Raw genomic sequence first — 57671 nt, 5'->3', positions numbered from 1 at the left:
GAAGAGTCTTCAGCCAATAAATCACGATAGGGCTGCAAAATCCTAACTTTTGCAACCACAGCGTTTTGTGTTAATTCAAGCTTTAACGACTCCACTAACCCGACTTTAACGCTTTTTACTCTCACTTCAGTTTTGCCGGCAATAATGCCATCTGCATCAGTCATTTTTATAAAAATAGTGTGGCCTTTATTTGCCTGATGTTGATATAACATCCAGCCTGTGATGAGCAACGCGATAATTGGAATAATCCATATCACTGAAAACTTTGGTTTGTCTTCTATATCAGCTTGAGTAGTCATTGATTATTTTTATCCCACAATAATCTTGGATCAAAACTATTAACGGCAGCGATTTGGCAAAGCACCATCAAAGTAAAAAACACGATACCAATTTCTGGTTCTACATTTAGCACCGTACCAAGTTGCACCAGAGACACTAAAATAATCACTACAAACACATCAATCATGGACCAGCGGCCAATGAATTCGAGTAAGCGGTACACTTTTGTTGCTGTGATTGGGTCTTTGGGTTTTTTAACTCTTACTAGTAAGTAACTCAATAGTAACGCTTTTGCGATAGGAATACATATACTTGCGAGAAAAATAAGTGTTGCGACGGGGTAAGAACCGGCTTCCCAAAGCACTTGAACGCCTGAGAAAATAGTCGCAGGCGTATGAAGCCCAAGACTAATGGTATCCATGATGGGTAGAAAATTAGCTGGCACAAGTAGCACGACGCTGGTGAGCATCCAAGCTAAGCTTTTTTGCGTAGATTGAGACTTTCGGTATTTTAGTTTGGCGTAGCAGCGCTGACACTTTTCACCTTCACCCAAAAAGCCACAAACCTTGCAACGTTTTAGCGTGGAAGACAAATTGTTCGGTTCCACTAAGTGACGATTACATTGAGTCTGATTACGCCACATATACTCGTGATCAAAAAGTGAGAGGGCTTCAATAAAACACAAAACGAATAAAATATAAGCCCAAAATCCAAGGCCCATCTCCAATTCAGCGAAAGACATTAATTTAAAAGCGCTCACGAGCACGGCTACTAAAAATATATCGGTGAGATTAAGCGGTTTTAGTGCTGAGAGTAATTTTGCTAAATGCCTAGCATTGTGCGCATTGATGATTTGCCAATACTCGGTGTGTGCAAGTAGTAGCAACGAGCATACGGCAACAGGCATAACTAAAATAGTGAAGGCAAATAATCCAGCGAGAAAATAGCTGTAATGTTCAGCTAACAATATGAGCGCTTGCCAGAGGCTCACAACTTGAGTGATACCGTGTTGCGTGTAGGAAATAAAGTCTGGAAATAAGCTTGCGAATAAGAATAATAACGCAGAAAAGCTGAAGGCTTGTACTAATTGGTTTTGGCGTCCTTGTACATGGCATAAGACGCATCGACAGTTTGGGCACACCGCACGCTTTTGGGACTCGATAGAGTCTATTTCAACAAGCGTATCGCATTCAGGGCAAGCTGTAATCACACAAAAATCCGTTGATTTCCTTTTATGCTAGTTTGCTTGATGTGCCCAAATTTATCAATGTTAATCAAATACTGCGACGGTTTGGCGACTTAGGGCGAGCAGCTTGCCATCTTGCGACCAAATTTTTGCATCTTCAATACCATAACCATTTTGGCTATGGTGAGTAACGGCTTCAAAGCCCAGCCAAGACTCTGAGTCGAGTGAAATATCACACAAAAACTCTATGTACCAAGACATACTGCTGGCGGGGCTTGGCGCTTTACACATCTGAAGTAATGTTGGCGGCCATGAATCAGCAAGAGCCAGTGTATGTAGTTCATTTACCGATGTAGTTTGTGCTTTAAATCGCATCCAGCCACCTAGGTTTGAAGATGGTGCACCGGAAAATGGCAAAGCGCCTTGCTGAGCATTGAGCGAGACATGCTGGAAAAATGCAGGCATCACACCTTCTTGGTATGGAAGAACTGCCTTTGGATTAACAGCTGAAAGAGTAGGGTTATCGACATTTGTAACTTGGATAGCGGATTCTCTATCCTTGCCAAAACAACCGATAGCAATAAGACAAACTTTGCCTGACTGGATCAGCTGCGTCTGCATTTGCGTGGCATTTTTTCCGCTACGCAGAATGGTAGTTGCAACTGTAAATGGTGTGCCTTCTAGCAGCGGCCCTACAAAGTTTACACTCACAGAGAGCAATCTACGAGGCTCTGTCAGTTGATGCTTCATGCTTTGCACCGCGATTGCAGCAGACAGTCCGCCAAACGCAGTACGGCCTTGACACCAACTTGCAGGAAACGTCATTTGTGTTTGCGCTTGCTGTAAATGCTCCGACTGAATAATTTCATCAAACGTCATGTTGTCATTTCTCATTCTTTATTATGTTGCACTTAGCATAACTGGTCTAACCAGGTAATCAAGCGTCAAATACATCGTATTTTCTTCTTCACTTGTTTCAAAATAAGCAATTAAGGGTGCTTTTTTGACCGAAACGTTCGAAAAGCAAAAAAATTTCAATTTTTTTCATTTTTTTTTAGTTGTGACGCTTGAATTACAAATCGGTGACCTTATTTATCAAATCAACTAACTGAACAACGAATTTTGAAGTCGGAGATGATTCATGGGTAAAATTATTGGAATCGATTTAGGTACTACTAACTCTTGTGTAGCGGTACTTGATGGTGATAAGCCGCGCGTTATTGAAAATGCTGAGGGCGACCGCACAACTCCTTCTGTTATCGCATTTACAGATGATGGTGAAACACTTGTAGGTCAGCCAGCGAAACGCCAGGCGGTAACTAACCCTAAAAACACACTTTATGCTATCAAGCGTCTAATTGGTCGTCGTTTTGAAGATGAAGAAGTACAGCGTGACCTTAGCATCATGCCTTTCAACATCGTAAAAGCGGACAACGGCGACGCTTGGGTTGAGGTACGTGGTGAGAAAAGAGCTGCACCTCAGATCTCAGCTGAAGTTCTTAAGAAAATGAAGAAAACAGCTGAAGATTTCCTTGGTGAGGCAGTAACAGAAGCCGTCATCACTGTTCCTGCATATTTCAACGATTCACAGCGTCAAGCAACTAAAGATGCTGGTCGTATTGCAGGTCTTGAAGTTAAGCGTATCATCAATGAGCCAACAGCCGCAGCACTTGCTTACGGCATGGATAAGAAACAAGGTGACAACGTTGTTGCAGTATACGACTTAGGTGGTGGTACATTCGATATCTCAATCATCGAGATTGATGAAGTTGAAGGCGAGCACACGTTTGAAGTTCTAGCAACTAACGGTGACACTCACTTAGGTGGTGAAGACTTTGATAACCGCGTTATCAACTACCTAGTTGCAGAATTTAAGAAAGACCAAGGCATCGACCTAAAAACTGATCCGCTAGCGATGCAGCGTGTTAAGGAAGCAGCAGAAAAAGCGAAGATCGAGCTGTCTTCTGCACAGCAAACTGAGGTAAATCTACCTTATGTTACTGCTGATGCAACAGGTCCTAAGCACATGAACGTTAAGCTAACTCGTGCAAAACTTGAGTCGCTAGTTGAAGACTTAGTTGCGCAATCAATCGAGCCGCTAAAACGTGCACTAGCAGATGCTGATCTTTCTGTAAGCGACATCAATGATATCATCCTAGTTGGTGGTCAAACACGTATGCCACTTGTACAGAAGAAAGTTGCAGAGTTCTTCGGTAAAGAGCCTCGTAAAGACGTAAACCCTGATGAAGCGGTAGCGGTTGGTGCTGCTGTTCAAGGTGGTGTACTTGCGGGTGACGTGAAAGACGTACTACTACTTGACGTTTGTCCTCTATCTCTAGGTATTGAGACTATGGGTCAAGTAATGACTGCGCTAATCGAGAAAAACACGACTATTCCTACTAAAAAGTCGCAAACTTTCTCAACAGCAGAAGACAATCAGTCAGCAGTAACAATTCACGTACTACAAGGTGAGCGTAAACGTTCAAGCGATAATAAATCTCTAGGTCAATTCAACCTAGAAGGTATTCGCCCGGCGCAACGTGGTGTGCCACAAATCGAAGTTACTTTTGATGTGGATGCAGATGGTATCTTACACGTATCTGCGAAAGACAAAGATACAGGTAAAGAGCAGAAGATCACAATCCAAGCTTCTTCAGGTCTAAGTGACGATGAAGTAGAGAAAATGGTACGTGATGCAGAAGCAAATGCTGAAGAAGACAAAAAGTTTGAAGAGCTAGTTGGCGCTCGTAACCAAGCTGATGCGCTTGTTCATGCTACACGCAAACAAGTTGAAGAAGCGGGTGACGACCTTCCAGCTGATGACAAGACAGCAATTGAAGCTGCACTTGGCGAGCTAGAAACGGCAATCAAGGGCGACAGCAAAGAAGAAATCGATGCTAAGACACAAGCACTAGCAGAGAAATCTCAGAAGCTTATGGAAATCGCTCAAGCAAAAGCGCAGGCTCAACAAGCTGGCGGTGATGCAGGTGCCCAACAAGGTTCAGCGAAAAAAGACGACGACGTAGTTGACGCTGAATTTGAAGAAGTTAAAGACGACAAGTAATTGTAGGTCTTGAAGGAGGGCGCGCTGGCTGTATGGCTTGTCGCGCCCTACGTGTTTATAAATTAGACTGTTGTCTGGCATTAATTTGCAAGCGACAGGGCTCGGCAGAGTTTGCAACGATGTAAGTTGCCAAGAAAGAGTAGTGTGATAAAAATGTCTAAACCTGACTATTATGAAGTATTAGGTGTTGCGAGAGACGCCAGTGAACGTGACATTAAAAAGGCGTATAAACGCCTTGCAATGAAATATCACCCTGATCGTACTGCTGGTAACGCTGAACTCGAAGCGAAATTCAAAGAAGTAAAAGAAGCTTACGAGATATTGACTGATAGTCAAAAACGCCAGATGTATGATCAATACGGCCATGCAGCTTTCGAACAAGGTGGTGGTGCTGGTCATGGTGGATTTGGCGGCGCTGGCGACTTCGGCGATATTTTTGGGGACGTATTCGGTGATATCTTTGGTGGCGGCGGTGGTCGTCGTCAATCAAGACAACAGCGTGGTGCGGATTTAAGATATAACCTAGAGTTAAGTCTTGAAGAAGCGGTACGTGGGAAAGAAGTTGATATCCAAGTGCCAACTTGGGTGAGCTGTAAACCATGTGATGGTAGTGGTGCGAAAGCCGGTTCTAAGCCTAAAACTTGTACAACCTGTCATGGTGCAGGTCAAGTACAAATGCGTCAAGGCTTCTTTGCGGTACAACAAACTTGTCCAACCTGTCAGGGTACAGGTCAGATCATTTCAGACCCGTGTAACAGTTGCCACGGACAGGGCCGTGTAGAGAAAACGAAGACACTTAATGTTAAGATCCCAGCCGGGGTTGATACGGGTGACAGAGTTCGCTTATCTGGAGAAGGCGAAGCGGGTGCACATGGTGCGCCAGCTGGTGACCTATATGTACAAGTGAGTGTGAAAGAGCACCCAATTTTTGTACGCGATGGCAATAACTTATATTGTGAAGTGCCAATTAGCTTCACAACGGCGGCACTAGGTGGTGAGATTGAAGTACCGACCTTAGATGGCCGTGCGAAACTGAAAATTCCATCAGAAAGTCAAACAGGCAAAATGTTCCGTATGCGTGGTAAAGGCGTTAAGTCTGTGCGCAGTGGTGCGGTAGGTGACTTAATTTGTAAAGTTGTCCTAGAAACGCCAGTAAACTTGAACGAGCGCCAAAAAGTGCTTCTTCAAGAGTTTGAAGAGTCTATGGGTGAAAACAACGGTAAGAATCGCCCTAAAGCTCAAGGCTTTTTCGACGGCGTTAAGAAGTTCTTTGATGACTTGACCAAGTAACCCGAACTTGTTTGAAAATGCCCGCTGCGATAGCGGGCATTTTTGTTTTGGCGATTGGTGCGCCTTATCGCAAGGCGATAGCATGAATCTTTATTTCTTGATATAACTGATGCCTGCTAAACGGAGTTTGTAATGACACCTGCAATAAATCTACTTAAGAAGGCGAAAGTGGCGTTCCAAGTGCTGCAATTTGAGCACGATCCTAACGATCATGACTTTGCTAATGAAGCTGCGAAAAAGCTCAATCTAGACCGAGAAAAAGTGTTCAAAACACTGTTGATTGACGTTGATGGTGAATTGCATGTAGCCGTTTCTCCTGCCACGCAACAAGTTGATTTAAAAGCTTTTGCCAAAGTATGTAAAGGGAAGAAAGCACAGCTTGCTGATCATCAGATCGCGCAAAAGGTTACTGGCTATTTAATTGGTGGAATAAGCCCGTTTGCACAGAAAAAACAGCTGCCAACTTTACTTCACGAGAGTGCTTTAGCATTCGAGCAAATTTATGTTAGTGCAGGCAAGCGGGGAGTCGAAGTGGTTATTGCGCCCTCAGATATAAAAGCGATTTGTAAAGCGAAAGTCGCAAATTTTTAATTCTTCATTTCATAAAAGCACAGCTTCAACAATTTGCTTATTAACCTGAGGTTTGGATAAGAAATATTTCAACTCATTGTTTCTAAAGAATAAATTAGTTTTTCCTTGTCTAGCCAGAGAGTTTTAGGGAAAACACCGCTTCCGCGTCGTGCTCTCGCTAAGGTACCTACATCCTGTAGGCAAGGAGAATTTACGCACCAATATCTGGCTATTGGAAGTGAATTCAACGCAGTCAGCGCTAAAACGGGCTGCTAGAAAGGCATTAATTATCCGCAGCTCAGGTTTATTAGTCAGTAAATTTTCCCATAACTCAAAACTGCCACTATCGCTTTAGACAAAAAACAGGGATCGGATTATTAGCTGATTGAATCGATATGCTAGAAAGCAAGTGCGAAGGTAATATCGTTGATACTGGAAAAATAGTTTCCATGATCCAACCTGTTTTGGTTTAATAAAAACTGGGTGTCGAGATATCAGTGAGGATACATGGATCAAATACTAATTATAATTGGAGTATCGATATTCGGTGCTTTGGGTTCAATTCATTTGGTGTATACGTTTTTCACTGAAAAATTTAATCCTCATGATGCTGCTGTAGTTGCCGCCATGAAAAATACGTCACCATTAATCACCAAAGAAACTACAATGTGGCGTGCTTGGATAGGCTTTAATGCTAGCCACAGCTTGGGTGCGATGTTGTTGGCTGCTATTTATATTCCATTGGCCGTTAACAACTTTGAGGTTATCAAAGGCTCTCTTTGGTTTTCACTGCTACCAATTGTTGTTGGCATATCATACTTAATCTTGGCCAGAAATTATTGGTTTAAAATCCCATTTGTTGGTGTACTTACTTCCTTGATATGTTTTCTGATCGCGGCATGGCTGATCAACACATGACAAGAGGCACTATTCGGCTCATTAGATGCGCACTTACTACACTCGCCTGTGTGGCGGGCATTAATGTTTTTAGATGAAACTTCTAAATTTAAGAAGCTGGGATAGTGCGCCACCTAAGAGCTCACTCACCTCGAACTTATTAATCCATATTGTTATCTTGGCTATTTCACCTTAGCTAAATAACTTTGAGTTATTGCAGACATTGTCTTTATGAGATGCTACGGATAGTCATTCTATATGTTATAGGTAATAGATAGATGCAGAAACTGTGTGGTGCTGAGTAATCTGCGCTTGAGCAATAACTAACAAGTCCGCCATCCTTCCTTACGAAATATAGGGAATGTTTTGTCATGCTTACAAGTGATTTTGTCATAATAATAGGCAAAATCTCAATTTCAACTTACAGATGTAAGCCATTAATTTCGCAGTCATTTATATTAATCACTCGATAATTCGGTAAAAAAGGCGTTAAAAAGTTAGATAGAGTAATTGATCTAAACGAATTTTTATGCCGTAATGTAAGTATATCTATCTGGTCGGATGAGTTAATTATGAGCCTAAGAACGAATTTAAGAAAGATCCTCCCAAGCATTTCAATCACAGAACAAGAAGCATTAGATGCCGGTGATGTTTGGTTAGAAGGGTCAATTTATCAAGGTAAGCCTGACTTTTCAGCGCTGCGTGCTGTACCTGAAGCTAAGTTAAGCGCAGAAGAGCAAGCCTTTTTAGAAGGTCCAGTTAAAGAATTAATGGGTATGATCGATGACTCGGAAATTCAAAATGGCAAACACCTGCCAGAGCATGTGCTTGAATTTTTGAAAAAAGAGAGATTTTTCTCTTTGATCATTCCAAAAGAATACGGCGGTCTAGAGTTTAGCCCTTATGCAAACTCAACGATTGTAGGTACAATTGCGACTAAATCCTCTGCGGTAGCGGTAACGGTGATGGTTCCTAATTCACTAGGTCCGGGTGAGTTATTGTTACATTACGGTACTAAAGAGCAGCAAGCGCACTATCTTCCTCGCTTAGCAAACGGTCGTGATATTCCATGTTTCGCGTTAACAAGCCCTGAAGCCGGTTCAGATGCGGGTGGCATTCCGGACCAAGGTATTGTTAAAAAGGGCATGCACAACGGCGAAGAAGTACTTGGTCTTGAAATAACATGGGACAAACGCTACATCACACTTGCGCCGATTGCGACAGTACTCGGTTTAGCAATTAAAGTATTGGATCCTGAGGGATTACTAGGCGGTAAGAAAGAACTAGGGATCACCTGTGCGTTAATTCCACATGACCATCCGGGTGTGCAACTTGGTAATCGTCATGACCCTATGGGAATACGCTTCTATAACGGCACAACGCGTGGTGAAAAAGTTTTTATCCCAATGGACTTTATTATCGGTGGCCAGCAGAATATCGGTCGCGGCTGGCAGATGTTGGTTAGCTGCTTAGGTGCTGGACGTGGTATTTCATTACCAGCGCTAGGCGTATCAACTAGCCAAGTCGCACTGAAATCTGCATCTGAATATGCTGCGGTACGTGAGCAATTTGGCCTTTCGATCGGCCAGTTTGAAGGTATTCAAGAAAAGCTTGCGGACATTGCAGGCAAAGCATACATGCAAGAGGCAATGCGAGTGTTAACAACAGAAGGCTTAGGCATGGGCCTTAAGCCATCTGTAGTAACAGCAATCGCAAAATACCACATGACTGAAACTGGTCGCGATGTGTTGGACTCTGCAATGGATATCCTAGCGGGTAAGGCCATTCAAAACGGTCCTCAGAATACCCTTGCAAGCGGTTATGTCGCTCAGCCAATAGCAATCACCGTAGAGGGTGCAAACATCCTAACGCGTAATTTGATGATCTTTGGTCAAGGTGTAATGCGCTGTCACCCATATCTACAGTCGATGGTTGAATCTATTCACAGTGAAGAGAAAGATGCCGACAGTAAATTCCGTGGTATTTTGACAAAAACAGTTAGCTATAGCGTTGCCAACAGCTTACGCGCTTTCAAATACGGCCTTATGCCTTTCACTGCTGATGCAAAGTCACCATTACCAGAAGTGCGTGCTTATGAAAAAGCCGCGCATAGATTAGCAGCGAAGCTTGCGGTATATGCAGACTTCTCACTACTTGTGCTAGGCGGAAAACTGAAGCAAGCAGAAATGCTGTCAGCACGCCTTGGTGATGTAATGAGTCACTTATATGCAGCGATGGCTTCAATCAAATACTATGAGCAGAAAGTAGCGGTAGCAGAGCGTGAGCAAGCAGCACCTTATTTCCATTATGCGACAAGGCATGCACTTATGAGTGCTGAAGAAGCGCTGCATAAGTTCTTAGACAACTTCCCGGCAAGTGGTACTCGTAAATTTATGCGTGTGATCACGATGCAGTTTAGTGGTAAACAAATGCCTAAGATTAATGATGATATGATCAGAGAGTTAGCCGCTGCAGCGCAAATGGATACACCGTTCAAAGCGCAGCTTACTCATCTTGTGAAACCGACAGCGGGTGATGGTCATGATATCAATGAGCAAGCATATAAAGCTAAGATGGGTTGTCTTGACCTGCTTGCCAAAGTTAAAAAGGCAGTTCGCAAGCGTGAGATCCAACCAGGTGTTCGTTTCGAACAAACCTTAGATAATGCACTCGTTGGTAACCTTATCAACGAGGAGGAGTACGCAAAACTGGTTGATTACAACCGCAAGCGTGAAAAAGCAATTCGAGTGGATGAGTTCGACTTCGATTTAAACTTGTTAGATGAACAAAGCGCGAAAGAAACAGTCAAGCAAGCTGTGAATGAGTAAGTTAAACAAATAACTTTTCTGTAAAAGTAAAAGCCCTTAACCATTCGGTTAAGGGCTTTTTCATGTTGGGTAAAGATAATAACACCAGCTATAATTAACGAGCACTGTAAAACGGTTTGCTTATTGTACCAATTTGCCTTAATACTCGCTCAATTTGAAGGCGCATATCTGACGCTAACAGCGTTAAAGTTTTGTTATTTAGAACAACTAAATAGCAAAACTTTTGCCTTGCCTACATGGATGTAGGTACCTTGGCGTGAGCAGGATGCGGAAGCGGTGTTATCGACAAGATTTTCTCGCCTTAAAAGAGATCTCTTAGTTATGCAAGTCGGTATTCGTGATAGTAAGTAAAGGGTTGTACTGTGTTTGAGTAACCTGAATTGGACAATAAAAAGATTGGCTTTTATTGAACAAGTCTCAGGTTAAATAACAAAAAGGTGTAACACAGTGAAAATAAGTATTCCAAGCGATGTAATTTCTGCGCCTATTTCAACACAGCAAGAGCAACAATTATGGAGCGGTTGTGGTGATATGTTATTTATCGATCACGATGCTGGAAAGCTTGCAATTAAGCGCACTAAAGTCCCCAGTGACATTGCACATCAGAGAATTGAACAATCTTCAGTGGCGCTTGCGCGTAAAGCTAAGTCTTATCAGGTAGAACGTCACTTTTACAAACACCATGCATGCGAGTTACTCTCGCCCTGCAATACACCGAGCTATTTGGGAGAAGGGGTAAATGAAGGGATGGACTACATCATCTTTAGAGACTTCTCAACTCAAGGTTTTTCGCAAACTACTAAGCCGTCCGAGTCACAAATATTAGCGGTGATAGGGTGGTTAGCTAAATTCCATGCTCACTTTTTACAAAGCCCCGCAGAGCATGTGTGGGAACAAGGAAACTATTGGCACCTAGATACACGGCCAGATGAGCTTGAGCGAATGCAGCACAGTAGTATTAAACAAGCGGCACCTCGATTACGAGATCGTATCAAAAATAGCCATTGGCATACTTGGATCCATGGCGACGCTAAACTTGCTAACTTTGCTTTCAACGGTGACCAAGCGCTAGGATTCGATTTTCAGTACGTGGGAAAGGGGATTGGTGTGTCAGATTTAATGCTGTTTATTACGTCTGTACTGGACGAAAAAGCGCAGCTCCTCCATGCCGATGAGTATCTAAAGTTGTATTTGGATATGTTGAGAATAGAATTATTGGGCAAAGCGGCCTCGATTGATATTGCTCAGATCCTTTCCGAGTGGGAATTGTTGTGGCCGGTAGTGTGGGCTGACTTTTATCGTTTTCTGTTGGGTTGGAAACCGGACCATGTAAAAATTAATGATTACATGAAATTTCAAACGGAAATTGCATTACAACAGGGATAACCAATGGCTATAGCCTTATTCAGTGCGTTAAATTGGGCTGTATTTGATTTTTTACGAAAAAGGCTAGCAAGCTATTATTCAGCCGCGCAAATGTCGGTGATATTTAGTCTCTTAGTCTTACCTGCATACATTGGTTATTGGTTGGTTGTTGACAAACAGCTCCCAAGTTCCGCTTATTTAGCGCCAGCGATAGCGAGCGGAGTTTTGGCTGCAATTGGTAGTGTAAACTTTATTCAGGCACTTGCGCTTGGACGCATGGCGGTTATCCTGCCTCTTTTATCCATCACTCCAGCACTTGCTGGCGTGTTTGCTTGGCTGCTGCTCGGAGAACCTTTAACCCTACTGCAGTCAGTGCTAATTGCTGCTATTGTCCTCGCTTCGTTTTTATTGCAAGGAGGCAGATTCTCTTTTCAAGAGCCTGGTGCAAAACAAGTTGCAATCACCTCTGTTTGCTGGGGGCTTTGTATCGTGTTCGATAAAGAGGCTTTGCAATACAGCTCGCTCTCTTTTCATGCTGGGTTTCTAACCTTTATGGTATTTTTTGTTAATCTGATCTTGCTCCGACCACAGTTTAAAAATCAAAATTTCCGCGCACATTGGTTACTCTGGGCTATTTCTTCGGTGGTATTCGCTGCTGCAGTTCTCTTTCAATTGCAGGCGTTAACGGAAATTCAGCCGGGGCTTGTTGAGGGGTTGAAAAGAGCCATTGGCATAGTCAGTGCGAGTGTGCTTGGGATGTGGTTCTTTAAAGAGGTAATTTCAACAAAAGAATGGCTTATAATCTCCGTTATTTTGTGTTGTAGTGCAATGTTGGCGTTAAATAGTGGCGCTTAAGCGCCACTTAAAACAACGCACTTATTTACATTGCGCGACTTTAGTCCAAACGTTTGAGTAGATCTCAGGGCTTGCGCCTTGTGACCAGAACGTAGCACGGTATTCAAAACCCTTGAATGAAACTCGGTCGCCAATATTGTAGAACTTAGTTGCACTCCATTCTTGGATACCATTACACCCAGCTGGTGCATCGCTAACGGTAACTGCCAGTGTCTTAGAAGCAGTTCTGTTATTTGCAGCTGTCACAGTGAGTGTCACTTGATATGTACCAGCACTAGCGTAGGTGTGTGATGGGTTAGTTTGTGAGCTTGTTGCACCGTCACCAAACTCCCACTGATAACTACCTGCTGTTGATTGGTTATTAAATGTTGCTGTGAGGCCGGACACGCTGAAGTTAAAGTTTGCATCGACTGCACCTGAGGTATCACAACCATTATTTGTTAAATAATCAACCGCCGCTTTTGCTTGTACAATACCATAGCCGTAAGACGTATCGCGGCCTGCTTGGCCTTTGTCTTTTGCTGTTGTATTCAACACTTGGCGAATCTGCTGAGCAGTACATTGCGGGAAGTGGCTCCACACTAAGGCAGCGACACCAGAGACATGCGGCGTTGCCATTGAAGTCCCGCTAATACTGCGATACGCGCCATTATTCCATGTTGAGTTTACACCAACACCTGGGCCTGCAATTTCTACTTGGCTGTTGTATTGAGAGAAAGAGGCTTTTGACTCAGAACGGTCTACTGCTGCTACAGACACGACTGCATTATACGATGCCGGGTAGCTCAACGAGCTATTACCCGCGTTGCCAGCAGCTGCAATATGTAGCATGCCGCGCTGATAACTTTGTTCAAACGCATTACGCTCTGCTGTAGAGCTGCCGCTACCACCTAAACTCATGCTGGTTACATTGGCGCCAGCCTGCTCACACTGTTCAATTGCTTTAATGAGATCGGAACCATATGCCCAGCGGCCTTGGTCATTAAACACCTTAACAATATGAAGACCTAGTTGCCCTGATGGATTTACCCCAACTACACCTGTACCATTACCACCTAAAGCGGCGATTGTGCCGGCAACGTGTGTTCCGTGGCCGTTACCATCGTTACTCCACACACCTGTGTCGTAGTTACCATAGCCGTCATTACCAGTAACGCCTGTGCTAGGTAAGTCTTGATGACCTAGCGTATAACCTGTATCCATAATACAGACTTTACGGTTGCCGCTGTAGCCATCAGATACTTGGTTAGCTTGCACCATATTAATACCGTAAGGTGTGGTTTCAGCAAGTAAATCAATTGCTGAAGTTTCTACGCTTGGCAAATAACGTTTAGGGTCAATTTCTACTTGCGCAACATTGCCGCTTGCTTGTAGCTGTTGCATTTGCGCAGAAGAAACTTCGGCGACATATGCATTAATGCTTGGCAACGTGTTGACTGCAGCACTGCCTAAGGTTGAGTAGGCTGCTTCAGACAACGCCTGCGCTTTAAACTGTGCCGTTTCTGCCTGATTTAAGCGCACTGGCAGAACATTTGGTGTTGCACTGTCTTTTAATGTGACGATAACGCGCTGTGTATCTGCGTGAGCAACTGAAAGGCTTGCACAAACGCAGGCACTGAGGGTTGAAAGCTTAAGAAGTTTTACTACTGTATTACTGTTTTTCATATTTCACCTGTTTTACATGTTGTTTACGTTTGTTACTAAAACAGGTGTTGACATCGCTGTCAATGTGCGAAGATCAAACAGGTTTAAATTGCATTATATTTCTTGGTTTTGTTTAATGCATTAATTAATCTTTCTTAAATCCTCAGTTTTTTACATTATTATTGTGATTATTTTTATTAAGTGAGTGAGTTAGTTCTGTAATGGTAAATTGCGCTGGATCGTTAATGTAACGTAAAAAGTCCAGGTGTTCAGGAAAGTTTCCATGTATGGCATGATACAAAGGTAGGGAAGCGTCATTCAACGATTCGAAAATAGATAAGGTTACGCTGTCTATTGGTGTGAAGTCTCTATGATATTGTGCTAGTCGAGCTAAGGTATAGGCCCCAAGCAACACATGCCCTCCAATCGAAACATCTAACTTAGGCGCAATACCTTCATCCCAGTTAATCCCACCTATGACGATCTTACGGTTTAATTCTTTAGCAGCGAGTAATGCGCCATAAGCAATAGGATCATTGGCAGCCCAAACTGTTGTGATTGCGGAGTCTCGCTGTAACCACGCTTTAGTGAGTCGATAAGCTTCATTCTGAGACCATTGACAATTTGCCTCTGCGATTAATTCTAGCTCTGTATGGTGCTCAAGATAAGCACGCATGCCTTTTTGTCGGTCTAATGCCGCAGTCGTCGCCACGTCACCTAGCAAAGCTAATACATGTTGCGATGGATTGGAGGACCTAAGCGCTTTTCGCGCAAGTTGACGCATTAATTTAAAACCAGCTTGGAAATTGTCTGGCTCAATGGTGCCAATAATTTGGTGTCCTGCCTTTAACAAAGCCACTTCCTCTGTTTTGGTCGGTCCATTAAGCAAGAAAATAATCTTAATGTTGGTGGCTTTAGTGTTTAACAAATAGGGAACGACACTCGACTTTTCGTTAACCAGCACAAGGTAATCAGCATCACTTTTCAAGGCTTGCTCTACGAGCGATTTCATCAAAATATGGTTGCGCTGTGCATAACTAATTTTGAGGGAAATATTCATGTTAGTAGCGGCCGCAGTCATCACGTTGCTGACGTTATACCAAAAGTCCCCAGTCGGGTTTTTTGTTGCAAAGCCGGGGTTTACAAATTGAACGTTGAATCGTTGTGCAGATAGCGCGGCCATCGGCGATAAGAGTAAAAAGATGAACAACAATTTTCGGATCATAAGTCTCTACATTTTTTGATATTCAAAAAGTGTGCTGCTAAATACGCTACAAGTATAGTTTACGCTAGAATTGTAGTGTTATCTGCCTGTGTTTTGAATGCTATTCAGGGTAAGCATATTTTTCATAGCATTGAATTTAGCTCATGCGTTAATTGCTTTATACTAGCGGGCAAAGAGTAAGGGGACTTTGATGAGAAAAATCGTATTTATATTCGTGTTGTTGTTTTCGATGTCAGGGGTTGCGCATGAGTCAAGTGAACTGAATAAAACCATGAAGGAAATGGGGCATATTTATAAGCAGGCTATGGCAGCGCAATCAGCTCATGAAATGCAAGCGCACTTAACTGAGCTAACGACACTCGTTAATGAAAGCAAGCAATTTCAGTTTAAGCAAGAGGTGTCTGCCGAGTCAGTTGAGGGCTTGAATAAAGTACTCGAAACCATTACTAAAGCGAGCCAAGAAGTAGACTCAGGAAAAGTTGAAAAAGCCCGTGAAATGCTATTAAAAATTGATAAGTTGAGAAAGCAATACCACAAACTACACGAGCCGCCGAGCTTTTGGGAATTATTATTCGGTAGTTAACCTGAGATTCGAATAGTTATCCTATCGCTGTGGTTATTTCTTGTTCTATCACAACAGCTTGGCTTATCGATCTTGGCTTTAGTTGAGCATGACAAAATACTAGCGAGCCGTGGCTTTATCTCTCAGGCTCGTTAGTCCTCCATAAGATCCAAAAGCGATGAAATAGCCTTATCCTTTTCTGCACTTATTAGAAATTACGCAAAAATCTACTCAAAAGAAGTTGCATTATCAATTGGAACGATCCAGTATGTTTGTTTTTAATCTGGGAAATTTCAATGAAAACCTCCTCATTAGCCAGTCTAATTTTACTTTCATTTTGTAGCTCCTCATTAGCGAATGCCAATGCGCTCTACGACATCACCGAACGCGATACATTCTCTGTAACGAGTGACGTAAAGGAGCAGATCCAAGGTGAGGGGATAGAGCAATTAGTTGATAGGTCACAAAAAAGCAAATTCTTATCTAAGCAATCCAGCGCTGAGATTGTATTTGATCTGAAAGACGTAAAAGCGCTCAGACAATATAGTCTCACCTCAGCCCAAGATGCACCCGCCCGAGACCCAAAGCATTGGACTGTAGCCGTATCTATAGATGGCAAGGCGTGGCAAGAGGTTGATAAGCGCAACAATATGGTATTTTCAAGACGGGGTGAAACGCTCGCTTTTGACCTACCCAAAACAACGGATGCGAGGTACGTGCGCTTTACTGTAGCACAAGAAGGTAAAACACAGTGGGGCGACCGCTTTTTGCAAATCGCTGATCTGGCGCTCTATGCACAAACAAACTTACCGCTGGCAAATTTTACTGCAGATAAAACCGTCGCCAAGCTTAATGAGCCAATTTCTCTGCAGTCGATATCTGCAAACTCACCTACAGGGCTGAGTTGGAAGGTTGAGGGCAAAACGATGCTGCCAACCACAAAAAGTGTTGAAGTAGTTTATGACAAGCCAGGTAACTACGATGTTACTCTAATGACTAAAAATGCGCATGGCTCCGACCTTAAAACCCGAGCAAACTATCTAAAAATATACGATCCAGCTCAACCATGGAAAGGCTTTGAGCCGCCAAAGGTCAAAGTGGTTATCGAAGATACTGAGTCGGCAGGGTCGAAACGTCTGCAAGCACTATTTCCTGATATAGCCAGTACGGTGGATGACGTAACTCGCCAACTGGCTCCAAGGTTGTACAAACACTTTGCAGAGCTGCCAGAGTTTGAGCAAGTCACATTTAGGCTGAAGTGGATGGACACAATAGCGTATCGCTCTGGAGACGAAACAAATATGGAAATTGTGTTTAGCTCAAAGTACATCACCGAAAAACTGGCTGCACAACCAGATGAGCAAGTGGAATACGAACTCCTTGGTGTGCTCTGGCACGAACTTACCCATGGATATCAGCTATTTCCAAAAGAGAGAAGTTATTCTGAGCCCGATGTACATGCATTTATTGAAGGAATGGCGGATCTCATTCGCATTCAAGCGGGATACCATAAAACCCGTTCACCTAAGCCGTCGGATTCTTGGGTTGGTGGATACACAAATACCGGGTTCTTTCTCGCATGGCTCGCTGAGTCACATCCAGATTTTGCCTATCGTTTTAATCAAACTGCGGTAGAAATAGAGGATTGGTCATTTGAAAATGCAATAAAGTCAGTTACAGGAGAGTCTCTTGATGAGCTCTGGTCTCGCTATCAAAGTGAGCTAACTGCTAAGAAATTGCAGTGAATCAGTAAGGACTAAATAATTACAGTTTGTCATCACTGTGCTGTAAATGTACATAATTTGTTGACAGACTTGTTTTATTGCTCATAATTGGAACGTTCCTTTTTCGGTTTCTTCCTGAAGCTTTGTTGGTTTTGCTACGGGAGAAATAAAATTTTAATAAAAAATTGGAACGTTCCTTTAAATTGTGGGGGTCTTATGACAACAATAATATATAAACATAGCCTGATCGCCGCTGCTGTTCTAGCAGCGGTAGCAACTAACTCAGTAACAGCCGCAACAGATGAACAAGCAGAAGAAATAGAACGTGTTGAGGTGACAGGATCTCGTATTAAACGTATCGCCATTGAGGGTGTGACCAATGTCCAAAGTCTCTCTTCCGCTGATATGGTCAGAAGTGGTTTTAACACAGTTTATGACGCACTGAGTAGTATTTCCGCTGCTAGTGGTGCCGTTCTCGGTGAAGTAGAAACTGGCTCCTATACGCCTGGTGCCAAGGAGTTAAACCTGTTAGGCGTTGGACCTGAGTACACACTTATTCTAGTTAATGGCAAGCGCTTGGCCTATTACCCAATGCCTTACGGTGGCCAAACCAATTTTGTTAATCTCGATATGTTGCCAACGGCGATGGTTGAGCGCATCGATATTCAATCCGGCGGTGGCTCTGCAATCTATGGTTCAGACGCAATGGCTGGAGTAGTCAATATTATTACCAAAAAAGGTATGGACGAGCATGTCGTTGAAGCATTCTACGGCCAGGATACCTATGGTACGGGTGATAAAAAAGGCTTGTCGTTTGTTGGTGGTTTTGAGCAAGACGACTTTACGTTTGACTACTCGCTAGAATATAAAACGGAAGAGGCGCTGACTGGTGCCGACAGACCTTTTCATGACAGTGTTTGGGATAATCCAGACCCAACAAACAAACGAGAACTCAATCGTTCCATTACCGTATGGGCTGAGAACACTGAGTTCAAAAATCAATATTCAGCGCAGTACTGCAACACAGATGACAATCCACACCCGACTGCGGTTCAGCACTTTATTAGCCGCAATGACTACGGCCTAAGCTGTGGGTGGGATGAAACCGGTAATAATTTGCTCCGTAACCAAGTTGAAACCATGAGTTTGTATATCAACTCGGTGTACAGTATCAACGACGAACACAGCTTTTTTGTTAACGGATTTTATATCGACCAAGAAAAGAAAGGGGCACGAAATCCATTCTTCTTTGCTCATGCAGAGTCAATTCACGGATCCATGTTTTGGGATCCTGATATCAAAAATAAAGCTGGTGGCTATGGCGCTCCAGTTAAGTATATGTGGCGAATAGTGAATGATTCAGAATATACAAATGATGGTTTAGGTCGGGTATACGATGATAAATCTTATTCATTTAGTTTTGGTCTTGAAGGGGAGATAGCAGACTACTATTACTCCGTTGGTTTTAGCCGTTCACAATACGATTTCTCTGATAGGTACTTGCACCACACGGTTGAAGGAAATAACTGGCTAAAAGGACCAAAGTTGGGAGAGGTTGATGGCATGCCAATCTACCGTCCGAATTACCAAGCTTTTTTTGCGCCTCTGACCCAAGACAATATGTATAACATGGCTGATTGGGCAACCTACGATGGCTTATCGTTCAATGAAACCCTAACTGCAGATCTGTCCGGGGATTTATTTGAATTGCCAGCTGGATTTGTGTCTTTTGCAGCGTATATTGAGCTGATGAAAGAAGGGACGAGAGCGACGCCAGATAGCAGAATACTAAATAAAGAATTTGTCGGTCTAACTGGTGTTATCACCGATGGTGAGCGTAACCGTTATGCAGCTGCGACAGAATTTATGATCCCTATTACTGAACAGATCTCTAGTGAAATAGCACTGCGTTATGACCACTATGATGATATTTCTGATGTTGGTGGAGCATTCACTTATCAAGTTGGTTTTAAATACTCTCCCACTGACGCGTTGATGCTAAGAAGTGCATATGGAACAACGTTCCGTGGTCCTAGCATGAGTTCAGTATATCAAGGGTTTGCTGGTAACTTTGGACGAGGCTCGGACAGAGTGATTGCAGATGCTTGTCTACGTTTTCAAACCACAGGGGATCCCGCTCAATATAATGCTGATGCATTAACTATCAGTTGTGCAGACTTAGACACAACAAATATCAACGAGCCAAAGCTAGATGCTGACTTTGAGACAATCTCGGCAGGCGACCCAACTTTAAAAGAAGAATCTGGTCATTCATTAACCTTTGGTCTGGTGTATGAGTACTCCCCTGAGCTGTCATTCAATGTTGATGTTTATGACATTGTCTTAAAAGACAAAATTACTCGACTTGGGTCTGGCGAAATTCTTGATAATGTCTGGAAGTGTGAAAACGGCCTAATCGATTCGTCTTCAGCTAAATGCGCCAATATGCAAGACAGAGTACAGCGTTTTGACCAAGATGGTTTGGCAACCGACTGGTTAGGAAACACGAAAAAAGGGTTACCGTACACCGCAGCTATTATCAGAGAAGGTTATATAAACGCCGCGGAAAGGCAGCATGGCGGCGTCAACTTTGGTGTGAAGGGCACGTATGAGTCAGAATTTGGCGATTTCATTTATAAGCTTGACTACAGCCATGTTTTAAAGAAAAAAGAAAAGCTTCGTCCCGAAGATCCTCTTGAAGATGTGCTAGACAGTCAAGATAACTATAACTTCAAAGATATGGCATCGTTTAACCTGACTTGGCAGTTGGAGAAGACCGCAATTTCATGGCAGGTAAATTATAAAGGAAAAAATTGGAACGGTGCTGATTTTGGTCAAAGAGAAAAGTTACCAGCATGGATAAAGCATAACCTAACCATTGGTCACTATATCAATGACAACACGCGAGTGATGTTTACGGTTCAAAACTTATTAAATGCGATGCCGCCTCAGGACGCCTCGTTTAGAAGCTACCCATTCTATAAAGCGGGTAATTACGACACGAACGGGCGCGAGTTCTTACTAAAAGTTAACTACCAATTTTAATAATAAAGGGTAACGAAATGAGAAAATTAATGCTATCAGCGGTGGCAATGGCCGTCGCTGCGACACTTATAGGCTGTAATGATGGGTCTGAATTTGTTGAACGTGATAAGCCTGAACAAACTCAATCATCCGGGCAGCCAGACTCTGGCGCACTGCGTAATATCACCTCAGATACTGGAGTTGAGATTGAGGCTATTTTAGCGGATGGTGTACAAGCCTCACCTGCAGGTGAAAGTGTCGACAAACTTATCGACGCTAACACGAGTACAAAATTCCTGGCTTTTGCGTCAAACGTCACTGTAGTGTTTAAAGCCGCGACAGAGATTGAACTTAGAGAATATAGCTTTACGTCAGCAAACGATGAAGCGAACCGAGATCCAAAACAGTGGGTCGTATATGGCTCAAATGATAAAACAGAGTGGGTTGAGCTGGACTCAAGAGCGGGAGAAGTATTCTCTGCTCGAGGACTGACTCGCAATTTTGAATTGGCCGAAAGCGGCGAAAAGTATCGCTACTTCAAATTTGATTTAGTACATGGTGGTACAGATAGCTATGGTGCTGATATTACGCAACTAGCGGAACTCGAAATCAAAACGGTATCGGATATTCCTATCGTCGCATTTAATGCGACAAACACGACTCCTGAAGTCTCTGAGTATATTGTTTTTAGAGATGAGTCGTTGGTTAATCCGACTCACTGGCAGTGGACATTTGAAGATGGTATTCCTGCAACAAGTACAGAGCAAAACCCATTGGTTAAGTTTGAGGCATTAGGGCCAAAAACCATCACACTGGTTGCAAGTAACGACAAAGGGGAAGCGGCATTAGTGCAGCAAGACTTTATCCGTGTGTGGGATCCAGTCTCGCCATGGGCAGGGTTTCCAGAGCCTGCAATTGAAGTAAAAAAGGAACTACCAGAGCACCCAGGACAGCTGGCGCTTGAACGTGCGGTACCAGATCTAAATGCCCTTATTCATGAGATCTCTTTGAAGATTGCCAAGCGCTTATTTAATAATGTAACCGAAATCAATGTTTTTGAGCACGTTACTTTTATCACTGGAGACTTTGATGCGCCTGCTTCAAAGGCCGGTGAAGGCAAATTTATGGAGCTTAGGTTTGATGTTAAGCACATCGCCAACCTAGAGGGTCTTGGAGATGAGGCTATTCGTAACGAAGTCATTGGCGTGCTGTGGCATGAGCTGACTCATGGCTACAATAGTGTTCCGGCAGAAGGAGAATATCGTCCGGGCACGGATTATCATACCTACCTTGAAGCGCTGGCTAACTTTATTCGAATAGATGCTGGTTACTTAGAGCATAGACGCGCTGGAGTTCGCTGGATGGAGCACTACAATGTTGATGCTTACGATCAAACAGCATTCTTCTTTGAGTGGGTAGAAAACAGTCATCGTAACACCGATTTTATCCGCAAGTTTAATGCGGCAGCAAAAACGCTTGATCCGTGGAGTTTAGACACCGCTTTTAAATCTATATTTGGTGAACAGCGTGGCATTGATGCGGTATTTGAAGAGTATCAAGTCTACCTTGCAAGCGTCGGTAAGTTACCACCAGTACCACTTGGGTATCAGAACTTTGCACCCACTAGCACTCAGGTAACAACAAACGGAACCGCACTTGTGCCTTTTAATGAGGGGGCAGATAAGCTTAATGATAGAAATATTACCTCTAAATTTAATGTGGTGTTGGAAGCCCCTGCTTGGCTTGCACAATATGCACCTGACTTGTTGCCGATAAAACAGGTTGATAAGGCCCAGGTTAACTATGTGTTTGACAGCGCTAAAACAGCAAAATACTACTCATTAGCGACAGCGGGAGACAACCCTCATCGCTTTCCTAACGCGTGGCAGCTACAGGGCTCAAATGATGGTACGAATTGGATTACACTAGATACTCAACAGTTCAGCGAACTACCTAATACGATGGAATACTATAGCTTTGCTATCGAGAGTCCAAATGCGTATACCCATTATCGTTTGGAACTTGAGCATACCCGTGAAGGCGGTGGAATTGGCGGCGCTAGCGGACGCCTAATTCAGCTAGGCGAATTCTCATTGTGGGAAGCAAAAGAATAGCTTTTTAGTTAAAAGGTGGGCAATGCCCACCTTAAAAAGTGCTTATTTTGACTTTTAACGTTTCTTCTTCTTTTTACCTTGAACCGCTTTAAATCGCGGATTAGATTTACAAATTACGTAAACCCGACCACGTCTTTTTACGACTTGACACCCCGGTCTATTTTTAGCGCTTTTGAGTGAGCTCAGTACTTTCATCTGGTTTATCCTTTTTTAGTCGCAAGGTTTTTAAAGCGGCGGTTAAATTGTGCAACTCGACCATCACTTGCCACCAACTTCTGTTTACCTGTATAGAAAGGGTGAGATGCACTAGAGACGTCAATTGGGAAGTAAGGGTAAGTCTTACCGTCTAGTTCAACAGTTCTGTCCGATTTAATGGTTGAACCGACAATAAAGTATTTATCAACCGATGTATCATGGAAGGCAACAAGTTGATAATCAGGGTGGATATTTGGTTTCACGACAACGACTCCTAAATAATGTGTTGTTATACTGTATCAATATAAATTAAATAAAAACTATTCTCAACAACTAATTTGTTGTTGCCGCCATTTAGTGCGATACGCCTAATTTGTCAACGCATGCGGAACTAAACTGAGTGCATCTTGACCAGTTGATTAAAAGGGGCTTACTTTCCTTAAAATTGCCTGATATAACTAGTTCTAGATAGTTTCTCAAGTAGTCATGTTGGTGTTGGCCCTTAACCGGAATAGTAGCGAATAGACTTTTTTGGAATATAGCTATCGATGTAAGCCTGTTGGTTTGATAGATATGAGATAAAAGAGTGGGTTCAATTGAGGTTAATGGTTAATAACCTTAACTAGATGAGAGAGGTCTAGCAAATAATTAAAACCTAGTACGTTCGCGAAAGTACTTTGTTCGCCAACGCAATACAGATATAGAGCATTTATTATGGATAAACATGCTGAGTTAGATAACTCAATTTTGGCTAAGCTTCAAAGTAGCGATGACAGCGCCTTACAGCAAGAGTTAGACACACTCTCGTGTACACATAGTGACATAGTGACACTACTGGCGCAGTATCAAACACTCAGTGAGCAAGATGATGAACTATTCGATGCTTGGTACGACAGCTTATGTAAAGATCAGTTAAAGGTCTTAAAAGCATTTGAGATAATTCGTGCACACATCGAACAACAAATATAAGTAAGCATAGATTGTCTGGCAGAACTGTTGTGCGCCAGACAACAGATTATTTGATTGATAAGTCGTACTTACTAATCAATTGGTCAATGTATCGAGTGCGTAGCGACTCTGTTTGCTCAGCTTGAGTATTGGCCGCTAGCGCTTTGTTTAGTAGCTTCATGGCGTTGTGTACTTGACTACGCTGCTCTGGAGCAATACTACTTGCGGTTCTTGCTTCTGTGATATCGTCGATAATCGCTCGGCCTAGATCAATATAAAGCGCTTCCTCTACTAGACCATTTTGGCTGATCACCCCATATTTGCCACATAAAAACTGTTGCCAAACTTGTTGTACATGCTCTGTGAGGTCATCACTAAAACTTGGATCTTCGGTATAAAAGCCTTTTTCAATACACTTTGCCAATGCATCACAGTAGCGTTGTTGAAACAATTCAAATGCAGTACTTGATTGGTCAACTTTGTGCTTCAACAATAGCTGTCCCCAGTTTAATAAACCACGAGCATAAAAATCGGTGTATTCTTCACACTCGTAAAGGCCAAAGTAAGAGCTACACTTAATTTGGTTCTGAATGCTGTAACTGGGATTGGGAAATAGACTCATTTGTTGCCAATCAGACAGTTGTTCTTCAGATATCTTTAAGCTGCTGCTCAGCTCAGCCGTGGTATAAAAGTGCGTATTTAAAAAATGTGTCAGTCCCATAAAATAAACTGGATAAATATACAGTAATTGAGATTCTGCTGGATCTTTACGCAAATAACAAGCGCTGAGTGTAAAATTCATTGGTTTTAATTGATTTACTGGGTTTAATGGGTCGGATCTCAGTCATATTTATGGTAAAAATGGCTGTCAACTGGAAGAGTAATAGAAAGACCATGCATCAAATTCAATCAATAAAAAAAGCGAGTTTAATTACCGCGATCAAAACACCTTACACTATGGCTGGTGAAATTGACTTAGATACCTATGACAAGCTTGTTGAAGCGCAAATTGCAGCGGGCGTTGATGGTATTGTCGTTGCTGGGACAACTGGCGAAGGGCAATTGATGAATTGGGAAGAACACCTAATGCTGATTGCCCACTCGGCAAATAAGTTTGGTGATAAGCTGCTAATCGTCGGAAATACTGGCAGTAATAATACCCGCGAAGCAAAAAAAGCAACGGAATATGGCTTTGCATCAGGGATGCACTGCGCACTGCAGATCAATCCGTACTATGGTAAAACTTCAATTGCGGGAGTAAAAGCGCACTTAAACGAAGTATTGGAGATCGGCCCGGCTTTCATCTACAACGTACCGGGCAGAACTGGACAAGATCTAACACCAGATATTATTGAGCCACTAGCAGGTCATAAACATTTCGTCGGCATGAAAGAATGTGCGGGTGATGAGCGTATCGCGCACTATGAAGCGAAAGGCATTGCGTGTTGGTCAGGTAACGACGACCAAGCTCACGATAGCCGCCATAACAGCCAATCTCACGGTGTTATTTCAGTTGCTTCAAACATCATTCCGGGCTTATTCAGACAACTGATGGATACGCCTAACCAAGCGCTTAACCAGTCACTGCAACCGTTAATGAACTGGCTCTTCTGCGAACCAAATCCAATTGCTATCAATTCGGCTTTGATTATGACAGGCGCGGTCAAACCGGTATTTAGGTTGCCTTATGTACCACTGTCGCAAGCACAGCAAAAAGAGGGGATTGAACTCCTTTCTCAGTTAAAAGAAAGTGACTTTGTCGGCTCGACAGCAAAATTAATTGACGAAACCTTGCTTAAGTTTTGTTAAAAGTCGGTTTGTCATTTATAATCTGCGACCGTTTTTGACTCGGTCGTAGGTTATTATGGCAACGTTTTCTTCATTTAGTTTCGCACAGCCTCTTTTAGATGCGCTGCAAGACATCAATTTTCATACATTAACGCCAATTCAACAGGCGGCTATCCCAGCTGTCCGTCAAGGTAGTGATGTGCTCGCAACAGCGCAAACTGGAACTGGGAAAACCGCAGCTTTTGCCTTGCCTATCATCCAAAAATTGCTTGAGGCTGAAGCACAGTCGACGCCAAGAGCGTTGATTTTAGCGCCAACGCGTGAGCTTGCCGAGCAAATCGCCAACAACTGTGCGACATTTACAAAGTACACAGACTTAAAAGTGCAGGCACTATTTGGCGGGGTTAACGCCAATGGCCAAGCTGAGCGCTTAAAGCAGGGCGTGGATATTTTAGTAGCGACCCCTGGGCGCTTGTTAGATCATATCCGCTTAGGTAATGTCACGTTAAGTAACGTTAAACATTTAGTCTTAGATGAAGCCGACCGCATGTTAGACATGGGCTTTATCACCGACATGCAAAAAATCATTGAGCTGGTGGATAAACAAAAGCAGCTATTGTTGTTTTCTGCAACTTTCCCGTCGGCAATGAAACAGTTCGCGAAACAAGTCTTGGATCACCCTAAATTAATCCAAGCGACGCCTGAAAATAGTACGGCCGACACGGTTCGCCACGTTGTTTATCCAGTTAAAGAAGAACGTAAGCGCGAGTTACTATCAGAGCTTATCGGGACCAAAAATTGGCAACAAGTGCTGGTGTTCGTCAATATGAAAGAAACCGCAGACAAGCTAGTTGAAGAGCTAAAGCTGGATGGCATAGATGCAAATGTATGTCATGGCGATAAAACTCAAGGCGCTCGTCGTCGCGCTTTAAGAGAGTTCACCGAAGGCAAAGTACGCGTGATGGTTGCAACCGAAGTCGCAGCCCGCGGATTGGATATCGTTGGTCTGCCACGTGTGGTTAACTACGATGTGCCTTATCTTGCCGAAGATTATGTTCACCGCATCGGAAGAACTGGTCGTGCTGGTCAGTTTGGTTATGCGATCACCTTTGTAAGCCGTGAAGAAGAATCTGATCTTATTCATATTGAGCAGTTAATCGAGCAGCAAATTTCACGCTATTATCTGCCAGGCTACGAAGTGGCAAACCGTGAAAGACTGGTTGAAACAATCCAGAAGAAACCAGCGCATCAACGTCGTAAGGCGCGGGTGAATAAGCCTTCGAATCAAGCCAGTGCAGAAGCAAGATTAAAAAACCGCTCTCGTATTGCAAATGTACGTAAGCAGCAAAAGAAGAAGTAAGATTGTTTTTTTGCTTTATTTACAACGCCAGCTAGCACGCTGGCGTTGTTGTTTTTAGCCAATGTGGCGTACAATAGCGAAAAATAATTATAAAAATACGGCTTGTGCTTCAGTCATTTCACATTGTTCCAGTTAATGGAATTCAACTCGTCTCTGTTGGGGCTTATCTCCTCGCAATATTAATTTTTGCCAATCAACCACGCGCACGAATGCTCGTCATTTATTTGTTATTTCAATGTGTGCTGATGGCAACCAACTTCGCTGAAGAAACGTTAGGGGTTAGAAGTTATTTACTTATCACGCCTGTATTTACCCTAGCTACTGGGCCTTTAGTCTATTTTCTGTTTAAAAATTTACTGCACGCCAATCAACATAAGCAAGAGCGAAGGTTAGTCCATTTCTTACCTGTTTTGCTGGCGCTTCCATTTACTGAATACACCCCGCTTGTGATTGCGTTTGGTACAGTTAGTCAGTTGATTTATTTTGCTTTTACGGTACAACTTGTTGGTAGTTACCAGCGAGCATCCGCGGAGATCAGAGCGGACGTCAGTACGCGCGATTTACAATGGATCAGAACAACGGTTGTCTTGTTTATGATCTTTGCTCTGGTGGATTTGGTCAGGCTTAATATGCAAACATACAACGGTATCAGCACTAAAGCACTCTGGTATTTTATTGACTTAGTGTGGTTACTTGCAATTAATCTTTACCTAGTTGTCAAAGTACACAATCAACCACACCTCGAAGATTCGATAACGCAAGCTCAAGAAGTAACGCTCAATAAGGCGAATAAACAGTTAGAGGATCCAACCGAGATATTCAATGCAATTCATAACACGATTATGCAGCACTATTTATATCGCCAGCCACGATTGACTATTCACGATGTTGCTGAGGTAGTTGGACTTGGGGTAAAGGATATCTCTTGGGCCATCAATACTTGTGGTGGTTACAACTTTAATGAGTATATCAATAGCCTGCGGGTCGATGAGGTAAAACAGCAACTGCAGTGCGAAAAGCAAATAACGCCCAACTTGTTAGCGCTAGCAATGAATGCTGGGTTTAACTCAAAATCCTCGTTTAACAGTGTTTTTAAAAGGCAAACGGGTTACACTCCGAGTCAATTTTCAAAATTAATATAAGTATATTAAACAATTGCTTAGCCTTTTTTTGAGTGTTTGTTAAGAGTTGTAGAAGTACAAAATCCTGATATTGCACGCCATATTAAGTCGTTATAGGTAATCTTGGGTTAAATCGATAACAAGGATAAAGATGATGTATTCAAGTTTTCTCACTCATGTGGCCACTTGCCTGGCTTTTAGTAGTTTGTTTATCGCGCAGCCTGCAAAGGCTGAACCTATTCGGGCGCTGACATCAACGAGCGAACAAGCGCATGTTGCTCAGCAACTAAATGTTCAATCCCCAGTGGATTATCTAAATACACGGATAAATGCACTAGCGTTGGTACGCAGCAAAAATTGGCAACAGGCGTTACCACAACTACAAAAGCTCACTAGGTCGTATCAAGATGACGGAGACACTTGGTATCTATTGGGATTAACGCAAATACAATTAGCGCAATATGAGCAAGCTATCATTGCGCTGAAAAAGGCGTTGTCACTGGGCGTAAACCTAACCAATGTACCTACTGGTTCACGCCCCTCAAATGACATTATGATAAAGATTGCAGGCGCGTATGCCGCGCTAAGTAAAGTGGATGAAGCTAATGAGTGGCTGAGTAAGTCTTTGTCAGCGCGGTATGACGAACGCAGTAGCTTAGCAAATAAAAGTGTTTTCGACCCCATCAAAGGTAACCAGCAATTTCAGCACCTTACAGGTAATTATAAAGACACTTCGCTCACCCGAGAGCAACAGTGGAATGCGGATTTAGATTTCTTACTCTCAGAAATTAAGCGATTGCATGTTAACGAACAGGCAAGTAACAACCCGGATTTAATTACATTGGCAAATAATTTGCGCTCAGATATACCCAAGTTAACTGATCAGCAAATTGTCTTCGGTATGATGCAAATGATAGGCAGGCTTGGTAACGGGCATAACTTTATCGTACCGACCTTCGGAGAAAAAGGGAATTTCACTCGTTTGCCAGTGCAGTTTTATGCCTTTATCGATGGCCTTTACATTGTTGATGCTGAAGCTGAGTTTAGTGATTTAATCGGCCATAAAGTCACAGCCTTTGGACAAACACCAACCGCAGAAGCAATGGCGAAAGTTGCCGAAATTAATCCACGAGATAATGAAATGCAGCAGCTTTGGCTTGCGCCTTATTACCTCGCCATGCCCGAAGTACTCGCAGGACTAGAGTTAAGCGATGCGTCAAATGAGGCGTCTATCACGGTAGAAAATGCACAGAATATGCAAAAGACCATTCGCCTTAGAGGTCGAACATTTGAATTTCGCGGCTTTCCGACTTTGCCAGAAAATCATCAAAAAAGCCCACAATATCTGCAAAACGTCACTAAACCTTATTGGTACGAAGTGGATAAGAGCAATGGGATTTTGTACGTACAGTTTAATGCCGTTGCACAGATGAAAACGCAGTCGCTAGCGCAATTTAGTGCGGAGTTGATAGAGAAAATAAAACACGCTGAAGTAAGCCACTTGGTGCTGGATTTACGACACAATAGTGGTGGCAATGGCTCCATCTTACCACCATTACTAAAGGCGCTTATTTATTTTGAAGCGGCAAAGCCAGCAGGCAAGTTATTTGTAGTGATGGGACGTAATACCTTTTCAGCAGCGCAAAACCTCTTAACCAATATCGATAGTTTTACCAATGCAATCTTGGTTGGAGAACCAAGTGGCTCTCGGCCAAATCATATTGGTGAAGCTGGAAGGTTCCGTTTACCGTTCAGTGGGGTGTTTGGGCTCGTTTCGTCGCAGTTTCATCAAACTTCTCGCGCAGAAGACCACCGTATTTGGATTGCACCACATATGCCGGTATTGCCAGACTCTACGAGCTACTTCAATGGTGTAGATCCCGCCATGAAAGCCATTTATAGTGTATTGGATAAAAACGTCGATGGTTTGAGTAAGTAACCAACCATTGCGTTAGTTGAGCGCTTTTTTAGGTCAAACCATAAAAGGAAGTGGCATAAATGATAATTCCGGCAGCGTTATTGTTGCCGGTGTTTTTTGAGTGGGTTGTTTTCTTTGTGATTGCCGCTTTGCTGTATTTCTCCGTTTAAGTGCATGCGCAGACTATCTCAAACGTAAGCCTGCAAAAAGAGGGACGAGGGGTGCTATCAATTCCTGAACCGTTATGCTAGCTTTGTTAGTGAAATCAAATAAATGGAATAATAATAATGAAAATAGGTAACGCAGTTCGGTGCTTGTTTGCTGTGATTTTTGCGGCTTTCTTTTCGGGAGCAGCGATGGCCGAGTCCGAAGAAAAGACAAAGCAAGGATATGAGCAACAAACAAAAACCTTGATGTCAAAAGTGCTTGATGAAAAGAGAACTTTTACAATTCAACTACCCAAAAGCTATCACACCAACCCCAATAAAGAATACCCTGTGATTTATCGCCTTGATGGTAAAGGCAACCTTCCGTTGATGACCGCAGTACTTGAGCGTTTGCACGGAGCAAACGTTTCTGCGGCACCTGAAGTTATTATTGTTGCAATCGAAAATACAGACAGGTTAAGAGATCTCTATCCAACTAAGAATAAAGAGCCTGCAGGACCTATGGATATTGGTGGAGGAGCACCCAAGTTTTTAGAGTTTATCGAGACTGAGCTTATTCCTTATGTGAACCAGACCTATCGCACTCATGATTTTAAAGTTATTGCAGGTGCATCTGCAGCGGGTACTTTTGCGCTTTATGCTTTGCAGGCAAAGCCTGAGCTATTTCAAGCACATATAGCTTATAGTCCAGCGGTATGGTGGAACTTTGGCGCGACAGCAAAGAGTACTAAAGCGTTTATTTCCAAAACGAAGCAGTTAGATAACTTTCTATATATCACAATTGGTGAGGAAGGCGGCGTGATGCGCGAAAGGTACGACGATATGGCGCGCTTTTTAGCAGAGAATCAACCACAAGATTTGCGCTTTTTCAGTGAGGCCTACGACAATGTTCCTCATGGACTTGTGTCTGCAGCTGGTATGTTTAGCGCGTATCAAAAGCTGTTTTTGCCAACCCAAATGCCTGCGCGTGCGTATACTGGTGAATTAAGCTCTATTACTAAGTATTATCAACAACTATCCGCTCAATATGGCGAGGTTTTTGAGCCTCAGGAAGCCGTGATCAGAGAACTTGGCTATTACCACGTAAGCGTGGGTAACGTAAAAGAAGCAATTAAGTTGTTTAAGTTTGGCGTTTCACGCTATCCAAATAATGCAGATGCCTACAACGGCTTAGCATATGGCTATGAAACCGACAAACAATACCAAGCATCTTTAGAGCAAGTAAACAAAGCGCTGGCATTGTCATCGAAGGGTGATGGTGGCTACGATGTCTTTGTTGCTCGCAAAGAGCGGTTAACTAAACTACTTGGTGAGTGACAATCAAAATGCGTAAATAGACCACTTAGGTAGTCGATGTGGTCTATTTGTTGGGTATTTATTACCACTTAAAAATAGTGGCGAATGCGCTTTATTTTTCCGCCGCTAAACTCAAACAGTGTCATAAGCTTTTGTTTATTTTCTTTTTCATCCGAGTTACCTTGCTGATCAACGCAAGGATGTAGATACTCAACGGTCACCGCATTAAGGCCTTCAATGATGTTTGTGACTTCGATATCGCATTTTCCGTATTGGCCTAGATAGCTGAGTAAATAAGTAGAACAAGAGATAGCAAGTAGAGAAACAGGACTGCCACCTTTAATGCTTGGTGTGTTGGGCCTGTTGTCCTCGTGACGGATTTCTGCGCCCGTCCATGGGCGCCGACATACTTTTCTTTGCTTGCCCAAAGAAAAAGTATGCAAAAGAAAAGGCACTCCCAGCATCACACCAGGAGCCTCAAGTCATCAGCCAATTTTAACATTACCAGCATAAAAGGACCGTCCTTGGCCCTGTTATGCTTTTTTGCGCTTCCCTGCGCGAAATAAGTTAATTGGTTGATGTCTTGAGGGTGTGACGAGGGAGGAAGTGTCGCTGTTAGAGCATAGCTTTTAGTCTACATTTATATTGCTGCTATGATGTTCTACGGACAGTGAGCAAAGCTGTGCGAGGTTAGCTACTAGGTTTACTTTTTAAATCAACCTGTTAATTTTCTTAATTGTTCTGAGCGGGTATGAGGTGTGTAAAAATGTCGCAGTTTATCTGGCTAAATTAGGTGTAATGGAGGCATACTAAGCACTGAGCAATGCAGAGGCAGCTTGATTAATAATAGATTAGCCGGTCAAACTAGCTATGAGCGCTAGAGCCTCTAAAAAGTCTATTTTTTCTAAATTAAGTCATAGCATAAGCAACATCAACTTTGACACACCGAGCAGGTAGAGGCTCAGTCCAACAAGCGAATATGCACCACAAAGTACGTGTCGCATAAATACTAAATGTTGTACCAATTAGGAGGGGGGATGGACACGAGCGTATTTCTCAGTCACAATTATAAGGATAAGGATTTTGTTAGGCGTCTCGCTATTGATATAGAAAGTCATGGCATAAGAGTTTGGTTAGATGAAGCAGAAATGAAAATCGGTGATTCCCTTGTACAAAAAATTAGAGAGGGAATTGATAACGTAGACTATTTTGCTGTAATCCTATCATGTAATTCAGTTAAAGCCCCTTGGGTCGTAAGTGAGCTTGATGTGGCTATGAATTATCAGATCGCAGGAAAGATAAAAATTCTACCAATAATTCTTGAAGATGTTGACTTGCCAAGTTTTCTTGTTGGAAAGCTGTACAGTAATTTTTCGAACATTGATTCATACGATGATGAGTTGAAAAGACTAGTTACCAGTATGGGGGTAGTCTTTAATAATAATGTTGTTGCTCCACTGACGGCATCAAACTTAGGCCAATCTTTAGATTCTGCAAACATGATAGGCCTACCGATTATGTCCGCCCCATTTCATCGGCCCTATCAGTATCTTGGCATGGTATTGAGCGACGTGGAAAAGATAGTTGGTGTGCAAGCAAATGAAGCTCGAAATATAATTGTTGAGAATGAATTCTGTAAAATGGTGTTATGGGGAGAAGGAAATTTTGTGAGTTTTGTGGAAGTAGATTTGCTCCAAACGGAACCACATTCACAAAGTGAAGACTTCAACAGTGAAGCTTTATTAGGAGCTTTAAGTATCGGCATTCACGAACTAGAGCTCGTCAGGAAAAGAACTGATTTCCATACATATTATGATCACAAAAAGCGAATGAAAGTTACCGCAAGTTGTTTATATGATGGAGCTCCGCTATCTGTGAGCTTTGGAACAAAGTACTACAATATGTAAATTGGTATAACAAATGTGGTCAGCGGATTCTTTACACTCGCCGCTGCTGTAAGCGTTACCACAGTCCGCTCATAGCACAGTCAGATTATATGCAGTAGGGTAGCGCTTGGTATAACATGTACCTAAAGGCCTTCAGGTTTAAGAGACCAACTTTGCATTTCTGTCACTCGACTAATACAGCGAGCGAATGCAAATGCCAGTTGCTCTCCTTGGTAAATTTGCTCAATCGGCGCATCTGCCAAAAAGACAACCAGTACTTTGGCTTCGTAACACTCATCGATAAGCGCAATCAGGCGTCTGGCTTCATCATCACCAATTCTAGCTTGTGTTGTATCACTTGGGCGGATATAGCCTTCCTCAGTTCCTTGCGCTACATCTTTGTTTTCAGGAGTAACACCCAGTAGCGGTAACTCAGAGATAAAAATACAGCTAAATTGCTGTGCAAGTTCGATATAGTCATTGGTAGCGCGAGGGCTTGAGCAGATCTCCATAAAATCAAAACACGCGATGCTTTCATTTGCGCCAAGCACGTTAATTAGACGATGATTAATCTCCAGGACGCCCGGTTTGAATATGCCACCTGCATTAGTAAAGGCGGCCCAAAACGCTTGTTGATCACTGACGAAGTAGTGGTTTGCCTTTGTGCCTTTGCTAAATCGGTGATCTGTCTCACCACACACTGATATCACATTGCAGTGACTTATAAGCAGTGCTATCGTCGGCTCAAAGCGGTCTCGGTGTAATCCATCTTTATATAACTCGGTTGGGTGACAATTAGAGGTTGCAACTAAGGTCACGCCGGCTTCAAAAAGGGCTTCAAACAATCTCGCCATGATGATGGCATCGCCGATATCGGTGACAAAAAATTCATCAAAGCACAATAACGAAGTGTGCTCTGCCCAATTTTTGGCGATCCGCTTTAAAGGGTCTTTCACGCCTTGTATCTGATTGAGTTCTTTATGCACCTGCTGCATAAAGTGATGAAAGTGAAGGCGAGTTTTATCTGTGACGTTAGTGAATTCATAAAACCAATCCATCAGCATTGTCTTGCCACGCCCGACAGGGCCATAAAAATAGATGCCTTTAGTCGAATGACCACTAGCGAGTGAATGAGAAAGGGTATCTAACGCTGAAATTGCAGCTTGCTGCGCTGCATCAGGAGTAAGATTTCCACATTCAATTTGTGCTTGGTAATGGCTAGAGATTGACATAGACACTGCAAATAGGAATAGTTAATCCGAATAATATCATAAAGCTAGAACTCATGGATGCACTAACAAGATTAAAACAAGCAGTAGACGCCTATTATCCACTTTCTCAAGAAACCTGGTCCGCTATTGCTGCGATCACCAGCATCAAACTACTCAAGAAAGATGAGTGGCTATACCAAGAGGGTGAATACCTAACAACTTTTGCATTTTTACATCAAGGGTTAGTTAGATTAGTAAACACCAATGCTGCTGGGCAGGAATACAACAAACGCTTTTTTGTAGCTGGGGAGTTTCCAGGTGTGATGCATGCTTTACACCGTGCTGAACCAGCTAATCAGGGGATCCAAGCCTTAGAACCGACTGAGGTTGTGCTAATTAATTTTAAACAGTTTAGAGCATTGCTTATGGATAATCCGGAATTAATGCGGTTTCAAATATTGTATCTTGAGAAGAACTGGTTGTTAGAAAAGGATAAGCGAGAACTTTATATGGTGCAGTTAGATGCCACGGAGCGTTATCTTTCATTTTTAAAAGAGCAGCCAGAACTTGCTGAGCGTGTACCACAATACCATTTAGCGTCACACCTTGGGATCACTCCTACGCAGTTAAGTCGAATAAGAAAATCGTTAAAAAACTCTGGCTCGTTTACATAGGTAAATGAGCCAAGCTCTTCACCTTGTTAAAGTTGCCTCAACACATAATGGAGAGCAACTTATGAATACATCACAATTAGAATCATTATTAAATTGGCGTTACGCCGTCCGCAAATTTTCACCGTTGTCAGTAGAGCAAAGTAAGGTAGACAAATTAATTGAGCTTACAGGTTTGAGTGCGTCCTCTTATGGTTTGCAATCATACAAAATATTACAAATTACAGATCAAAAAACCAAACAAGCCTTGTTTCCATATTCTTACGGACAACAGAAAGTGGTAGATAATAGCCACCTTTTACTGTTTGCAGCAGACATGTCGCCGCTGGAGCGACAAATAGACAGGTATATGGCCGACTTTAAGAGTAATAGAGGCTTAAGCGATAATGTCTATTCTCAGATGGCTGCTGGGATGAAAGAAGTGCTTGGAGGGATGGGTCCAGAGGCTCAGTATCGTTGGTGCTCAGAGCAAGTCCATCTAGCGTTAGGTACTTTACTCGTTGCTGCGGCAAGTATGGAAATAGATGCTTGTCCAATAACAGGAATTGAGAAAAAAGCGATTGATGTAAAACTGGGCCTTGCTGAAAAGCAGCTAAGTACGGTTTTGGTTGTGCCGCTTGGGATCCGCTGTGCTTCAGATAAAAGTGCGATTGCACCAAAGGTTAGAAAGACCCAAGAACAACTGACCGAAGAGATGATGTTATGATCTTTGGGTTACTTGCTATTTTCGCAGGTGGCGCTATTGCGGTGCAAGCGAGTATGAATGCACAACTTGGCGGCTTGTTAAAAAGTCCGATATTAGCTGCTGGCGTAGCATTTACCGTCAGCGCATTCTATGCCTTTATTGCCTTTCGGGTATCTGATAATGTGCTGCCAGCCCCGTCAGAGCTGAAAGCCGTACCTTGGTATTTGTGGTGTTTTGGTGGGGTGCTAAGTGCCACGGGGGTAGGGCTATGCTATTTTTTGATCCCCAAAATGGGTATAGGCAACCTGATGGCTTATTACTTATGTGGTCAAATGGTGGTTGCTATGGTGATCGGTCAGCTTGGACTTTTCGGTGTACCTCATACGCCTATTAACCTACAAAAGGTCTTGGGCGTGATTGCTGTGCTGACCGGTATTGTGCTTATTAACGTTAATCGTTCAGGCTAAAACTCAGCCATTTCTAAGGCTTTGTTGATAGCTGGTGTTGCCGAAATTTGGCGATAATAACGGCGTAAATTTTTAAGTGAAGGAGTTCTTTCTAAAAATGTCTTTGCACGCTCACAAAGCATAAATAAATAGCTGTCGCATAGCGTAAATTGATTTGCAAACAGGTAATGATTGTCTTGGAGTAGAGCATCTACGATGCCAAAACCTTGTTCTAATCGACCTTGCTGCGAGCGAATAAGATCGTCATACATCAAGGCACTTTGGGTATGTCGTTCTGGGTAGGTGTACATCAATAAGTCGCTGTGAATAGAAGCGCTCATAAAATGCATCCATTGCAGGCACTGTGATTTCAGTTTTAGCTCAGTTGGAATAAGCTGCTTGTCGATGTGTTTTTCTGCAAGGTACTGAGAAATTGCAGCGCTTTCAAATAAGGTAAAATCGTCATCAACGAGCGCTGGCACCTGCCCAGCAGGACTGAGTTTTAAATATTGCGCACTACGGTTGGCATTTTTTTTGATATCAACTAGTTCAAGTTGATACGGCTCGCCTATGAGTTCTAATAAAATATGAGGTGCAAGGCTCGCACTTTGTGGGTAGTAAAAGAGTGTATACATAATTCACCTAATGTTAGGTCACGTGTATCACTCAGGAAAAGGGCATAAAATAACAGTGAACACGTGAAGTTAGCTCAATACCAATGCAATAATATCAATGTTATTGGTATCCAAAATCGGCTCCTTCTTCGTTGTCTCCTATTCAACTTTAGGTGAGGGTTGAGGTTTTCACAAATAAAAATGCCAGCAAATGCTGGCATTTAGATAATTTTAAACTGTTACCTACGGTGTATAGTAGATAGGAGAGTTTGGCCCCACAGGCAGGCCAAAGCCAAATACCCACACGTAGAATAGCGCTACCCAGCCGATAAAGAAGAACATGCTGTACGGCAACATAGTTGCTACTAGGGTACCTATACCCATGTCTTTTTTGTATTTTGTCGCAACCGCCAATATCAAGCCAAAGTAACTCATCATGGGAGTGATGAGGTTAGTGACTGAATCGCCAATTCGGTACGCTGCTTGAATAGTTTCTGGCGCATAGCCGATAAGCATCAGCATTGGAACAAATATCGGTGCAGTGACTGCCCATTGAGCGGATGATGAACCAAGGCTTAGGTTTACTAGAGCACACATAAGAATAAATAGTACAAATACTTCAGGACCAGTCAGGTTGAGTGCCTGTAACAATGCAGCGCCATTAATTGCAAGGATAGTACCTAGATTTGTCCATTTAAAAAATGCAACAAACTGAGCAGCAAAGAATACCAATACGATATACATGCCCATAGAGCTCATGCTTTTGCTCATAGCGTCAATGATATCACGGTCATTTTTCATGGTGCCAACTACGCGGCCGTACACAAAACCTGGGATAGCAAAAGTAACAAAGATAAATACCACAATCCCTTTTAAAAATGGTGAACCTGCCACTTCGCCTGTTACCGGATGGCGTAAAATACCATCTTCCGGTACTATGGTTAACGCAAGCAGAACGCTGACCAACAGGAGTGATACACCCGCCCATTTGAGACCTGATTTTTCTTTTACTGAAAGCTTCTCAATATTGTTTTCGCTTAAATCAGCACTTGCTTCTTTCGGATCATATTTTCCTAAGCGCGGCTCTACGATTTTCTCGGTGACTAAGGTTCCCACGATAGCAATTAGGAATACTGAAATCATCATGAAGTACCAGTTCGCTTCAGGACCCACCTGATAATTAGGGTCAATCATCTGCGCCGCAGGAGTCGTAATACCCGCTAGTAGAGGATCGATTGTGCCAAGCAATAGGTTTGCGCTGTAGCCACCAGATACGCCAGCAAATGCGGCAGCTAAACCGGCAAGTGGATGTCTACCAAGGCTATGGAAAATCATTGCGGCAAGTGGAATCAACACAACATAGCCAAGTTCTGATGCGGTGTTAGACAAGATAGCAGCAAACACAACCATGAACGTAACCAAACGTTTTGATGCACCCATTACCATACCACGCATTGCTGCTGACAACATGCCTGAGTGCTCTGCAACACTCACCCCAAGTAATGCAACAAGTACAGTGCCAAGTGGTGCAAAGCCAGTAAAGTTAGTCACAAGACCAGTCACAATGCGTTGCAGACCCTCAGCACTCATCAAGCTTACGACTTCAATGACACCGTCGGGGTCGCGACCTGCGGAGCCTTCTGGGCGAGGATCGATGGCAGATAACCCCATCCAATCGGCAATACCACTGAATACCACGATGGCGATACAAAACATTGCAAACAAAGTAATAGGGTGGGGAAGCATATTCCCTAAGAACTCAACAGTTGCCAAGAAGCGATTAAATAATCCCCCTTTTTGCCCCTGTTGGTCTTGACTATCAGCTTGCGTCTTTACAGCATTTGACATAGCTAAATTCTCAGTTCCAAAAAATGGCGCAACCTTAGCATTTTTTTTACATGAGGTCATGCTTAAGCGGCTATTTGTCCTCTTTCTGGGTTGAAAGGCGGGGCGTTGTGCAAAAACAAATCAGTTAGAATAGCTTAAGCTGATTTTTATTAGAACTCGCTTGCTTTTTGCGCCCACGACTTGAACGACGTCTTGAAGCGTGAGTGTGACGCACTCTGCCTGTTTCATCTTTATCTAGGTGCTGTTTATAAAACGTAGAGATTTTTTCACGGGCAATTTTTGCTGCGTCATCGGGTAATATGGCAGGGCGCTGGTATTGGTCTTCTTTTAAACCAGTATAAAGCCAAGGTGTATGCAAGTAATGCGTAGGAACATGATCAAGCTCAGGAATGTAGCGGCGAATGAATTGGCCTTCAGGATCATATTTTTGTCCCTGAGTTATGGGGTTATAGATACGAAACGGATTTATCCCAGTCGTGCCTGACTGCATTTGCACCTGAGGATAGTGGATCCCAGGTTCATAATCGACAAAAAGAGTGGCAAGTCTTGCGGCAGGCCTTTGCCAATCAAGCCATAGGTGATAGCTTGAAAACGCCATCAACATGGCGCGCATGCGAAAGTTTATCCAGCCTGTGGTGATCAGCATTCGCATACAGGCATCTATAAAGGGGACTCCCGTGTTACCGTGAGCCCAAAGTTCAAAGCGTTGCGGATCAAACTCACTCGTACGCATATCAATTAAGGACGCATGCACAGCACGCTCTGCATAAAGCGGCTCTGATTCTAGCTTTTGCACAAAATGGCTATGCCAGTAGAGTCGGGATAAAAAACCGCTCTTATTGCGTTTTGAGTCAACATTTAGTGCAAGAGTTTGTTGCAAAACATCCCTGAGGCTTAGCACACCATAGGCCAGATACGGGCTGAGTCTGGAGCTACTGGTTACGGCTTTTACCGGGCTTGAGATACCAAATAGGTAGTTGTCTATCCTATAATTAAAAAAGCTATTCAAGGTTTGCTGCGCGGCTTTGAGTCCACCTAATTGTGGCTTTGGGGCTGAGTTGCTGTCATTACCAGGATAGTCATTTAAAAGTGCAATGCCACTATGTTGTTGCAGCAGTGAATTGATTTTTGAAGGAGTTGGTAGACAGTCGCTTTGCAGCCAGTCTTCGGCTTGCTGTTGCCACTTATCACGATTGATTTTCCCCCTAAATACGGCTTGTTGGCGATATTCTTCATACGATACGTGTCTTTCTTTGCACCAGGCAATAACACGCAAATCGCGCTCAAATGTCCAAGTATTCCCCGTTTCTTGATGGCAATAAAGGGTTGCTATCGCGATGTGTTGATGGATCTTTTCTAGTATTTCAATGATATCACCTTGACGAACCGTCAGCGTGCCACCTAAAAGCTGCAGCTGCTCAGCAAGGCTTAGCAGCGACTCTTTCACAAATTGAAACTGTCTTTCGCTGGTATCGAGGAGTTGCCAGTATTCGGGCTCAATAACATACAATATTAGGGTTGGTCTGCCATTATTACACGCTTCGTAAAGTGGTCTATGATCGAACACTCTTAAGTCACGTTTGAGCCAAACAAGATTAATCATCTAACACACCCTTAAACAATAAAGGGTAACGGCGTAGGCGTTTGCCTATGTAGTCGTCGGCGAGGATCTGCTGGCAAATCCGCTCTACATCATCGTCCACTGCAAACACCCAATCAAAGCGTTCAATGGCGAGCAAAAAGCCACGTTTTAAAAAGCGTTGCTTTCGAAATTCATCGCAGTTCTGTTTGATTATTTTGAGTTTATTTGGATTTTCCCTAAGCGCTTCGACTACCTTGTTTAGGTATGCTCGGGTTTGTTTGCTTTCGGGGCGGGGACGTCTAACGCGACGTCCTCGGTTGGTATTTGGATATAAGCTACTCATTAGCCTCTTTAAAAATGTAATCTAGCTTCTTAATAAAATCGTCTTTGTGCTTATCGTGTTCATAGTCCAAATGGTAAGTATTATGAAACCCAGAGCGTAGCAACACGCCACTGCCTTGCAGGTATATGGTGTAACCATCTGGATCTGAATAGGCCACTATGCCCTCATAGCGTTTGCCTTCCTCGGTTACTTCACCGTGCTTTTGAATATGCTCGAACACCGTTAACAAGAACTTGCTATCTAATTCATTTTTCATCGTTCACCTCGATTCTTGAAATACGCTTTCACTGTGCTAGCCGATCACTTAACTAACGCTGAAATTGCCTTAAATTGTTCATTTTTGGCTGATTTTAGCCACTGAAATAAAATAGACTCTAAAGCCAAAAAGCGTGCGCCATCTGCTTGCATCTGCATTAGCGCCCAGTCAGTGTGTTTTGGATTGCGTGAGCAAATACCATCGGCAACTATCACAACGTTGAAATTGTCCGCAAGCAGGTCATTGACAGTTTGTTGTACACAGATATGACTTTCGAGGCCAACCACGACGATGGTGTCGCGTTTATATTCTTGAATAGCTTGTTTGCAGGATTCAACGTGGTAGGCACTAAACGCGGTTTTTTCGATAACCGGGAGATCAAATTCAAGTAAACTCGGTGCTGTATGGCCAAGCCCTTTGGGATATTGCTCAAAAATCAATGCAGGAACAGCCAAATGTTCTGCAGCTTGTAGCAGGGTGGTTACTTGGCGCTCGATATCGCCAAATACCTCAATATGAGGACGAAATTTTTCTTGAATATCGATCACTAAGATCATGCTGTCCGAAGGTATCAAATTCATCATCTTCTCCTTAGAGATTACGTTGCAAGGCGAGCACGCGCGCTTCGCTATTACGTTATTTATTCGGTACAATGGTATACCCACTTAAAAAGTAAACGGTTTTGGCGTGAAAGTACATTTTCTTGGCACTTCTTCAGGTAGCCCATCTAAGCAACGTAACATGTCGGCAGCGGCAGTAAGCTTTGAAAATACCAAAGCCTGGGTACTAATTGACTGCGCCGAAGCGACCCAGCATGCGCTGCTGCACAGTGAGTTAACCCTATATCATCTCGAAGCGATTTGTATAACCCATCTTCATGGGGATCATTGCTATGGATTACCCGGACTCATTTCATCCATGGCGTTAAACTCTCGCAAAGCGCCGCTAAAATTAATTGCGCCGAGGGCCGTTATTCAGTTTGTGCAAAGCTGTTTTACACTGACAGAGGTGAGGCTAAGTTTTGACTTAATCACCATCGCACTTGAAGAAATAAACGATAAGTTACAGCTTGAATGTTGCGATATCGACATCATAGCGCTACAACACAGAGTGCCCAGTGTTGGCTATAAACTCACGGAAAAATGTATTCCTCGCAAGTTAAAAATAGACAAACTTCAGCAAGATGGTATTGCGTCTGGCGGTCACTACAACCTGTTGCAAAAGGGTCAAGACGTAGAATACCAAGGCCGACTTTTAACCTCAGATGACTACAGTTTTTATAGTTGGCAACCTCGAGTTGTAATAATTTGTGGTGATAACGAAAAGCCCGGCTTGCTAACGCAGATGATAAAAGGGGTCGATTTACTTGTTCATGAAGCTACCTTTACCGCTGCTGATCTTCATAAAGTGGGCTTTCATACAGGACATAGCGATGCCAAACGCATCGCTCAATTTGCACTACTACATCAAGTACCCATGCTCGCGCTCACTCACTTTAGCGTGCGCTATCATGGCGAGGGCATGATGCAGCCTCTTATTGAAGAGGCTGAAATTCATTACTGTGGCAAACTTGTTATTGCCCAAGATGGCCTGATGCTAACAATACCAAAAAATAGACAGGGCGACCCTTCTTTATAAAGTACAAGAGCTTGGGTAAGATCCCTTTATAATCAATATAATATTTTACAGATATTGTTTTTCATTTTTATGTTAAGTGTCATCGCATCCAAAGTAGTGCCCATTGAGTTCCATTTGGCTCGCTACTTGAAGTGTTTGTTGTGCAAAGACTTGAGCCGGTTTTATTTTTGTTAAATGTGCCTCTAGCAACCCAGCAAAAACCATCTTGAGTTGAACTTGACCAACCAACAATTGTGGAGTTTGGACTTACATACTTTTCAACATAACCGAGTCTTGCGCAGCCAATGTATTCTTCTGAGTTGGCTTCATACCCATTTCTGCAAGTTGGAAAGTCAATGTACTTAGGCATATGTTCAATTCTATCTTGTGCACCCCACGAGTAGCGGATTTTCTCCAGTTCCAATTCTGTTAGGTTATCCGCGTAAGCATATTTACCTTTGGCACAATGTTGAGTGGAGCAGGATACTTGCTCTCTAGCATCAGAAAACTGAGCTAAGCTTCTTTGATATAGGTATGCGGTGGTTGGATTGTATGAAGTTGTTTCAGGTATGTCGCTATATTCGGTGATTCTGAGTTTGCCACCTTTCTCAGTTTTTGGATAGGTACCGACTAAAGTCCAACCACCATCATCAGTTGTCATATCACAATATACTGAGACAGGGTCTTCACCAAGTGGATGAATGGTGTAAACGCCATCCCCAGTGCTTTCTCCTGCTTGCAAAATTTCATTACACGATTGGAATAGGCCATTTGGTATAAGTTTAAACTGCCAGTCTCCTTGTTCGCCAGAGTTATTATGCCACGTACCTGAAAAACTATTATTGCTCATGCGTTTACCAACAAAGTAGCTTAATTTATCATCGTTTAAATTTGACAGTTTAAATTGTACTAATTGGTTATCTTGGCTGGTAGCGCCGGATAAAATGGCTCCCTCTTTTTCACTGATAAAATGTTTTCCACTGCCCTTAAAATCAAAAGTAATGTCTACATTGTTTGCTAATTCACCGTTGAGTGAGTAGTCAAGACTAATTGTGTTGGTGGAATTAAAATCAATTTCTTGACTAGCTGATAGGCTAAAGCTTAGAGCTGGTAATAAAACTGAGATAAACGCTTTCATATTTTTCCTTAAACTATTATAGGCTTTAAATATTTATTGTATATTTTTTAATTTATTATAACTATGGTGATACTTATATACTACCATTTTTACTTTTAATTAAACGGCTTTTGTAGCGAAAACCAACGCCAGTCGGCTACGACTTGCTCGCTGTAATGACTGGCCGATTTGACTAGGTCATCAATGAGACTAGGTAAAATGGCGACGGCATCCTCCTGAAATTGTAACGATCGTCTATCTGCTCGCATATGTGAAAGAGCAAGTGCTTCACCGCAAGCTTCTGCATATTGGCTAAAGCCGGATTTAGTTGCTGCACGCTTACCAATGGTGATGTCTTCTGGGTCTATACCAACACGAGCATGATGGCGCGAGCGTACCAGCCAGTGACTGCCTTGCCACAGTGCATTATCTAAAATGAGATCGGTACGGCGCTGCATTTTTCTTTGACTATTGACGGTTAAGTGTGCGGGATCTAAACGATTCACAGGGCTTAAATTTGCAAAATAAGCAAGAGGCGAAGCGAGCTGCTGTTGTTTTACCTCAACAATGTGGCATAGCGGCAGAATATCTTTAGTGGGTTTTTGCACGTTTGGGCCAACCAACAAGTAATATCTGCTCAGATGCAATGAGCCTGTGCCTTGGTCGATACGCTCAACACAATCTAAAATTTCGTCATCAACGTAGGGCGCAAAGTGATGAATAAGGTTTTCTTTTAAATCGGGATCAAGTTGCTTAAACTTCAGCTTGTCTTCGCGAAAACGTAGCGGCTTAATACTGAGGTCGATTTCCTTAGCAAGTGTGCTTTTTATCGTAAACGCGGCGCCACCCGCCATTCTTTGCAACCCTTTTTGCCATCGTTTATGCAGTATATGATTATTATCAAATTCGGTTAAGCCTGTGTTGCTATCGACCTTATGCTCCAGTGACAACTGACAGGCTTTTAGGTAGCTGTGTAAAAAGTCCAATTGTGCTTGGGCAACTAGCTCTTTACTGACCAAAGGTTTACTTCGGTCTTTAATATCCTGAGCTTGCTCTTGAATACGCCCGCCTTCTAGTTGGGTAAGCGGTAAACTCACTAAAAAGCGAAACAGGTCCCACACTGCGTGTCCGACGCAGGCATCATCGAAGTCATTAGGTTCAAAGATTAAGGTATCGCCATGGCTGCCTTCTTCACTATGAAAGCCAAAATTGCCCGTATGACAATCGCCCATTATGTAGGTGAGTGGCAGGCTGGTGGCCGCTTCAGGCAACTGTAGTTGTTGCTCCAGTAAGTCCTTATACATAAGCGCGGCACTGCCACGAAAGAACCGAAATGGACTGAGTCTCATTTTTTCGAATTTACTGCACTCACTGTTTGCGTGGATACCTTCACGCTCATTAAAGTACGATGCAAGATAGTCGTGACGATTCATGGATTAGTCCTCCCTTTGAACAATACCCAATTGAGATTTTGCCAGTTTTACAACGGCTTTATCGATAGGTGGGGGACTAATATCAACCCCCTTGCTTAACGCTTCGACAATGGTTTTCATCACTTGTACGCGGGCATACCATTTATGCTCCGCGAGGATCAAATGCCAATCCGCTAAATTTGTATCGGTTTTAGCAAACATATCATCAATTGCTTGCTCATAATCTTGCCGCTTTTGGCGGTTGCGAATATCTTCTTCCGTTAGTTTCCAGCGCTTATACGGATTATTTAAACGCTCTGTAAAGCGCTTGAGCTGTTCATCTTCGCTAATGTGTAAAAATAGCTTAACAATGCGGACGTTATCATCTGTTAGCAGACGCTCAAATTCGTTGATTTCTTGATAGGCACGACGCCACTCTTGCTCACTAGCAAACGCTTCAACCCGTTCTACCAACACTCGGCCGTAATATGAACGGTCAAAAATAGTCATAGTACCCCGAGGAGGTAGCTTTGTTTGAAACCGATAAAGGTAATGCCGGCCTTGTTCCTCAGGCGTAGGTTTTGCGATTGGGTAGACCTTAACGCCGCGCGGATCGAGTTTTTCAGTCATGCGGCGAATAGCACCTCCTTTACCAGCCGCATCCCACCCTTCAAATACTAAAATAGCGCGTTTCCCTTGATGAAAATAGGCTTGTTGCACGTGTAATAGTTGGGTTTGCCAGTACTTTAACTCGCTTTTGTAGTGTTTTTTTGAATCAATAGCGGGGTGTGTCATGGGAGGCTTAACACTTAGTCCGCGATTTAGTGCTTTTATTTCTGATACATAACTGGTCATGCTAACTCCTTTAATCGCCTTCGGTTAAGTTGGCCCGGTTGCTGTCAAAGCGAAAATATTATCGCACCAACTAACTTTTGAGCGTGTTAGAGTAACCTAGAGTAAACTCTACAGGGACTTTTTGACAATGATATGTCATACCATTTTGTCTTACACTTCCTTAATTTGAGGGAGCTAATCAGGCGCTAACGGCGTTAAAAACTTCTCATCATTTAGAACAGTTAAATAGCAAAATTTTTCCTTGATTGAATAACTGATTCCATCAGTATAAAATCTACTCCGAATAAATCTCGCGCTCATTGATGAGTAGCAAATTGCATTGATGAGGAACAACCGGAATAAACAAGGAAGGATTGGCATGAAGCCTTTTGACAAGTGGCCTGCACTTGTGCAAGACGCACAGCAAGGTACATTCGATGATTCACTTTTTCAGTCAGATTCAGACGTAAAAAATTCGGTACAACCAACCAGATTGCCGATGGCTAAAGTGCCCAACATCATTCTTAAAGCACTTAACCCCCATCACACTGACTATATTCGTATTGACCCAAAAGAAGCTCGTTACTGGCATGGTGGACTTCATCATCATGACGATAGACAACTACTTGTTATTTCAAATAACCAAGTACAACGTCTCAAAACGGTTTCTCAAGGCAATATAAAGGAGATTTTTGCGTTTATTAAAAAGTCAGCGCTTGAGGCTAAAGTGGAAGGTCAGTTCAGTTCTAGTGGCAGTAAAGGCTTCTCGGGTGGGGTGGGAGGGTTAAGTCAAAACGGTGCAGATTTAGGTGCTGCAGCTAAATATGCTGCTACAAGCGATTACTCAAAAAATGATGGTGTGGGCTTCAATAGTAGCCAAGGAGCAGGTACAACGCGACTGTCAATGGGTAAGAGTAACGCTGGCATTAAAAATACACCCACTAAGCTAGAAAGTACAGCACAGCCCATAGATACTATTGCGCCATCTGTCATTATTGGTCAACCTAATCCAAAGCAAATCGTAAAACTAGAACAAAACCAAGCCACTAAAAGACGTTTTGCAGATCATGTATTAGGACCGGGAGAAACTGCCGCGAGTGTTGTCGAGCAGTATACTGGCACACCAAATGAAAGCCTTATATATGGCTTCAACCATCCTCAGTTTACTATAAAAAATCCTCCCAAAGCGGGTGATAAAGTCAGGGTGAATACCGGCTTTGACGTACTAGTTAAAGGGCAATTCTATAACAGCAACAGCGTTAACCTAATCTGGAAAGGGCCTACGTCGGGCTCGAAATTAGCCATATTGGAGCAAGTGAATGGCAAATATTTACCAGACAGAGGCTACGATTGGGAGTTGGCATTACCGCTTGTGGCGGGGGAATATACATTAACTGCTGAAGCCGAAGGTGCAACGCACTCCGTGAGTTTTTCAGTTGAAGAATCCGAAGACCAACAGGAAATTATTGACTTTTTATATATTCCAGAAGATAACAGCTTTATAGCGGTCACGCAGTCACTTGCCGATATTTTAGAGCAAGAAATGGAAGTACTTAACCCTCCCATGGAGCAGCTTAAGCAAGCGCTGACTGGGCAACAAGACCTCTCGCAACAAGATGATAAAGTAATTGACGCAAAAAAGGCGTTAAACGAAACTTTAAAACCACTTGTTTCAGGCCCTACCGCTAATAAAATTACCGAAGTCATTGGCTTTAAAGGCCGAAAGTATGCCTATGTGCGTAGTGATAAAATCGCCAATCATACTAGACGCTACAAAATTGATACGGACATTCGAAACGGTCGTCGTTTTAGCGATGCGAATGGCAACTTAGACCGTAAGAAACTGAACAAAGCGCTTAAAAATGATTTGAGCAAGCTAAAGGTCAATTTTAAGTATGATAAGAAGCTCGTCGACACGTATACAACCATATGGGGCGAATGGGCTAGGGAGCTTAATAAAGATCTAAATATAAAAGGGTTTGAAAAAAGCGACTATTTTGACGCCAGTGCAGAGGCGCGATTAATGCGCTACACCCATGGTGCAGGCATTGCGGCAAACTTTAGCCCAAAGGATGGTGTCTTTTCATTTCAAGCTGATGCCAAAGTTGATTTTGCTGTTGGTGAAGCAAAAGCTGCAATGAGTGGTTACTACCCTAATAAAAAAGGGTATGAATTTAAGTTTATGATGCCACTTAAAAATTCGACCAAAGAGCGTGAGATAAACTTAGGCGCGCTCCGATTAAATGCGACCATTGCCTTTTTTGGCTATGCTGGCGCGAAATTACAAGCGGCGGCGAATGTAGGCTGTACAGTAAAGCAAGGTAAAATGATGCTTGAGGGATTAACCCCTGAACAAGTAAAAGCACTTAGCCGCGCCGATCGCAAGTTTGAACCTGTAAAAGGCGAGCTCAGTGCATTTGCTGGGGTATCCGCAGGCTGTGAGTTAACTGGTGCTTTGCAGTGGGATAATCCAGAAAAATCCGGTAAATCTAGCTTTTGTGATTTAGCTAAATTAGGTGGAAAGGCTGAAGGCGCATTTGGCGCAGGTGCACACGCCGGATGTTTTATTGGTTATGAAGACGGAAGGTTTATGCTTCGTGCGAAATTGGGACTTATCTGGGGCGTAGGTGCTGGCGGAGAATTAGTCTGTGAGATAGATGTAGATGAAATCGTCACGCTTGCCCAATTTGTTTATCACCAGCTTAAAAATAATGATTATGATTACCTAGAATTTATCCAAGAAGATGCTTTTAAAGTATTATACAAAGCAGTATCTATGCACATAGCAACAGGTGATGAGATTATAAATTTCGTAGGTTCTAGTGTTCGTCAAGTCGATACATGGTGGCGAGGAACTGTTTTAATCCATGAGCGCGCGAAAGATATGATGGATAATATTCTACAAAAGCCCGAAATGTTAAAATTTACGGTGCCTGAAGCTAAGGGAGCAATGCTAAATTTACTTGCTAATCCAAATTTAGCGAATTTAATTGACTCTGATGCCTACAGCTGGTCCGGCTTAAATGAGCGACGTGAAAATGCGATTATTATTGTACTTAAGCATATTCTTTGCACAGAGGAATTAGACGAAGTATTGCAGCATATGGGAGAGGGCGGTGAAAAATGCAGCCGAGAAGAAGGCTTATCTCAGCTTAATAGTATTTTAGAAGGCGCTCAGCAGCATGAATTTGATGCATGGCGACGCAAACTACCAAGTCGAGCACGCTCCGGTTCGGTTGCCGTCGCGATGCTTAATATTAGTCCATTTGTAGCACTTGCATAACAGCGTAATAGCAACCAAAGTTAGCTACTTTGGTTGCATATCTAGCGGTGTAGGTTGATTTAGTACGCATCTAAACCCGATGTCCCTATAGCTAGTGTTCAGTTCATTAGACTCTTGCCGAGTATAAACATTGCTGCCACGTGGCGACTCCATGAAAGTTCCGCCTCGCATAACCTTTTTTGTGCCTTCTTTTGGTCCTTTGGGATCCTGCTCTGGGGAGTGTTGATAGTAATCCTCAGCCCACCAGTCATTTACCCATTCAATCATATTGCCACTTAAGTCATAAAATCCCAATGGGTTAGCGGGGTATGTGCCAGAAGGTTCCGCATAATCAGTATTTAGTTCATAATTCCGACCTTCTTCTATCCGCCCGTTATCTGTGGCAAAAAGAATATTCTCGCCACGGTTTCGTGCTGCAAATTCCCATTGCGCCTCTGTGGGTAAATCAAAGGGCAGCTGGGTTAACTCAGCGAGCCATAAACAATAGTTTTTTGCGCCATACCAACTTACTCCAGCAGGGAATTCAGGGGCGCGCCAAATCTCATCTCTATCCCATTCTTCCCACACGGTTTTTGGCAGGTCATTTACTGCGGTATATAAATCAAAATCGCCATAGCTTACCTCATAAGCGCCCATCGAATAGCTGGTAAGGGTCACCTTATGAGCGGGTTTATTGTCGCGGGCTATGGTCCAAGGCAAGTTATTTGGACCACCGCCATCGCCCATCATAAAGCTGCCGCCTTCAACAAACACCATTTGGGCTTTAGTGCGCTCAATCAGTGCTTGCACTTGTTTGTCTTGCTCGCCAGTAAGCGCGTCTATTTGTTGGCCTAGGTCGTCACATCCTGTTATTACCATACAAAGTAATGCGAGACTTGGAGCGGTTGTGTATTTATTGGTGATAATATTGCGCAGGTTAATGTTGGCAAAGTGGGAGAGTGAATGTATCCGTTTATTTTCCATATGGTGACTTTCCGTATGTTACTTATTTATCCTTAGTGCAGCTCAAGCATACCAAGCGTACAGGCGAAATCAAAATTGTCACACCATAAAGTAAGTAGTTTGAATAAACGCTGACTTTTACAGTGATAAATATGATAACAATTAGTTAGCTCTGTAATTGAGCTGAAATTGATAGGCAGAAAAATCACTAGCCAGTATTAGTGCAATAAGCATCTTATATAGTTCTGTGTTTGGATATTGAATTTGCTATCTACTGTTCAATCAGCGATATTAAATAGCGTTTAGCTTAGTGTGAACCTGTATACTTATAAAATTAACTATATTTTTTAGTCAACGTCATGATGATGAAATAATAGTTGGGATGTTAGCGTTTGAATGACAGTAAAACTAGTTCAAGGAAGCAGAAAATGCGATTTTGGCTTTTGATAATATTAGGTATTTCATTTAACTCATATAGCATTGTTATTCGCCATGATGTCGATGATGCCAATTACAAGGTATCGAGCAATGTGTTGCCTCAGTTAGCAACTTTTTATATTGATGGTGGTCATGGTACATTAATTGACTCAAAGTGGGTCTTAACAGCCGCCCATGCAACATTTTGCCTTCAGCCAAATTCGACAATACTAATCAATAATACCTCTACTTTGATTGAGCAAGTTTTTGTTCACACAGGTTATATGCCTGGGCAAAGCCACGATATTGCACTTATCAAACTCAAGCAAGCTGTAAGCGATGTTAAACCTTTCAAGATTAACCGAAAAATAGATGAGCTTGATAAAGTATTATGGTTTATTGGTATGGGAGGGACAGGTACCGGTATAACTGGGCAAACGATTGACAACTTAGCTAACCAAGGCCAAATGCGACGGGCTCAAAATACCGTGATAGTAGCCAAAGGCCCACTTTTAAAATTTAGCTTTGACCGCGGTGACAAGGCACTGCCTTTGGAAGGTGTGTCGGGTGGAGGAGATAGCGGTGGTCCAGCCTATCAATACAAAGGTGGTCAAGGTGTTGTGCTTGGAGTCAGCTCTCGAGTCGAGGGCGGAAGAATTGGCCGTTACGGCGTGACTGAAATATACAGTCGCGTTTCTTATTTCGTTGATTGGATAGACAGTATTATTGCAGGCAAAAATGTAGCTACGTTGGCCACTACTACGCTAACCCAGCTGCCTGCTGGCCTAACTGACGAGATATTGCCACAAGTTTGTGAAGAAATTAAGATAAAAAGCAGCCAGTAAGGCTGCTTTGCAATTTGGGCAGAGTGCTTAAGCAAGCACTGATTTTTTGAGACTATCTTGCGTTAGTACTTTCAAAGATCTTGTCAGCAGAGGCTGCAACAAAACCGGTGTAGATTTCGCCGTCTGGTTTTGGGTAGCGCAGTGCAAATTCATAGAAGCAGCTTGGAATACTAAATTCGCCGTCGCTGAACTTCACAGTTTGGTGATCAGCGAGTGTTGATGATTGCTCAAGCAATACTTCTGGAGAGCCTTTGATCTCGCCACCAGAGGTGTTTAGCTCAAAACCATTGTCTTTAAGTGCTTGGTTTACGGCTTCAATTGTAGTGAAGTTCTTCAGGTAATTGATGCTTACCGTAAAGTGGTTAGCGCGGTAGCCCCACGCTGACATCCATGCAGCGTATTCGCTTTCAGCCAGTAGCTTTTTGTATGTCTCGTGAGACACATTCCAGTGAGTACCTGAGTACAGGAAGTTTTCAGCTGTTACTGCAGACTCGTCGATTTGCTCAACCATGTCTTTAACGATAGCTTGTAATTCTTCTGAACATTTTTCAACTAGCAGCTCAGAGATAAACACCTTTGGTTTAGTTGGATCTTGATGTTCATAGTGCTTGGCATATAGCTTTTTCGCTTCAAAGTGGTATTCGCCACACTCTGTGTAACCTACAGCTTTAAAATGTGCAGCGAGCTTTTCCAGGCCTACTTTTTCAATATTAAAGGTACGCAGTGCAATGTGGTCATTGATCACGTCGTCTTTTTGCGTTGAGCCGAGTAGTTCATGAACTTTAACTGCAGAAGGCGTTACTTCTAGGTAGTTGTCCCACAGGTGTTCAAATAATGTATCTACGTTGTTGTGCATAATGGTTTCCTAATTTTTTGTCTTGGTGACAGTTTGTTAAACTTTATACCAATTGGTATCAGCACGACATTGAAATCTATAGTTTAAATGCGTTTATCAGTTCACCTTGAGTGACATCAAGCGCATTGGCTACCTCTGCGGTCAGCTGAATTTTTTCTTCTGCTTCGCACAGATAAGCCTGATCGGTAAACGTGGCTTTAAACGCGTCTAACCGACCATTTGAAATAGCAAGACTAGGGAGCTTGTCAGGTAGTGAAGCGACTATTTCAACTTCACCTTTAAACGACTCTCTAACCGTTCTAATGTTTTCTAGTCTGGCTTCCACCGTTGGACCTGCGTCGAACAAGTCAACATAGCCACGGTGTTCAAACCCCTCTTTTTGTAACAAACGCAAAGCAGGCTTGGTCTTCTCATGCACTTTACCTATCACGGCTTGTGCTTCTGGACTTAGTAGGTTTGCATAGATGGGATACTTGGGCATAAGTTCACAAATAAAAACTTTGTCCCCGAGACCGACCAAGTGATCTGCTTGCGGAAATTCGATGCTAAAAAAGTGCTCTTGTAACCACTGCCAAAATGGCGAGTGACCATGTTCGTCACTTACACCACGCATTTCTGCAATAACGGTATCGCTAAAGCGTTCTGCATGTTCAGCCATAAATAAGAAGCGACTTCTTGAAAGAAAGCGACCAGCTAACCCTTGGCGATGACCTTCACGTAAAAATAGTGTGCAGATCTCAGAGCTTCCAGTGTAGTCGTTACACATCGACAGAATATCAACGGTATTATAGACACCTAAAGTTCTTGAGTGATGTACTGTTTTACCAAGATGATAGTGGTATAAAGGCACAGACATACCTACCGCGGCTTCAATCGCAGTGGTGCCTATAATTTCGCCCGTTTGTGTGTCTTCAAGGACGAATAAATAGCCTTCGTCGTATGGTTTTGACACTGACTTTGCAAAGCTTTCAACTGAGCGATTAATTTTATTAGACAACAATTCGTCATCTACTGGCAGTGAGGTAAATCCATGGCCAGATTCAACCGCAATGGTTTTTAGCGAGTCGAAGTCAGTTTTTTGTATTGGTCTTAATACTAACATGAGAAAGAGGAGACCGAGGTCCCCAGCTCCTTAGCCGTTTACTACTGCAGCAACCGCTTGTTCAAAGCGTGCAAGGCCTTCTTGGATCTCTTCATCAGTGATCACAAGAGAAGGTGTAAAACGAACTACGTTAGTACCAGCAACTAATGACATTAAACCGTGCTCTGCACTTGCTACAAGAAAGTCGCGTGCACGGCCTTCAAATTTGTCATTGAGCACTGCACCTAGAAGAAGACCTTTACCGCGCACTTCAGAAAATACATTGTATTTGTCGTTAATAGCATTTAGACCATCTCTGAATACTTGCTCTTTGGCTTTTACGCCAGCTAATACTGATTCTGTATTTACAGTGTCAAATGCAGCTTCTGCTACCGCGCAGGCTAGTGGATTACCGCCATAAGTTGAGCCATGGGTGCCGACTTTAAGGTGAGCTGCAATTTCAGTAGTGGTAAGCATCGCGCCAATCGGGAAACCGCCGCCTAGTGCTTTTGCACTAGTTAGGATATCAGGTGTTACACCTAGCCCCTGATAAGCATATAGGTCACCAGTTCGGCCAACACCCGTTTGTACTTCATCAAAAATAAGTAGCGCGTTGTGCTTATCACATAGTTCGCGCACAGCTTGCACAAACTCAGCATTTGGAGAAATGATCCCGCCTTCACCTTGAAGCGGCTCCATCATGACTGCGCAAGTGTTGTCTGAGATTGTTTTTTCAAATGCAGCTAAATCGTTATAGTCGATATGCGTGATATCAGCAGGTTTTGGACCAAAACCGTCAGAATAGGCTGCTTGACCACCAACCGTTACCGTGAAGAAAGTACGACCATGGAAGCCTTTATTGAATGCGATAATTTGTGTTTTCTCTGCACCAAATTTATCCAGAGCCCAACGACGCGCAAGTTTAAGAGCGGCCTCGTTTGCTTCGGCGCCAGAGTTTGCGAAATAGACTTTTTCTGCGAATGTTGCATCAGTTAACTTTTTAGCAAGGCGAAGCGCCGGCTCGTTGGTCATCACGTTTGATAGATGCCAAATTTTTTCGCCTTGCTCTTTAAGTGCAGAAACAAGCGCTGGGTGACAATGGCCTAAACAGTTCACGGCGATACCGCCTGCAAAATCGATGAACTCTTTACCTGTCTGATCCCATACGCGAGAACCCTCACCTTTAACTGGAATAACGGCTGACGGGTTGTAGTTTGGAACCATGACTTCATCGAATAATTCGCGATTTGCTTGCATGACGCTTTCTCCTAAATTGTTATCATTGTGCGGTATTACTGTCGGGCAGAAGCTGATTACTTGTTGTTCTGCTCACAGCCAACTTGCTATTTCTTCATTATTACGCGCTTTTGTAATAATTTGCAGTGCAATAATTCACATATTTGCTATCATTTATGTCAAATTAACATGATTAAATTGCAAAATGATTAGTTTACAAGATGAAAAGCTTATTGCATTGTTGCGTAATAATGCACGGGAGAGTATCTCTGAGTTGGCACGTAAGTTAGATCTTTCCAGAACCACGGTACAAAATCGTATCGCAAAATTAGAGCAAAATGGCGTAATCAAAGGCTATCGCGTGGAGTTCGCGCAGCAGTATATGGACGATTTAGTATCGGCACACGTTTCTATTAAGGTAAAACAAAAACTCACTACAAAGGCGAATTTAGCATTGCAGCAGTTGCCAAATGTTTCAGCACTTTATGCCATTAGTGGGGAATATGACTTGATTGCGATTGTTGAAGCACAGAGTTTGGAGCAGTTGAGTCATCTGCTAGATGAAATTGGTAATTTAGAAGGGATTGAGCGTACCAATTCGTCGGTTATTTTAGAAACCAAATTTAAGCGATAAATAACCTTACCGTGTCTGGATAAATACTTTGAGCGCTCGTCACCACTTACCAAGTGCTCTGCTTTTAGCATAATAGATTGCTTAGCTTGGAGGATGCTGTGTGTAGCTAACTTTTCCGCTTAACAGTGAGCTACCCAACTTGTTCTGGTAACCAAATGCTGGTTCCGGTCGCTGCAATATGATTAACATTGCCATTTAACACTTTGCTACCCACATTATTTGAGCTTTCAGGCCGGCTAACTAAATATCCCTGTACACAACTGATCCCTAAGTTTTTAACTAGCTCAAATTGTTCTGTTTGTTCAACGCCTTCGGCAACAATTTTTAATTCTAACTGTTGTCCCAGTTCGCTGATGGAGTTGAGGATCTTACGATATTTAGGATTACTGTTGGCTTGAGTGATAAATAATTTATCAATTTTTATCACGTCTATAGGCAAATCAGCAAGGGTGCTCAGCGAGCTAAAGCCGGTGCCAAAATCATCAATTGCAATGCTTATTCCAGCATCTCGGCATTGTTGCAATTGTGAAATAGTTTCATTGCTAGCTTTGATTAGAGTGGACTCCGTGATCTCCAACATCAAAGCGGTGGCTGGTAAGCCGGTCTTTTCTAAGGCAGTACTTACCCATTCAAAGATCTTTCTATGTTTTAGTTGTATTCCAGAAACATTGACTGAGATTTTTACCTTTTTCATCCCTGCATTATGCCAAGCACACATTTGTCTACACGACTCAAGTAAGATCCAATCACCAAGCTCTAAAATTAAATTAGATTCCTCTGCAATTGGAATAAACTCAGCTGGTGGAATTTGCCCTTCTATTGGGTGATTCCAACGGATAAGCGCCTCAAAATAGTCAATAGCACAATCTTCAACATGTACTATCGGTTGGAATGACAGATAAAAGCTTTGCGCAGAGATAGCGAGTCGTAACTCTTCTAAGAGGTAGTGATAACGGCGCATTTTCGACCCCATTTCGGGGGAGTAAACTTTAAAAATCCCACGTCCATCTGTTTTTGCTCTGTACATGGCAACATCAGCCATCTGTAGTAACGAGTTCGGAGTTGCGGCGCTATCTGGATATACTGCGATGCCGATACTTGCTCCAATTTTGACAAGCTTATTGCCAAGCAAGAAGTCACGCTCTATATCACTTAGAATGGACTGTGCGATTTCTGTGCATAAGCTCGGATCGCTTAATTTGGGAATAAATAGCGAAAATTCATCGCCGCCGAGTCTTGAAAGGTTTTGTTCAAGGCCATGGATAGGGTGGTAATCTTCCAAACCATATTGACGGACAGTGTTTGAGAGCCTAGCGGCAACTTGGATCAAAATTTCGTCGCCAAAACTGTGGCCAAATGAATCGTTGACCTGTTTAAAGCCATCTAAGTCGATAAATAGCAGCCCACACTTTTGTTGTGCTAACTCTGCTTGTTTTAACTTTGCCTCGATATGATCAATATAGGCATGCCTATCGATTAGTTTCGTGAGCTTGTCTTGAAAAATTTGAGACTCTGAATGGCGTTTTACTCGTGCAAGATGGCTGGATAAATCGTGGATCGCATGACTGAGCTTTGCAAGAGAAGACTTATGATGCAGTGGCGCGCTGCTTACCTCTAAACGCGCCAATATCCCTCCAACGTCATTATTCACCTCGTTAATATCTTCGTCTTGGCAACGATATCTGCGCTCTGATTTAAAAAGGTACGCAATAATTGCAAGTAATGTTGTGATTGCAATCAGTGTGATGGGTGAAGTAAACACGGCATACCAAACCGTATTTACATCCAGATATTTAGGCGTTCCGAGCGTTGATTCGACTACAACATAGGTGGAATTACCCTTTGCAGCAAAGCTCAAACCGTGCAGTAGTGAAGAGTACCAAGGTGATACCATTGATGTTGTAAGGTGCTCGGTTGCCGAGGTTGTAGCGAGCAGTTCAAACACATGGCTCTTAAAAGACAGGTGCAGCAATATGACAACGAATAGAGCGCCCAGAATTAGGGTACTTGTTAGTCTTATTGCGTTTGACATGAATAGGCTTTCCTTAGTAATTCAGACTATTGCGTATTATTAAGTAATAACACATGGATGATATGTTTATCATAAAAAATGTAATCTGAAATTATAGCTGCTAACCTAGTTTTTTACACACTTTAGCATTCAGTTGCAAACCTCATAGCGCAAAAGTACTCAAAATTTCAATTAGCAAACTACATTATATGAGCAGGATCAATTATTAGTTAAATTCACTTTACATGATAACCGTTCTCAACTAGCTTTCTTGTTGACTCTTAATGTGATTGGCTCAGTGATTGCAAGGAACCTGTAGCAAACTGAAATCACTGCTTATCTGATTTAGATTGCGCCAAAGCGGTGCAGAATTGCACCAAATTTGTACTGTCATACAAACTCAATATTTGTTTGCTGTACTTAG

At 42.8% G+C, this 57671-nt stretch carries 49 protein-coding genes (1 of these 49 only partly in view); 25 read left to right on the top strand and 24 right to left on the bottom strand.

The window, feature by feature from the left end; genetic code table 11:
• The 3 genes in view from pqiB to DRB05_RS08945 are tightly spaced (at most 60 nt apart) and all read right to left on the bottom strand, a layout consistent with a single transcriptional unit that may run on beyond the window.
• Positions 1-299, bottom strand: the start of a protein-coding gene (gene pqiB / locus DRB05_RS08955) for an intermembrane transport protein PqiB (RefSeq protein WP_128726634.1). It extends 1360 nt beyond the left edge of the window; only the first 299 of its 1659 coding nucleotides appear in the window; it begins with the start codon at positions 297-299; its stop codon lies beyond the left edge, outside the window.
• Positions 296-1489 (bottom strand): PqiA/YebS family transporter subunit, encoded by a 1194-nt coding sequence (locus DRB05_RS08950; protein ID WP_128726633.1) that lies wholly within the window; start codon positions 1487-1489, stop codon positions 296-298. Before DRB05_RS08950 ends, pqiB begins: the two co-directional genes overlap by 4 nt.
• A gap of 60 nt (positions 1490-1549) precedes the next feature.
• Positions 1550-2344: a thioesterase family protein gene (locus DRB05_RS08945; protein ID WP_128726632.1), complete on the bottom strand. Its 795-nt coding sequence runs from the start codon at positions 2342-2344 to the stop codon at positions 1550-1552.
• Positions 2345-2606: 262 nt separating this feature from the next.
• On the opposite strand from DRB05_RS08945, the gene dnaK reads away from it, so the two are divergent.
• From dnaK to DRB05_RS08905, 7 genes are all read left to right on the top strand, one after another.
• The gene (gene dnaK / locus DRB05_RS08940; protein WP_128726631.1) at positions 2607-4529 is read left to right on the top strand and encodes a molecular chaperone DnaK; all 1923 of its coding nucleotides are present in this window, start codon (positions 2607-2609) and stop codon (positions 4527-4529) included.
• A 153-nt stretch (positions 4530-4682) separates the two neighbouring features.
• Positions 4683-5819 (top strand): molecular chaperone DnaJ, encoded by a 1137-nt coding sequence (gene dnaJ, locus DRB05_RS08935; RefSeq protein WP_128726630.1) that lies wholly within the window; start codon positions 4683-4685, stop codon positions 5817-5819.
• A 132-nt stretch (positions 5820-5951) separates the two neighbouring features.
• Positions 5952-6410: a Cys-tRNA(Pro) deacylase gene (gene ybaK, locus DRB05_RS08930; RefSeq protein WP_128726629.1), complete on the top strand. Its 459-nt coding sequence runs from the start codon at positions 5952-5954 to the stop codon at positions 6408-6410.
• A gap of 486 nt (positions 6411-6896) precedes the next feature.
• A complete protein-coding gene (locus DRB05_RS08925; RefSeq protein ID WP_128726628.1) occupies positions 6897-7307 on the top strand; it encodes a hypothetical protein in 411 nt (136 codons plus the stop codon).
• 551 nt (positions 7308-7858) lie between these two features.
• Positions 7859-10114 carry an acyl-CoA dehydrogenase gene (locus DRB05_RS08920; protein WP_128726627.1) on the top strand — a complete coding sequence of 752 codons (2256 nt, stop codon included), beginning with the start codon at positions 7859-7861 and terminating at the stop codon, positions 10112-10114.
• A 447-nt stretch (positions 10115-10561) separates the two neighbouring features.
• Positions 10562-11500 (top strand): phosphotransferase, encoded by a 939-nt coding sequence (locus DRB05_RS08910; RefSeq protein WP_128726626.1) that lies wholly within the window; start codon positions 10562-10564, stop codon positions 11498-11500.
• A 3-nt stretch (positions 11501-11503) separates the two neighbouring features.
• Positions 11504-12334 carry an EamA family transporter gene (locus tag DRB05_RS08905; RefSeq protein WP_128726625.1) on the top strand — a complete coding sequence of 277 codons (831 nt, stop codon included), beginning with the start codon at positions 11504-11506 and terminating at the stop codon, positions 12332-12334.
• Positions 12335-12355: 21 nt separating this feature from the next.
• Here DRB05_RS08905 and DRB05_RS08900 read toward each other — a convergent pair whose 3' ends face one another.
• Both DRB05_RS08900 and DRB05_RS08895 read right to left on the bottom strand, forming a co-directional pair.
• Positions 12356-13999, bottom strand: a complete 1644-nt coding sequence (locus DRB05_RS08900) for a S8 family serine peptidase (RefSeq protein ID WP_128726624.1) — start codon at positions 13997-13999, stop codon at positions 12356-12358.
• Positions 14000-14141: 142 nt separating this feature from the next.
• Positions 14142-15203: an ABC transporter substrate-binding protein gene (locus tag DRB05_RS08895; protein ID WP_128726623.1), complete on the bottom strand. Its 1062-nt coding sequence runs from the start codon at positions 15201-15203 to the stop codon at positions 14142-14144.
• Between the two features lie 190 nt (positions 15204-15393).
• Between DRB05_RS08895 and DRB05_RS08890 the strand changes: the two genes are divergently transcribed.
• The 4 genes from DRB05_RS08890 to DRB05_RS08875 all read left to right on the top strand — a co-directional run bounded on the left by DRB05_RS08890 (position 15394) and on the right by DRB05_RS08875 (position 22627).
• Complete coding sequence (locus tag DRB05_RS08890; protein ID WP_128726622.1) at positions 15394-15786, top strand: cytochrome b562; 393 nt, start codon at positions 15394-15396, stop codon at positions 15784-15786.
• Positions 15787-16061: 275 nt separating this feature from the next.
• Entirely contained in the window at positions 16062-17510 is a 1449-nt protein-coding gene (locus DRB05_RS08885; protein ID WP_128726621.1) for a basic secretory protein-like protein, read from the top strand.
• 195 nt (positions 17511-17705) lie between these two features.
• Positions 17706-20534: a TonB-dependent receptor gene (locus DRB05_RS08880; RefSeq protein WP_128726620.1), complete on the top strand. Its 2829-nt coding sequence runs from the start codon at positions 17706-17708 to the stop codon at positions 20532-20534.
• Between the two features lie 17 nt (positions 20535-20551).
• Positions 20552-22627 (top strand): basic secretory protein-like protein, encoded by a 2076-nt coding sequence (locus tag DRB05_RS08875; protein WP_128726619.1) that lies wholly within the window; start codon positions 20552-20554, stop codon positions 22625-22627.
• Positions 22628-22681: 54 nt separating this feature from the next.
• Here the strand turns inward: DRB05_RS08875 and ykgO are convergent, their stop codons facing one another.
• Together ykgO and DRB05_RS08865 are read right to left on the bottom strand one after the other, a co-directional pair.
• Positions 22682-22822 carry a type B 50S ribosomal protein L36 gene (ykgO, locus tag DRB05_RS08870; RefSeq protein ID WP_010373066.1) on the bottom strand — a complete coding sequence of 47 codons (141 nt, stop codon included), beginning with the start codon at positions 22820-22822 and terminating at the stop codon, positions 22682-22684.
• 5 nt (positions 22823-22827) lie between these two features.
• Positions 22828-23085, bottom strand: coding sequence for a type B 50S ribosomal protein L31 (locus DRB05_RS08865; RefSeq protein ID WP_010373063.1), 258 nt, complete (start codon positions 23083-23085; stop codon positions 22828-22830).
• Positions 23086-23536: 451 nt separating this feature from the next.
• Here DRB05_RS08865 and DRB05_RS08860 point away from each other — a divergent pair, with 451 nt between their 5' ends.
• Complete coding sequence (locus tag DRB05_RS08860; RefSeq protein WP_128726618.1) at positions 23537-23791, top strand: hypothetical protein; 255 nt, start codon at positions 23537-23539, stop codon at positions 23789-23791.
• Between the two features lie 46 nt (positions 23792-23837).
• On the opposite strand, the gene DRB05_RS08855 is transcribed toward DRB05_RS08860, so the two are convergent.
• Positions 23838-24491, bottom strand: a complete 654-nt coding sequence (locus tag DRB05_RS08855) for a DUF6058 family natural product biosynthesis protein (RefSeq protein WP_128726696.1) — start codon at positions 24489-24491, stop codon at positions 23838-23840.
• Positions 24492-24664: 173 nt separating this feature from the next.
• On the opposite strand from DRB05_RS08855, the gene DRB05_RS08850 reads away from it, so the two are divergent.
• The 5 genes from DRB05_RS08850 (at position 24665) to DRB05_RS08830 (ending at position 31441) form a co-directional block, all read left to right on the top strand.
• Positions 24665-25579 carry a 4-hydroxy-tetrahydrodipicolinate synthase gene (locus DRB05_RS08850; RefSeq protein WP_128726617.1) on the top strand — a complete coding sequence of 305 codons (915 nt, stop codon included), beginning with the start codon at positions 24665-24667 and terminating at the stop codon, positions 25577-25579.
• 55 nt (positions 25580-25634) lie between these two features.
• Positions 25635-26918, top strand: coding sequence for a DEAD/DEAH box helicase (locus DRB05_RS08845; protein ID WP_128726616.1), 1284 nt, complete (start codon positions 25635-25637; stop codon positions 26916-26918).
• A 245-nt stretch (positions 26919-27163) separates the two neighbouring features.
• Positions 27164-28060, top strand: coding sequence for an AraC family transcriptional regulator (locus tag DRB05_RS08840; protein ID WP_128726615.1), 897 nt, complete (start codon positions 27164-27166; stop codon positions 28058-28060).
• A 130-nt stretch (positions 28061-28190) separates the two neighbouring features.
• Positions 28191-29978 (top strand): S41 family peptidase, encoded by a 1788-nt coding sequence (locus DRB05_RS08835; RefSeq protein WP_235956688.1) that lies wholly within the window; start codon positions 28191-28193, stop codon positions 29976-29978.
• Between the two features lie 266 nt (positions 29979-30244).
• The gene (locus DRB05_RS08830) at positions 30245-31441 is read left to right on the top strand and encodes an alpha/beta hydrolase-fold protein (protein WP_128726614.1); all 1197 of its coding nucleotides are present in this window, start codon (positions 30245-30247) and stop codon (positions 31439-31441) included.
• A 68-nt stretch (positions 31442-31509) separates the two neighbouring features.
• On the opposite strand, the gene DRB05_RS22945 is transcribed toward DRB05_RS08830, so the two are convergent.
• Entirely contained in the window at positions 31510-31863 is a 354-nt protein-coding gene (locus DRB05_RS22945; protein WP_240036228.1) for a hypothetical protein, read from the bottom strand.
• Between the two features lie 594 nt (positions 31864-32457).
• Between DRB05_RS22945 and DRB05_RS08820 the strand changes: the two genes are divergently transcribed.
• Positions 32458-33327, top strand: a complete 870-nt coding sequence (locus DRB05_RS08820; protein WP_128726613.1) for a toll/interleukin-1 receptor domain-containing protein — start codon at positions 32458-32460, stop codon at positions 33325-33327.
• Positions 33328-33449: 122 nt separating this feature from the next.
• On the opposite strand, the gene zapE is transcribed toward DRB05_RS08820, so the two are convergent.
• The gene (gene zapE / locus DRB05_RS08815; protein ID WP_128726612.1) at positions 33450-34538 is read right to left on the bottom strand and encodes a cell division protein ZapE; all 1089 of its coding nucleotides are present in this window, start codon (positions 34536-34538) and stop codon (positions 33450-33452) included.
• A gap of 53 nt (positions 34539-34591) precedes the next feature.
• On the opposite strand from zapE, the gene DRB05_RS08810 reads away from it, so the two are divergent.
• The 3 genes from DRB05_RS08810 to DRB05_RS08800 all read left to right on the top strand — a co-directional run bounded on the left by DRB05_RS08810 (position 34592) and on the right by DRB05_RS08800 (position 36340).
• A complete protein-coding gene (locus tag DRB05_RS08810; protein ID WP_128726611.1) occupies positions 34592-35191 on the top strand; it encodes a Crp/Fnr family transcriptional regulator in 600 nt (199 codons plus the stop codon).
• A 61-nt stretch (positions 35192-35252) separates the two neighbouring features.
• Complete coding sequence (locus DRB05_RS08805; RefSeq protein ID WP_128726610.1) at positions 35253-35894, top strand: nitroreductase family protein; 642 nt, start codon at positions 35253-35255, stop codon at positions 35892-35894.
• On the top strand, positions 35891-36340 hold the full coding sequence (locus DRB05_RS08800; protein ID WP_128726609.1) for a DMT family transporter: 450 nt from the start codon (positions 35891-35893) through the stop codon (positions 36338-36340). The genes DRB05_RS08805 and DRB05_RS08800 overlap by 4 nt, the downstream gene beginning before the upstream one ends.
• Here the strand turns inward: DRB05_RS08800 and DRB05_RS08795 are convergent.
• From DRB05_RS08795 to DRB05_RS08770, 6 genes are all read right to left on the bottom strand, one after another.
• On the bottom strand, positions 36337-36954 hold the full coding sequence (locus DRB05_RS08795) for a glutathione S-transferase family protein (RefSeq protein WP_128726608.1): 618 nt from the start codon (positions 36952-36954) through the stop codon (positions 36337-36339). The genes DRB05_RS08800 and DRB05_RS08795 overlap by 4 nt on opposite strands.
• Positions 36955-37176: 222 nt before the next feature.
• Entirely contained in the window at positions 37177-38781 is a 1605-nt protein-coding gene (locus DRB05_RS08790; protein WP_193554564.1) for an AbgT family transporter, read from the bottom strand.
• 124 nt (positions 38782-38905) lie between these two features.
• Positions 38906-40384 carry a deoxyribodipyrimidine photo-lyase gene (locus DRB05_RS08785; RefSeq protein WP_128726606.1) on the bottom strand — a complete coding sequence of 493 codons (1479 nt, stop codon included), beginning with the start codon at positions 40382-40384 and terminating at the stop codon, positions 38906-38908.
• A complete protein-coding gene (locus DRB05_RS08780; RefSeq protein ID WP_128726605.1) occupies positions 40377-40706 on the bottom strand; it encodes a hypothetical protein in 330 nt (109 codons plus the stop codon). Before DRB05_RS08780 ends, DRB05_RS08785 begins: the two co-directional genes overlap by 8 nt.
• Positions 40699-40962 (bottom strand): DUF3081 family protein, encoded by a 264-nt coding sequence (locus tag DRB05_RS08775; protein WP_128726604.1) that lies wholly within the window; start codon positions 40960-40962, stop codon positions 40699-40701. The genes DRB05_RS08780 and DRB05_RS08775 overlap by 8 nt, the downstream gene beginning before the upstream one ends.
• Positions 40963-41006: 44 nt before the next feature.
• The gene (locus DRB05_RS08770) at positions 41007-41546 is read right to left on the bottom strand and encodes an isochorismatase family protein (protein ID WP_240036227.1); all 540 of its coding nucleotides are present in this window, start codon (positions 41544-41546) and stop codon (positions 41007-41009) included.
• Between the two features lie 103 nt (positions 41547-41649).
• On the opposite strand from DRB05_RS08770, the gene DRB05_RS08765 reads away from it, so the two are divergent.
• Positions 41650-42600 carry a ribonuclease Z gene (locus DRB05_RS08765; RefSeq protein ID WP_193554563.1) on the top strand — a complete coding sequence of 317 codons (951 nt, stop codon included), beginning with the start codon at positions 41650-41652 and terminating at the stop codon, positions 42598-42600.
• A 79-nt stretch (positions 42601-42679) separates the two neighbouring features.
• Here DRB05_RS08765 and DRB05_RS08760 read toward each other — a convergent pair whose 3' ends face one another.
• The 3 genes from DRB05_RS08760 to DRB05_RS08750 all read right to left on the bottom strand — a co-directional run bounded on the left by DRB05_RS08760 (position 42680) and on the right by DRB05_RS08750 (position 45963).
• A complete protein-coding gene (locus DRB05_RS08760) occupies positions 42680-43717 on the bottom strand; it encodes a fibrinogen-like YCDxxxxGGGW domain-containing protein (RefSeq protein ID WP_128726603.1) in 1038 nt (345 codons plus the stop codon).
• Positions 43718-43812: 95 nt separating this feature from the next.
• Positions 43813-45129: a DUF2252 family protein gene (locus DRB05_RS08755; protein WP_128726602.1), complete on the bottom strand. Its 1317-nt coding sequence runs from the start codon at positions 45127-45129 to the stop codon at positions 43813-43815.
• A gap of 3 nt (positions 45130-45132) precedes the next feature.
• Entirely contained in the window at positions 45133-45963 is an 831-nt protein-coding gene (locus DRB05_RS08750) for a polyphosphate kinase (RefSeq protein ID WP_045989312.1), read from the bottom strand.
• 358 nt (positions 45964-46321) lie between these two features.
• On the opposite strand from DRB05_RS08750, the gene DRB05_RS08745 reads away from it, so the two are divergent.
• Positions 46322-49225: a hypothetical protein gene (locus tag DRB05_RS08745; RefSeq protein WP_128726601.1), complete on the top strand. Its 2904-nt coding sequence runs from the start codon at positions 46322-46324 to the stop codon at positions 49223-49225.
• 24 nt (positions 49226-49249) lie between these two features.
• On the opposite strand, the gene DRB05_RS08740 is transcribed toward DRB05_RS08745, so the two are convergent.
• Complete coding sequence (locus DRB05_RS08740; RefSeq protein ID WP_128726600.1) at positions 49250-50188, bottom strand: SUMF1/EgtB/PvdO family nonheme iron enzyme; 939 nt, start codon at positions 50186-50188, stop codon at positions 49250-49252.
• Positions 50189-50595: 407 nt separating this feature from the next.
• Between DRB05_RS08740 and DRB05_RS08735 the strand changes: the two genes are divergently transcribed.
• Complete coding sequence (locus tag DRB05_RS08735) at positions 50596-51429, top strand: trypsin-like serine protease (protein WP_128726599.1); 834 nt, start codon at positions 50596-50598, stop codon at positions 51427-51429.
• 52 nt (positions 51430-51481) lie between these two features.
• On the opposite strand, the gene DRB05_RS08730 is transcribed toward DRB05_RS08735, so the two are convergent.
• From DRB05_RS08730 to DRB05_RS08720, 3 genes are all read right to left on the bottom strand, one after another.
• Positions 51482-52285, bottom strand: coding sequence for a DUF1338 domain-containing protein (locus tag DRB05_RS08730; protein WP_128726598.1), 804 nt, complete (start codon positions 52283-52285; stop codon positions 51482-51484).
• Between the two features lie 76 nt (positions 52286-52361).
• Positions 52362-53387, bottom strand: a complete 1026-nt coding sequence (gene astA / locus DRB05_RS08725) for an arginine N-succinyltransferase (protein WP_128726597.1) — start codon at positions 53385-53387, stop codon at positions 52362-52364.
• Positions 53388-53417: 30 nt separating this feature from the next.
• Positions 53418-54623, bottom strand: coding sequence for an aspartate aminotransferase family protein (locus DRB05_RS08720; protein ID WP_128726596.1), 1206 nt, complete (start codon positions 54621-54623; stop codon positions 53418-53420).
• A gap of 184 nt (positions 54624-54807) precedes the next feature.
• Between DRB05_RS08720 and DRB05_RS08715 the strand changes: the two genes are divergently transcribed.
• Positions 54808-55236 (top strand): Lrp/AsnC family transcriptional regulator, encoded by a 429-nt coding sequence (locus DRB05_RS08715; RefSeq protein WP_128726595.1) that lies wholly within the window; start codon positions 54808-54810, stop codon positions 55234-55236.
• A gap of 130 nt (positions 55237-55366) precedes the next feature.
• Here DRB05_RS08715 and DRB05_RS08710 read toward each other — a convergent pair whose 3' ends face one another.
• Positions 55367-57268 carry an EAL domain-containing protein gene (locus DRB05_RS08710; RefSeq protein WP_128726594.1) on the bottom strand — a complete coding sequence of 634 codons (1902 nt, stop codon included), beginning with the start codon at positions 57266-57268 and terminating at the stop codon, positions 55367-55369.
• Positions 57269-57671: the final 403 nt, after the last annotated feature.

The sequence above is a fragment of the Pseudoalteromonas sp. A757 genome, assembly GCF_004103285.1.
Taxonomy (GTDB): domain Bacteria; phylum Pseudomonadota; class Gammaproteobacteria; order Enterobacterales; family Alteromonadaceae; genus Pseudoalteromonas; species Pseudoalteromonas galatheae.
Note: the sequence above shows the minus strand (reverse complement) of the source record. Positions and strands in the feature narration are given on the sequence as shown.

Excerpts from the sequence above, each read along its gene's own strand:
- DRB05_RS08945 (WP_128726632.1), bottom strand. The coding sequence starts at position 2,344 with ATGACGTTTGATGAAATTATTCAGTCGGAGCATTTACAGCAAGCGCAA.
- dnaK (WP_128726631.1), top strand. The coding sequence starts at position 2,607 with ATGGGTAAAATTATTGGAATCGATTTAGGTACTACTAACTCTTGTGTA.
- dnaJ (WP_128726630.1), top strand. The coding sequence starts at position 4,683 with ATGTCTAAACCTGACTATTATGAAGTATTAGGTGTTGCGAGAGACGCC.
- ybaK (WP_128726629.1), top strand. The coding sequence starts at position 5,952 with ATGACACCTGCAATAAATCTACTTAAGAAGGCGAAAGTGGCGTTCCAA.
- DRB05_RS08925 (WP_128726628.1), top strand. The coding sequence starts at position 6,897 with ATGGATCAAATACTAATTATAATTGGAGTATCGATATTCGGTGCTTTG.
- DRB05_RS08920 (WP_128726627.1), top strand. The coding sequence starts at position 7,859 with ATGAGCCTAAGAACGAATTTAAGAAAGATCCTCCCAAGCATTTCAATC.
- DRB05_RS08905 (WP_128726625.1), top strand. The coding sequence starts at position 11,504 with ATGGCTATAGCCTTATTCAGTGCGTTAAATTGGGCTGTATTTGATTTT.
- DRB05_RS08900 (WP_128726624.1), bottom strand. The coding sequence starts at position 13,999 with ATGAAAAACAGTAATACAGTAGTAAAACTTCTTAAGCTTTCAACCCTC.
- DRB05_RS08895 (WP_128726623.1), bottom strand. The coding sequence starts at position 15,203 with ATGATCCGAAAATTGTTGTTCATCTTTTTACTCTTATCGCCGATGGCC.
- DRB05_RS08890 (WP_128726622.1), top strand. The coding sequence starts at position 15,394 with ATGAGAAAAATCGTATTTATATTCGTGTTGTTGTTTTCGATGTCAGGG.
- DRB05_RS08885 (WP_128726621.1), top strand. The coding sequence starts at position 16,062 with ATGAAAACCTCCTCATTAGCCAGTCTAATTTTACTTTCATTTTGTAGC.
- DRB05_RS08880 (WP_128726620.1), top strand. The coding sequence starts at position 17,706 with ATGACAACAATAATATATAAACATAGCCTGATCGCCGCTGCTGTTCTA.
- DRB05_RS08875 (WP_128726619.1), top strand. The coding sequence starts at position 20,552 with ATGAGAAAATTAATGCTATCAGCGGTGGCAATGGCCGTCGCTGCGACA.
- ykgO (WP_010373066.1), bottom strand. The coding sequence starts at position 22,822 with ATGAAAGTACTGAGCTCACTCAAAAGCGCTAAAAATAGACCGGGGTGT.
- DRB05_RS08860 (WP_128726618.1), top strand. The coding sequence starts at position 23,537 with ATGGATAAACATGCTGAGTTAGATAACTCAATTTTGGCTAAGCTTCAA.
- DRB05_RS08855 (WP_128726696.1), bottom strand. The coding sequence starts at position 24,491 with ATGGGACTGACACATTTTTTAAATACGCACTTTTATACCACGGCTGAG.
- DRB05_RS08850 (WP_128726617.1), top strand. The coding sequence starts at position 24,665 with ATGCATCAAATTCAATCAATAAAAAAAGCGAGTTTAATTACCGCGATC.
- DRB05_RS08845 (WP_128726616.1), top strand. The coding sequence starts at position 25,635 with ATGGCAACGTTTTCTTCATTTAGTTTCGCACAGCCTCTTTTAGATGCG.
- DRB05_RS08840 (WP_128726615.1), top strand. The coding sequence starts at position 27,164 with ATGGCAACCAACTTCGCTGAAGAAACGTTAGGGGTTAGAAGTTATTTA.
- DRB05_RS08835 (WP_235956688.1), top strand. The coding sequence starts at position 28,191 with ATGATGTATTCAAGTTTTCTCACTCATGTGGCCACTTGCCTGGCTTTT.
- DRB05_RS08830 (WP_128726614.1), top strand. The coding sequence starts at position 30,245 with ATGAAAATAGGTAACGCAGTTCGGTGCTTGTTTGCTGTGATTTTTGCG.
- DRB05_RS08820 (WP_128726613.1), top strand. The coding sequence starts at position 32,458 with ATGGACACGAGCGTATTTCTCAGTCACAATTATAAGGATAAGGATTTT.
- zapE (WP_128726612.1), bottom strand. The coding sequence starts at position 34,538 with ATGTCAATCTCTAGCCATTACCAAGCACAAATTGAATGTGGAAATCTT.
- DRB05_RS08810 (WP_128726611.1), top strand. The coding sequence starts at position 34,592 with ATGGATGCACTAACAAGATTAAAACAAGCAGTAGACGCCTATTATCCA.
- DRB05_RS08805 (WP_128726610.1), top strand. The coding sequence starts at position 35,253 with ATGAATACATCACAATTAGAATCATTATTAAATTGGCGTTACGCCGTC.
- DRB05_RS08800 (WP_128726609.1), top strand. The coding sequence starts at position 35,891 with ATGATCTTTGGGTTACTTGCTATTTTCGCAGGTGGCGCTATTGCGGTG.
- DRB05_RS08795 (WP_128726608.1), bottom strand. The coding sequence starts at position 36,954 with ATGTATACACTCTTTTACTACCCACAAAGTGCGAGCCTTGCACCTCAT.
- DRB05_RS08790 (WP_193554564.1), bottom strand. The coding sequence starts at position 38,781 with ATGTCAAATGCTGTAAAGACGCAAGCTGATAGTCAAGACCAACAGGGG.
- DRB05_RS08785 (WP_128726606.1), bottom strand. The coding sequence starts at position 40,384 with ATGATTAATCTTGTTTGGCTCAAACGTGACTTAAGAGTGTTCGATCAT.
- DRB05_RS08780 (WP_128726605.1), bottom strand. The coding sequence starts at position 40,706 with ATGAGTAGCTTATATCCAAATACCAACCGAGGACGTCGCGTTAGACGT.
- DRB05_RS08775 (WP_128726604.1), bottom strand. The coding sequence starts at position 40,962 with ATGAAAAATGAATTAGATAGCAAGTTCTTGTTAACGGTGTTCGAGCAT.
- DRB05_RS08770 (WP_240036227.1), bottom strand. The coding sequence starts at position 41,546 with ATGATGAATTTGATACCTTCGGACAGCATGATCTTAGTGATCGATATT.
- DRB05_RS08760 (WP_128726603.1), bottom strand. The coding sequence starts at position 43,717 with ATGAAAGCGTTTATCTCAGTTTTATTACCAGCTCTAAGCTTTAGCCTA.
- DRB05_RS08755 (WP_128726602.1), bottom strand. The coding sequence starts at position 45,129 with ATGAATCGTCACGACTATCTTGCATCGTACTTTAATGAGCGTGAAGGT.
- DRB05_RS08750 (WP_045989312.1), bottom strand. The coding sequence starts at position 45,963 with ATGACCAGTTATGTATCAGAAATAAAAGCACTAAATCGCGGACTAAGT.
- DRB05_RS08745 (WP_128726601.1), top strand. The coding sequence starts at position 46,322 with ATGAAGCCTTTTGACAAGTGGCCTGCACTTGTGCAAGACGCACAGCAA.
- DRB05_RS08740 (WP_128726600.1), bottom strand. The coding sequence starts at position 50,188 with ATGGAAAATAAACGGATACATTCACTCTCCCACTTTGCCAACATTAAC.
- DRB05_RS08735 (WP_128726599.1), top strand. The coding sequence starts at position 50,596 with ATGCGATTTTGGCTTTTGATAATATTAGGTATTTCATTTAACTCATAT.
- DRB05_RS08730 (WP_128726598.1), bottom strand. The coding sequence starts at position 52,285 with ATGCACAACAACGTAGATACATTATTTGAACACCTGTGGGACAACTAC.
- astA (WP_128726597.1), bottom strand. The coding sequence starts at position 53,387 with ATGTTAGTATTAAGACCAATACAAAAAACTGACTTCGACTCGCTAAAA.
- DRB05_RS08720 (WP_128726596.1), bottom strand. The coding sequence starts at position 54,623 with ATGCAAGCAAATCGCGAATTATTCGATGAAGTCATGGTTCCAAACTAC.
- DRB05_RS08715 (WP_128726595.1), top strand. The coding sequence starts at position 54,808 with ATGATTAGTTTACAAGATGAAAAGCTTATTGCATTGTTGCGTAATAAT.
- DRB05_RS08710 (WP_128726594.1), bottom strand. The coding sequence starts at position 57,268 with ATGTCAAACGCAATAAGACTAACAAGTACCCTAATTCTGGGCGCTCTA.